Consider the following 57,098-nt stretch of genomic DNA (forward strand, 5'->3'; position numbering starts at 1 on the left):
CCCGCCGTGCGCTCCAGCACCGGCAGCAGCCTCGTCGCCTCGGCGTCGTCGGCCCCCGGCTCGGCGTGCACGGTCGCGGTCAGCTGGCCCTCCAGCGAGCGCAGCACCCGCAGCACCTCGTCGAAGTCGCGGCAGCGGATGATCAGCGACGCCGCGCCGAACATCTCCGTCTGCAGTGCCGGGTCCGCGGTGAACGTGGCGCCGTCGACCGCGAGCAGCAACGCGTGCCCCGCGGCGGCGGCCTCCGCTGCCGCTCCCCTGGCAAGCTCGGTCACACCGCTGTGCCCGCCGACCTCCTCGGTGGCCGACTGGTACGACCGGGCGATGCCCGGCGTCAGCATGGTCGCGCCGGCGTCGGCACCGACGGCGTCGGCCGCCGCGGCGGTGAACGCGTCCAGTCCCTCGCCCTCGACGGCGACGACCAGGCCCGGGTTGGTGCAGAACTGGCCCGCGCCGAGCGTGAGCGAGCCGACGAACGCCGCACCCAGCTCACGGCCACGGGCGGCCAGCGCACCGGGCAGCAGGACGACCGGGTTGATGCTGCTCATCTCGGCGTAGACCGGGATCGGCCGCGGGCGCCGGGCGGCGACCTCCACCAGCGCCAGGCCACCACCGCGGGAACCGGTGAAGCCGACGGCCTGGATGCGCGGGTCGGCCACCAGCGTCTGGCCGAGCCCGGGGCCGTCGCCGACGAGCAGCGAGAACACTCCCTGCGGCAGCCCCTCTGCCGCGACCGCGTCGGCGATCGCACCGGCGACCAGCTCCGACGTTCCCAGGTGCGCGTTGTGTGCCTTCACCACCACCGGGCAGCCCGCGGCCAGCGCGGACGCGGTGTCCCCACCGGCGACGGAGAACGCCAGCGGGAAGTTGCTGGCACCGAACACGGCGACCGGGCCGAGCGGCACCATCCGCTGCCGGATGTCCGGGCGCGGCAACGGGGTGCGGTCCGGCAGCGCGGTGTCCACGCGCACGCCCTGCCAGCTGCCCTCGCGCAGCACCCCGGCGAACAGCCGCAGCTGACCGGTGGTGCGCCCGACCTCCCCGGTCAGCCTCGCCTCTGGCAGGCCCGACTCGAGACCGGCCCGCTCGACGAGTTCGGCGGTGATCGCGTCGATGTTGCCCGCGATGCGCTCCAGGAACCGCGCCCGCCGCTCCGGGTCGGTCGCGCGGTAGGGCTCGAACGCCTCCTCCGCCAGCGCGCACGCGCGGTCGACGTCCCCGGCACCGCCGTGGTGGTAGGCGGGGTCGAGGGCCTGACCGGTGCGCGGGTCGACCGACCGCACCTCGGGTCCGTCTCCGGCGACGCGCTCCGCGCCGACGAACATCCGACCGGACAGCCGGGCGTCGGTGGTGGTGGACAACGTGTTCTCCTTCCCCGACCGGGATTTCCCGGTCGTCCACAACCCTAACGACGGATCGATACCGGTCCAACATTGTCTTTGCATCGTGTGATGCCAATACTGAATCGGTGTTTTCCCTGACCCAGCTGCACAGCTTCGTGGCCGTCGCCGAGGAGCTGCACTACGGCAGGGCGGCGGCCCGGCTCTCGATGACCCAGCCTCCGCTGAGCAGGCGCATCCAGCTACTGGAGCGGGAACTGGGCGTCGCGTTGTTCGACCGCGGCGGGCGCGCCGTGCGTCTCACGCCCGCCGGGCGGGAGTTCCTGGTCGACGCCCGCCGCATCCTGCACCTGGCCGAGCAGGCCACGCTGGCGGTCCGCCGCGTGCCTGCCGGCGAGCGCGGCCGGGTGGTGCTGGGCTTCACCGCCACGACGGCGTACTCGTTCCTGGGCACGGCACTGGCGGCGGTCCGCGACCGGCTGCCGCATGTCGACCTGGTGCTGCGGGAGATGGTCAGCGGCGCGCAGGCCGAGGCCCTGCTCGCCGGGGAGCTGGATCTGGGCCTGGTCCGACCGCCGGTCACCGGCAGCGACGTGGTCACCGCTCCCCTGTTGCGGGAACCGCTGCTGGCGGCGATGCCGGCCGACGACCCGCTCGCCGCATCGGCCACCGTTCCGGTCGCCGACTTCGACGGCAGGCCGTTCATCATGTACTCGCCGGTGGAGTCCCGGTACTTCCACGAGGTGCTGATCGGGGTGTTCCGCGGTGCCGGTGTGGCGCCGGACTACGTGCAGCACGCCAGCCAGATCCACACGGTGCTCGCGCTGGTCCGGGCCGGGCTGGGCGTCGCGCTGGTGCCGGCGGCGGCGTCGGTGCTGCATCTCGACGACGTCGTGCTGCGCCCGGTGTCGGGCATCGAGCCGCACCCGATCGAGCTGCACGCGATGTGGCGGTCCGGCAACGACAATCCGGCACTCGCCGCACTGCTGCCGGTCATCCGCGCGGCGCCCGGCGTCACCAGGTGAGCGCCGGGCAGGCCGCGACCTCGACCTGGAGCGTCGCGTGCCCGAGACCGTGCCGTTCGGTCAGCAGCCCGCGGGCCCGCTCCAGGACCCCGTCCCGGTCGGCGTCCCCGGCGACCCGCAGGTGCGCCGACGCCACCTCCATGCCCGAGGTCAGCGTCCAGACGTGCAGGTCGTGCACGTCCAGCACGCCGGGCAGGTCCGCCAGCTCGGCGCGGACGGCGGCGACGTCGAGCCGCGCGGGCGCGTGCTGGAACAGGATCCGCAGGGCGTCGCGGCCCAGGCGCACCGCGCGCGGCAGCACGAACAGGCCGATCGCCACGCCGATGACGGCGTCGGCGTACCGCCAGCCGAACCCCAGCGTCAGCAGGCCGCTGATCAGCACCCCGACCGAGCCGACCAGGTCGGCCATGACCTCCAGGTAGGCGCCCCGCACGTTGAGGCTCTCCGCCGCGCCCCGGCGCAGCACCAGCAGCGCCGCGAGGTTGAGCAGCAGGCCTGCCACCGCGACGATCGTCACCGGCAGGCCGGGCACCTCCGGCGGGTCGGCGAAGCGGCCGACGGCCTCGGTGAGCACCCACGCCGCGACTGCCACCAGCAGCACGGCGTTGAGCAGGGCCGCCAGCACCTCGCCGCGGTACATGCCGAACGTGCGGCCGCCGTTCGCCGCGGCCCGGCGGGCCACCAGCACCGCGCCCAGCGCCATCGCCACACCCAGCACGTCGGTGAGCACGTGCGCCGAGTCCGACAGCAGTGCCAGCGACGACGTCCGCAGCCCCACCACGAGCTGGACGGCCAGCGTCACCACACCGAGTGCGAGCGCGATCCCGAGCCGCCGGGCGTGCCTGCCCGACGCGCTGCCCACGTTTCCGTGCCCATGTCCGTGTCCCATACCGTCAACATATAGTCACATGCGCATGTGTGCAAGTGTCAGCTCGTTCACGGGTGGGTATCCCGACTCGGTCGTCGGGTCGAGAGGGTGTGAGGGCGATGGTGCCGGTGAACGTGGAGGGTGTGGCGCTGGTGGCGCCCTGGTCGACCAGCCCGGTGATGCTGCTGCGGGAACTGAGCGGACGGCAACGCTGGCTGCCGATCGTCATCGGCGCGCCCGAGGCCGAGGCACTGGTCACCGCGCAGGCCAAGGTCAACCATCCCCGGCCGACCACGGTCGAGCTGATCGGCGAGGTGCTGGCGGTGTTCGGGCACCGGCTGGCCCGCGTGCAGGTCACCAAGCTCGACAACGGCGTGTTCCACGCCGATCTGGTGCTGGACAAGGGAGTCCGGATCTCGGCGCGGCCCAGCGACGCCGTGGTGCTCGGCGTGCGGGCCGACGTCCCCGTCGAGGTCGACGAGGGCGTGTTCGACGAGGTCGGCGTCGAGTTCGAGGTACTGGGCGACGATCCGCTCGGGACCGCCACTCCACCGGACGCCGAGGAGCAGGTCGCCGAGTTCCGCGAGCTGCTGGATCACCTCGACCCGGAGGATTTCCGGGATCGTCCGTCCTGATCGTTTGACCGGCCGCGTGCCGCGGTACCCCCGCGGCATGGTCGGTACGACGAGCACCCAGCCCACCGCGTCGGCTCTGGACACCGCCCGCCTCGCGGGCACGGTGCTGCTGCCGACGCTCGCAGGCGGCGTCATCAAGCGCAGGCGAACACCGCTGCGCGTCGCCGAGAAGGTGCAGGCCGACCGCCCGGCCGTCGCGCTGCTGCGCGAGCTCACCGACCGCTACGGCACCCGGCCGCTGCGGATCCCGGTACCCGGCAGGCGGGTGGCCATGGTGCTCTCCCCCGACGACGTGCGTGAGGTCCTGCGCACCCGGGCCGAGGCGTTCACCCCGGCCAACGCGGAGAAACGGGCCGCGCTCACCAAGTTCCAGCCCCACGGCGTGCTGATCTCCCGCGGCGAATCCCGCCGCGAACGCAGGCGGTTCGTCGAGGCCGTGCTGGAGACGCCCAGCCCGATGCACCACCTCGCCGACGTCGTCACCGCCACCGTCCGGCAGGAGACCCAGCTGCTGCTCGACGACGTGCGGGAGGCCGGTGTCCTCGACTGGGACCGGTTCAACCGCGGCTGGTGGCGGATCGTGCGCCGGGTGACGTTCGGCAAGGCCGCCAGGGACGACAGCGCCACCACCGACGTGCTGGACCGGCTGCGCCGGTCGGCCAACTGGTCGTTCCTGTCCCCCGCGCGGGACCGCAGCCGCAGGCGGTTCGAGGGACTGGTCCGCGCCCACCTCGCCAGGGCCGAGCCCGGAACGCTGGCCGAGGCCATCGCCGACACCCCGGCCGAACCCGGCATCGACCCGGTCAGCCAGGTCGCGCACTGGCTGTTCGCCTTCGACGCAGCGGGCATGACCAGCCTGCGCGCGCTGGCGCTGCTCGCCGCGCACCCCGAACAGCGGATCGCCGCGCGCGCCGAACTGGCCGGCACCGACCTCGCGCGCCCGCAGGTGCTGCCCTACCTGCGGGCGTGTGAGCTGGAGTCGGTCCGGCTGTGGCCGACCACCCCGATCCTGCTGCGCGACACCGTCGCCGATACCGAACTGTCCGGTGTGACACTGCCCGAGGGCACCGCGGTGGTCGTCTACGCACCGTTCTTCCACCGCGACGAGCGGACCCACGACTACGCCAACCGGTTCACGCCGGAGATCTGGCTGGACGGCCGGGCCGAGGCCGATCCGTCGCTGGTGCCGTTCAGCTCCGGTCCGGGCGAGTGCCCCGGGCAGAACCTGGTGCTGCTGGTCACCAGCACGCTGCTGGCCGCGTTGCTGACCGGCCACGACTACCGGCTGAACTCCCACCCGGACCTGGGACCGGACCGGCCGATCCCGATGACCATCGACCACTTCCGGCTGGCGCTGCGTACCCAGCCCGCCTGAGGCCCACTGTCCACTGCGTACGACTAGGAGCATCATGCGTTTCGGCTACACCCTGATGACCGAGCAGGCCGGCCCACGCGAACTGGTCGGCTTCGCCGGCGCCGCCGAGCGGGCCGGCTTCGACTTCGAGGTGATGAGCGACCACTACTTCCCGTGGCTGGAGGAACAGGGCCACTCGCCGTACGCGTGGAGCGTGCTGGGTGCCGTGACGCAGTCGACCGAACGGGTCGAGCTGATGACGTACGTGACCTGCCCGATCATCCGTTACCACCCCGCCGTGGTGGCGCAGAAGGCCGCGACCGTCCAGCTGCTGTCCCAGGGCCGGTTCACGCTGGGCCTTGGCGCCGGGGAGAACCTCAACGAGCACGTGACCGGCGGCGGCTGGCCGCCGGCGAACGTACGGCACGAGATGCTCGCCGAGGCCGTGCACATCATCTCCGACCTGTTCGACGGCGGCCACGTCAACTTCACCGGTGACCACTACCGCGTCGACTCGGCCAAGCTGTGGGACCTGCCGCCGGTGCGGCCCGCGATCGGCGTCGCGGTGTCCGGCGAGCAGTCGGTGGCGCGGTTCGCCCCGGCCGCCGACGTCCTCATCGCGGTGCAGCCGGAAGCCGGACTGTGCCGTTCCTGGGACCGGCACCGCCGCGACGCCGGCATGTCCGAACCGGGCCGCAAGGTTGGTCAGCTCCCGATCTGCTGGGATCCCGACCGCGACGCCGCCATCAAGCGGGCACACGCCCAGTTCCGCTGGTTCGGCGGCGGCTGGAAGGTCAACGCCGAACTGCCCGGCCCCGCGGCGTTCGCGGCGGCCACGCAGTACGTCACGCCCGAGGATGTCGCCGAGGCGATCCCGTGCGGCCCGGACACCGACGCGATCGTCGAGGCGTTCCGGCCGTTCGCCGACGCCGGTTTCACCGACGTGGCACTGGTGCAGATCGGCGGTGACACCCAGGACAGCTTCCTCGACCACGCCCGCGACACCGTTCTTCCCGCCCTGCGCGAGGCGTATCCCGGCTGAGGCCGGGGTACCCCGGTCGAGTGAGACTCGGCGTACTGGACATCGGATCCAACTCCGCGCAGCTGCAGGTGGTCGACGGCTACCCCGGGGCGCCCCCGCTTCCCGCGGTGGCGGTCAAGGAACCGACCCGGCTGGCCGAATCGATCGAGGAGGACGGCACGCTGGCCGCGGACGGCGTCGCACGGGCCGTGCACGCCGTCGAGTCGGCGCTGGAGGCCGCCCGCCGCAACCGGGTGGAGCAGCTGTTCGTCTACGCCACGTCGGCCATCCGGGACGCCGCCAACCGCGGCGACATCCTGGACCGCATCGAGCGCGAGACCGGCGTGCGGCCGCAGTACCTGACCGGTGAGGACGAGGCACGGCTGACCTACTCCGCCGCCCACCGCTGGTACGGCTGGTCGGCGGGGCGAATCCTGTTGCTGGACATCGGCGGCGGCTCGCTGGAGATCGCGCTCGGCCGCGACGCCGAACCCGAGCTGACGCTGTCACTCCCGCTCGGCGCCGGACGGCTGACCAGGAAGTTCCTGCCGGACGATCCGCCGAGCCGCAAGCACGTCAAACGGTTGCGGCGGCATGTGCACGACACCCTGCGCGAGGTCGCCGACCGGTTGCGCTGGGAAGGGCATCCGGCCAAGACGGTGGTCAGCTCGAAGACGTTCAAGCAGCTGGCACGCCTGTGCGGGGCGGCACCGCAGCGCAGCGGGCCGTTCGTGCGGCGGACGCTCGACGCGGCCGACGTCCGCGGGCTGCTGCCCAAGCTGGCCGCGTTACCGGCGAAGAAGCGGGCGAAGCTGCGCGGGGTGTCGGCGCCGAGGGCGGGCCAGATCCTGGCCGGGGCCGTGGTGGCCGACGAGGCGTTCCGCGCGTTCGACATCACCACGGCCGAGGTCAGCCCGTGGGCCCTGCGCGAGGGCATCATGCTGCGCTACCTGGCGGGGATTCCGAGCACCGTTCACGAACTTCAGCTGCAGCCGATCCGCGGCGCGACCGACGTGGCGGACTCGGCCGACGCGGCAGGCACGGCCGTGCTCAGCCTGCCGGATAGGGCGCGCTCCTGAGCAGCCTGGCCAGGTGGGCGGCGTTGGCCGCGAGGCCGCGGGTGGTGCTGTCGACGGCTTCCGGCGTCGAGTCCAGGTCCTTGTAGTCCCTGGGGTTCATCGCCTCGGCGTTCCAGTAGGTGGCGCCCTGCGCCGGCACGGTGAACCCGATGTCGTCGAGGGCCTGGAACGAGTCGGCGACGATCTTGTGTGCGCCGTCCTCATTGCCAACGACCGCGACCACCGCCACCTTGCCGTACATCGCAGGCCTGCCGGCGTCGTCGGTCTCCGACAGCTCCGCGTCCAGCCGCTCCAGCACCCGTTGCGCCACGCTGGACATGTGGCCCAGCCAGGTCGGTGTGGCGAACACCAGGATGTCGCTGGCCTGGATCTTCTCCCGCAGGCGTGGCCACTGGTCACCGTCGCCCATGTCGGGCCACACGCCCGGGCGGATGTCGTAGTCGACCACCCGGACCGACTCGCCCCGCACGCCGTGGTCGGCGAGCGCGGCCAGTACCTGGTCGGCCAGCAGCTGGCTGCTGGACGGCTCCGGTGACGGCTTGAGGCTGCAGGTCAGGGCGGTGGCGGTCAGATCACTCATGCCGACCGGCTACCCACTGCGCGGACGGCCAACCGGGTGTGACCGTTTGACTAAATTTCAAATCTGGTCATATAGTCAGATCATGCCGAGCCGACGCAGCGAGGGACGAGCCGACCGGATCCTGGACGCGGCGGGCGATCTGCTGATGCGCCTGGGGTACCGCAAGGTGACCGTCGACGATATCGCCAGGGCGTCCGGCGTCGGCAAGGGGACGGTGTACCTGCACTGGCGCACCAAGGAGGAGCTGTTCGAGGCGCTGCTGCGCCGGGAGTACGTCGAGCTGATCTCCGAGCTGCTGGAGCGGCTGGCGGCCGATCCCGGCCTCGCTCAGCCGCACCGGTTCAGCCGCATGTCGTTCGTGGCGACCTGCCGCCGCCCGCTGCTGCTCGCGGTGTCCACAGGGGACAGAGAGATCATCGGCGCGATGGCGAAGGGGCCGCTGCACGCGCAGGACACCGTCGCGGCCGACCAGTACTTCGACTGCCTGCTCCGCCACGGGCTGCTCCGCGACGACGTCCCCGGCCTGGCCGAGACGCTGCACCACACGTCGTACGGCTTCTTCCTGCCCGACCCATCCGGCGCTCCCACCGACGTGGAAGCGCGTGCCGACGGCCTGGCACACGTGGTGCGGCACGCGTTCGAACCCCCGCGCAAGCCGCGGCAGTCGGCGCTCGTCGCCGCCGCGGCCGAACTGCGCGCCCTGTTCGGCGCGCTCCTCGACGCCTACCAGAAGGCGATCTACCCGGACGGCGGCTGATCCCGCCGGGGACGGAAGGGGACGACCATGACCACGACGGCTGACCTGTGGGGTGCCCACGAGGCCCAGTTCTGGCTGCGCGGGCAGGTGCCGGAGCAGCCGGTGTCCTACGACGCCGAGCTGGGCACCTGGAACGTCCACGGGCACCAGGAGATCCTGCGGATGCTCGCCGACCCGGCGACGTTCTCGTCGGACACCGCGCGGCTGATGCCGGAGCTGACCGACCCGCAGGACGGCAACATCCTCCAGCTCGACCCGCCCGACCACACCAAGCTGCGCAGGCTGGTCAGCCACGCGTTCACGCCGAAGGTGGTGGCCGACCTCGAACCCCGCATCGCCGAGCTGACCGGCGAACTGCTGGACCAGGCCGAGCCGGGGCGCGTCGAGCTGGTCACGGCGCTGGCCTACCCGCTGCCGGTGATCATCATCGCCGAGCTGCTCGGTGTTCCGAGCTCGGACCGGGACCTGTTCAAGAAGTGGGTCGACGGGATGCTGAACAGCAGCATGCAGTTCTCCCTGACCAACAAGGACGACAAGCAGCAGAAGGAACTGGACAGGGTGCTGGCCGAGGCCAAGCACCTCACCGACTACCTCGCCGTGCACGTGGCCGAGCGCCGCAGGCAGCCGAGGGAGGACCTGTTGAGCAAGCTCGTCGAGGCCGAAGTGGACGGTGAGCGGCTGAGCGACGTCGAGGTGGTCAACTTCGCCAACGTGCTGCTGGTCGCCGGGCACATCACGACCACGCTGCTGCTGGGCAACACCGTGCTGTGCCTGGACGCGCACCCGGAGCAGGCCGCTCGGGTCCGTGCCGACCGGTCGCTGCTGCCGTCGGCGATCGAGGAGTCGCTGCGCTACCTCAGCCCGTTCGCCACCGTCGCCAGGGCCACCACCGCCGAGGTGGAGCTGGGCGGTCAGGTGATCGGGCCGGACCAGCTGGTGCTCGGCTGGATCGCCGCGGCCAACCGGGACCCACGCCAGTTCACCGACCCGGGGACGTTCGACGCCGGCCGGGACCCGAACCCGCACCTGGCCTTCGGCAGGGGCGCGCACTTCTGCATCGGCGCGCCGCTGGCGCGGCTGGAGGGCCGGGTCGCGCTGAACCTGTTGCTGGACCGGTTCCCGGCGTTGCGCACCGATCCCGCCGACCCGCCCCGGTTCACCCCGACGCCGACCATGACCGGCGTGCGCCGGCTCCCCCTGCTGACCGGCTAGCTAGGCGTGCGCGGCCGCCACGGCGGCCGCCATGTCCGCCCAGCGGCCGGGGCCGGCCAGGCCCAGGTGGTACAGGTGCAGCTCCGCCGAGCCCGCGGCACGCAACTCGCCGACGTAGCCACCGATGTCCGGCACCGCGGCCGGCCCGACGGCGGTGACGTAGCTGCCCACCGCGACCTCCGCCGGCAGGGTCGAGCGTGCGGCCGCCACCGCGTCGACGCTGGCCCTGCCGGGTTGCCAGTTCTGCAGCACCACGGCGTCGGCGTCGGCGGGCGCGGCCGGGGTCAGGCCGGGCAGGGCGCCGGTGACCCACGGGTCGACGGCACCGTGCAGGACGACCCTCGGGCCGGAGCCGATCTCGGCCAGCACCGCCTGACGCAGCGCGTCGGTCGAGCGCTGCCTGCCGGTCAGCACCGCCTCGGCGACCTCGGCGGGCAGTTCGTCGGCCACCGCGCCCAGGTCACCCGACGCCACCAGCGCGCGGACCTCGGCGGCCAGCGCCTTGCGTACCGACGCCGGATCCAGGTCCCAGCCCGCGGCGCAGTGGTCGCAGCAGCACACCGACAGCAGCCGCACCGCGGCCGGCGACCAGACGGCGTCGGTCTTCTCGTGCTGGTGCTGGTGCACCACGCCGATCTGCCCGCACGCCTCCAGGATCACCGTCGACAGCGGCAGGTCCGCAACGGTCTCCGCGGCCAGCGTGGCGGCGTAGTCCCGCACTTCCGCGCTGGACGGGCACAGCGCCCATGGGTAGACCTCACCGAAACAGTTGCGCACCGCCACGTCCGGGAAAGCGTTGCCCAGCAGCGAGTTGTGCGTGAACACCAGCCACGCCGCCACCGGCACCCCGGCACCGGCCAGCGCTCGCACGGCATCGCCCCCGCTGTCCGGCGCGGAAACCCAGCCCGGGGCGGACGGCCGCAGCCGCGCGCCGCCCCAGGCCTCGTCCCGCACCGGCCGGTACAGCGCCGCGTGCGCGGCCACCACCGACGAGCGGTCCGGCGACCAGGGCGTCGCGGCCCGCGCACTGTGGTACGACAGCGCGACGGCCACCTCGTCGATCCCCAGTTCACCGACCCGGTCGGCGAACCCGGGAGCGTCCAGCACGTCCCACGGGTAGGCGTACCCGGTCACCCGCATGCGTGTCACCACCGTGCCTTGTTCGGTTCGAAGTCGTTGCCAGCGAAGCGTTTCATGTAGCTCGTGTCGTCCCGTTTGGTCTGTCCACAGCGGATGTAGTCCTCGTGTGCCCTGGCCAGCGCGTCCTGGTCGAGCCGCACGCCGAGCCCCGGCCCCTCCGGGACCCGGACGGCCCCGCCGCGGAACTCCAGCACGCCGGGCTCGATGACGTCGGTGTCCTTCCACGGCCAGTGCGTGTCGCAGGCGTAGGTCAGGTGCGGTGTCGCTGCGGCGACGTGCACCATGGCGGCCAGGCTGATGCCCAGGTGGCTGTTGGAGTGCATGGACAGCCCCACGCCGAACGCCTGGCACGTCATCGACAGCGCCTGCGTGTCGCGCAGGCCGCCCCAGAAGTGGTGGTCGGACAGCAGCACGCCGATGGCCCGCGCCCGCAGGGCAGGTTCCAGGTGGTCGAGGCAGACCACGCACATGTTGGTGGCCAGCGGCATCTGGGCCTGCGCCGCGACCTCGGCCATGCCCTCGATGCCCGGCGTCGGGTCCTCCAGGTACTCCAGGACACCGGCGAGTTCCCGCGCCACCCTGATACCGGTCGCGGGGGTCCAGCCGCCGTTGGGGTCGATGCGCAGCGGGTAGCCGGGGAACGCGTCGGCCAGCGCCTGGACGGCCTCGATCTCCTGCTCCGGCGGGAAGACACCACCCTTGAGCTTGATCGAGCGGAAGCCGTACCGGTCGACCATCGTGCGCGCCTCGCCCACCAGGGCCTCGGCCGTGCGGACGTCACCCCACTCGTCGCCCCGGCCGTCGAGATGCTCGCCGAACTTGTAGAACAGGTACGCGGAGAAGTCGACCTCGTCGCGGGCCTTGCCGCCGAGCAGGTCGGACACCGGACGATTCAGGTAGTGCCCCTGCGCGTCCAGCATCGCGACCTCGAAGAAGCCGTACACGGTGGCCAGCGTCTTGCTGCTGGTGAACCCGCCGGTGAGGCCGTGCCGGTCGGTGAACACCTCCCCGCCCAACACCCGGTCGACGATGCGGCGAAGGGCGGGGAGGTTGAACACGTCCTCGCCGGGCAGCTCGGCGGCGATCCGCCGGGCCTGGTCGAGGAAGGTGGCGTCGCCGTAGGACTCTCCCAGTCCGACGACGCCGTCGTCACAGACGAGCTGGAGGATGCTGCGCAGGGCGTACGGCTCGTGCACACCCATGACGTTGAGCAACGGCGGATCGGCGAAGGCGACGGGCGTGATGACGACCTCGCGGATCTTCACTTGCCCGCCCCCTTCACCTGGGCGAGCACCTCGAACCCGGCGCCGATGATGCGTTCGAGCCGGTCCAGCTGCTCGGCGCTGGGTTCCCGCAGCGGCGGGCGAACACCGCCGACCTTCTCGCCACGCAGCCTCGCGGCGGCCTTCACCAGCGACACCGCGAACCCGGGCGTCTCGTCCCGCAACGCCACCAGCGGCAGGTAGAACCCGCTCAGCAGCGCGTCCATCGTCGCGTCGTCCGATGTGGACAGTGCGGTGTGGAACGCCGACGCGATCTCCGGCGCGAAGCAGTGCACGGCCGAGGAGTAGCGGGCCACCCCGATGGCGGAGTAGGCCCGCGCCGAGACCTCCGCCGTCGGCAGGCCGTTGAAGAACAGGAACTGCTCGCCGCGCCCGCCCGCGGAGCGGATGGTCGTGACGATGCGGGTCATCAGGTCGACGTCGCCGTAGCCGTCCTTGAGGCCGACGACCGTGGGGATGTCCAGCAACGCTGCGGCACCGCCGGCGGTGAACACACCCGGGCTGCGGTGGTAGACGATGACCGGGATGTCCGCGCCCGCCGCCGCGTAGCGGACGTGGTCGACCAGGCCCTCCGGCGGCCCGGTCACCAGGTACGGCGGCAGCAACAGCACGCCGTCGGCGCCGCCCTCGCGGGCCGCGGCCACGCCCGCGCGCGCCGTCGCCGGGCCGCCGCCCGCGCCCGCCCAGATCGGGACCCGCCCGCGGACGACCTCCCTGGCCCTGCGCAGCAGGGCGGCCAGTTCGTCGGGGGCCAGCGCGCTGAACTCGCCGGTGCCGCATGCGATGAACAGGGCCCCCGCGCCGGCCTCGACGTGGAACTCGACGTGATCGGCGAACGCGTCGAGGTTCAGGTCGAGGTCATCGGTGAACGGAGTGAGCGGGAAAGCCAGCAAGCCGTCCAGCTCAACGTTGCGCGACACTATGCGCCCCCTTCGATGTTCACATTCATGAACCATGTCTGCTAGTGTGATCGTAGTTCATCTACTAGAACACTGTCGGGGACGCTAATATGACTGCATTCGCAAGTCAACCAACACAGGCGGGAGGTGGCATGCCGCAGCAGCCCGGGCTTCCAGCGCTCGACAACACCACGGAACCGGCCGGGGTGAAGTCGGCACGCCGAGCCATCGACCTGATCGAGACGTTCGCGGCCAACGACGTCTGGCTGTCGCTGTCCGATCTGCATGCCAGGACCGGCTTTCCGCGGTCCAGCCTGCACGGTCTGCTGCGCACGCTGCACGAGGCGGGCTGGCTGGAGTCCGACAGCAGTGGCACCCGCTACCGCCTCGGCGTCCGCGCGCTGATCTGCGGAACGGCCTACCTCGACCGTGACCCGGTCGTGCCGTTCGCCACCGAGGCGCTGGAGCGCGTCCGGGAGAAAACCGGCTTCACCGCGCACTACGCCCGCCGCAACGGCACCGAGGTCGTCTACCTGGAGACCCGGGAGTCCGGCAAGTCCACCCACCTGGTGTCCAGGGTGGGCCGCACGCTGCCCGCGCACGCGACCGCGCTGGGCAAGGTGCTGCTGGCCGAGTTGACCCACGACGAGATCGCGGCGCTGCTGCCCGCTCCGCTGGAGCCGCTCACCCCGAACACGATCACCACCCTCGACGCGCTCAACGCCGAGTTCGCGGTCACCCGCGAGCGCGGCTACGCCGCCGAGTACGAGGAGGGCTCCCCCGGCATCCGCTGCGTAGCGGCCGTGGTGCCCTACCGCATCCCCGCGACCGACGCGATGAGCTGCTCGATGCCCATCGACCAGGTCACCGACGCGGACGCGCAGCGGGCGGGCGAGTTGCTCGCCGAGACGGCGGCGGAGCTGGGCCAGACCCTGCGCCGCGCCGGCATCCGCTGACACCTCTCCCCCTTCACACCCGAAAGCGAGCTTCCATGTCAGTTCAGCGCGTCCTCATCACCGGAGCCTGCGGGGTCGTCGGCACCCTGATGCGGCCCCGGCTGGCCAAGCCGGGGCGGGTCCTGCGCCTGCTCGACGTCCGTGAGCCGGAGCCCGCCGCCGACGGCGAGGCGGTCGAGACGATCACCGCGTCGGTGACCGATCCGGACGCCATGGCCGCGGCCTGCGAAGGCGTCGACGCCGTCATCCACCTCGGCGGGCACAGCAGGGAGAACACCTGGGACGAGACGCTGCGGGTCAACATCCACGGCACCCAGGTCGTGCTGAACGCCGCCCAGGAGGCCGGTGTGCCGAGGGCGATCCTGGCCTCCAGCAACCACTCCGTCGGCTTCCGCCGCAACGACGAGGGTGGCGAGGGCGGCGTCCCGGCCGACTCCAGCCCGCGGCCGGACACCTACTACGGCGTCAGCAAGGCGGCCATCGAGGCGCTGGGCAGCCTGTACCACTCGCGGTTCGGCATGGACGTGATCGCCATCCGCATCGGCTCCTGCTTCGAGTCGCCGCTGAAGCTGGGCCCACGTGGCCTGAGCACCTGGCTCTCGCCCGACGACGGCGCCCGGCTGTTCGAGGCCTGCCTGGCCGCGCCGTCGCCCGGCTACCGGCTCATCTGGGGCGTGTCGGACAACACGCGCCGGGTGTACTCGCTGGCCGAGGCGGAGGCGCTGGGCTACAAGTCGCTGGACAACGCCGAGACGTACGCCGACCAGCTGGCCGGCCAGCCCGCGCCCACCGGCCCGGCGGCCGAGTACCTCGGCGGCCCGTTCGTCACCGCCCCCCTCGGCGAGCCCAACCCCCTCTGACGCCCCCACGCTGTGCCGTGAAGGGGCGAAGTCCGGTCGCGGCAGGTGATGTGGCTGGTCTCGAGCGTGGAATTCGCGTACCGGAACGCAGAACTCGCGTGCGTGAGCGCAGAACTCACCATGTGGACGCCGGTTCTCACCTCGCGCCGGTCACCCGCGTGAACGGCCCGTTCGCGCGAGTCCTCCGTTCCCGACCCGCGAGTCGACCGTTGCGGACCCGCGAGTTGCACGTTCCCACCCACCCAGTCCCACTGCCCGGCACGCCAGTTCCAGATAGCGAGACCAGCCCGTCATCGCCTGGCCGAACGGGCCGCTCGCGCAGCCCTGCCGGGCCGGAACGCGAGTCACGCGCTCAGGAACGCGAGTCTCGCCTTCCGGAACGCGAATGACGCGCTCCGGACCAAGTGAATACCCCATCCCGGTGCCGACCCGCGAGTCCCACCGTCGTGCACGCGAGTCCTACGTTCCAGCACGCGAACTCCACACTCCCGCACCACCACGACTCCCGACCTTGCCGGGGCCCTCACGGCATCCGGGGCCCGGGCGGCGGCTTGACAGGGCCCGGCGACTGTCGCATCCTACTGGGGAGTAGGTGTTACCTGTGGTTACAGCTACCCGGACACAGTGGCGTGGAGGGCTCATGGGCGCACGGTTCAAGGTGGTCATCATCGGCACCGGCTTCGGCGGCCTCGGCCAGGCCATCCAGCTCGAACGCGCCGGCATCCGCGACTACGTGATCCTGGAGAAGGCCGACGAGGTCGGCGGCACCTGGCGGGACAACACCTATCCCGGCTGCGCCTGCGACATCCAGTCGCACATGTACTCCTTCTCCTACGAGCAGAACCCCAACTGGTCCCGCTCCTTCTCCGAGCAGCCGGAGATCCTGGAGTACCTCAAGGGTGTCGCCGACAAGTACGGCCTGCGGGAGCGGATCCGGTTCGGCGTCGAGGTCACCGGAGCGCACTGGGACGAGGACCGGCACCAGTGGACGGTGACCGCACGCGACGGCTCCGAGTTCGTCGGGCAGTACGTCGTGTCCGGCATCGGCGGCCTGCACATCCCGCAGATCCCCGCCCTGCCCGGCATCGAGCGGTTCACCGGCGAGACCTGGCACTCCGCCCGGTGGAACCACGACTACGACCTGCGCGGCAAGCGGGTGGCCGTCGTCGGCACCGGGGCCAGCGCGATCCAGTTCGTGCCGCAGATCGCGCCGGACGTGGCGAGCCTGCACCTGTTCCAGCGCACCCCGCCGTGGATCATGCCCAAGCCCGACCACCCGATGCCGGACTGGGCCAAGCGGCTGTTCGCCCGCCTGCCCGGCGCGCAACGCCTGTACCGCAACGCCCTCTACTGGCTGCTCGAGGTCCGCGCCGTCGGCTTCAACGGCCACCCGGCGATCATGCGGGCCGCCGAGCAGATCGCCAAGCGGCACATCGGAAAGCACATCAAGGACCGCGAGCTGCGGCGCAAGGTCACCCCGGACTACACCATGGGCTGCAAGCGGGTGCTGATCTCCAACGACTACTACCCCACGCTGAACCGGGACAACGTCGACGTGGTCACCGACGGCATCGCCGAGGTCCGCGAGAACTCCATTGTGGACACCGCGGGTGTCGAGCACGAGGTCGACGCCATCATCTACGGCACCGGCTTCCACGTCACCGACGCGATGGAGTTCCTCGACATCACCGGCGAGGGCGGCCGCGGCCTGGCCAAGGAATGGGCCGAGAACGGCATCAACACCCACCTCGGCATCACCGCCGCCGGCTTCCCGAACCTGTTCTTCCTGCTGGGCCCCAACACCGCGCTCGGCCACAACTCCGTGGTGTTCATGATCGAGTCCCAGTCCCGCTACGTCGTCGACGCCATCCGGCTCGCCGACTCCGCCGGCGCGGCCGGGCTGCGGGTCCGCCCGTCGGTGCAGGAGGAGTTCCAGCGCGAGATCCAGGACAAGCTCGTCAAGGGCGTGTGGACCCAGGGCGGCTGCAAGAGCTGGTACCTCGACTCGCAGGGCGTCAACCGCACCATCTGGCCCGGCTTCACCTGGCGGTACTGGCAGAAGACCCGCAAGGCGGACCCGGCCGACTTCGAGCTGACCGGCCGGGTCCGCGAAAGCACCGAGAGCACTGAGAGCGCCGCCGTATAGGGCGTTATACGCCTCGCAGCTTGCGGAAGAACGCCCGCAGGTCGCCGATAAGCAGGTCCGGCGCGTCCTGGGTCGCCCAGTGGCTGCCGCGGTCGAACTCGCTCCACGACACGATGTTCGTGTGGTCGCGGTCGGCGAACCGGCGCAGCGGCCGGAAGTCGAAGGCGAAGCTGGCCAGCCCGGTCGGCGCGGTCGTCGGCTCGGCCGGGTGGTCGGTGTGGTGGTCCTCGTAGTAGAACCGGGCGGCCGACGCCGCGGTGTTGGTCAGCCAGTACAGGGTCGCGTTGGTGAGCACGTGGTCGTCGTCGGTGGTGGCGAGCAGCTGCGCGGTCCACGCGAGCTGACCGGCGGGCGAGTCGGCCAGCGCGTGCGCCAGGTTCTGCGGCGCGGTCTCCTGCAGCTTGGCGTAGCCCGACATGTCGTCGTTGAACGAGCCGAGGAAGTCCAGGTACGCCTGCTCCTCCTCGGTGAGGTCGACCAGCTCGGCCGGGTCCCCGCTGGGGAACGAGAACAGCTGCGTGACGTGCACGCCGATGACGTGGTCCGGGTCGTTCCGCCCGACCTCGGGCGCGACCAGGGAACCCGCGTCGTTGCCGTGGGTGCCGTAGCGCTCGTAACCGAGTCTGCGCATCAGCTCGGCCCACGCCCTGGCCGTGCGGTGCCGGTTCCAGCCCTTCTGCCGGGTCGGGCCGGAGAAACCGAACCCGGGCAGCGACGGGATGACGACGTGGAAGGCGTCGGCCGCGTCGCCGCCGTGTGCGACCGGATCGGTGAGCGGGCCGATCAGGTCGAGGTACTCGAAGACCGAGTTGGGCCAGCCGTGGGTAAGGATCAGCGGCGTGGCGTCCGGCTCGGCCGAGCGGACGTGCAGGAAGTGGATGTTCTGGCCGTCGATCTCGGTGGTGAACTGCGGGTAGGCGTTGAGCTTGGCCTCCCAGGCCCGCCAGTCGTAGCCGTCGCGCCAGCGGGCCACCAGCCGCCGCACGTACTCCAGCGGAACGCCGTACTCCCAGCCCGGCTGGACCGGGCCCTTCTGGATGCCGTCGGTGACCTCGGACTCCGGAAGCTCGTTGGCCCAGCGGACCCTGGCCAGCCTGCCGGCGAGCTCGTCCAGCTCGGCCTGCGGCACGTCGACTCGGAAGGGCTTGATCTCGGTGTTGTTTCCCATGAGCAATACACTACGGCGGTATTAGGCATGTTTCGTTCCTAATGGCAGGACAATATTTCAGGCATGGCTGACACCTCGGCACGACTGCTGCGACTGCTCGCACTCCTGCAGATGCGCAGGGAATGGACCGGCACCGAACTGGCCGCACGACTGGAGGTCAGCGGCCGCACGGTGCGCAACGACGTCGAACGGCTGCGGGCGCTGGGTTACCCGGTGCACGGCACCCGCGGCTCGGTCGGCGGCTACCGGCTCGGCGCCGGCGCGCAGCTGCCACCGCTGCTGCTCGACGACGACGAGGCGGTCGCCGTCGCCGTCGGCCTGCGTACGGCGGCGGGCGGCACCATCACCGGCGTCGAGGAGACGTCGCTGCGGGCCCTGGCCAAGCTGGAACAGGTCCTGCCGTCCCGGCTGCGCCGCCGGGTGCAGGCCCTGCAGTCGGTCACCGTGCCGGTCCCCCGCGACGAGCCCGGCCCCAGGGTCGACGCCGACACGCTGACCGCGCTCGCCGCCGCCTGCCGCGACAGCGAGCGGCTGCGGTTCGACTACGCCGACCACTCCGGCAACGCCACCCGCCGCGTCACCGAGCCGTACCGGCTGGTCACCTGGGGCCGCCGCTGGTACCTGGTGGCCTGGGACGTCGACCGCGCCGACTGGCGCACCTTCCGCGTCGACCGGATCACGCCGAAGCTTCCGTCCGGACCCCGCTTCACCCCGCGCGAGCTGCCCGGTGACGTGACCGACCGGGTGCGCCGCGGGGTGTCGTCGGCGGCCTGGCGCCACCATGCGACGGTCACCGTGCACGCCCCGGCGACCGAGGTCGCGCAACGCATCAATCCCGCCGTCGGCACTGTGGAGGCGATCGACGAGCACAGCTGCCTGCTGCACACCGGGGCGGACAGCGTGCACACGCTCGCCGTCCACCTCGGCATGCTCGACCTGGACTTCACCGCCGACGGCCCGCCCGAGCTGGTGGACCTGCTGGCCACCCTGTCCCGGCGCTACGACCGCGCCACCGGCTCAGCCGGGTAGCCCCCAGCGCGCCGCCGGACCGTTCGGGGCGACCGGGGCGACGTCGAAGTCGGGCCGGTCGCCCCTGCGGTACACGACGGCTTCCTCACCGCGGCGCAGCTCGATCTCCAGCGTGCCGCCGCCGAGGTCGCGCCACCGCAACGGCCTGCCGCCGCGGCCGCGCACCACGGGTTCGCCGCCCAGTCCCGGTCGCAGCACGCACGGCGCACCGGCCTCGCTGCGGATCCGCACCCAGCGGGTCGTCCCGCCCTGCCGGGAGGCGCTGAGCAGGAACGCGCCCTCGGTGCGGAAGTCGTGCACGACGGCGTCGCGCCAGGCCGACGGCACGGCCGGGAACACCCGGATCACGCCGCCCCAGCTCTGCACCAGCATGTCGTGCAACGACTGCGCCGCCGACAGCGGCGTCTCGATCACCGGCCCGGACTCCTGGTACATGGTGTTGGGCTTGATGAACCGCCGTTGCAGCTCGCCGAGGTAGAACTCGGCCTTGTCGCCGCGCAGCATCTGCGCCGACATCGACGCCGCGCCGGTGAACGTGTAGCCCTGCAGCGCGCCCTCGAAGCTGACCCAGTGGTTGAGCGAGGTCTCGATCAGCGAGCGCTTTGCCGGGTCCTCCCAGGTGACCTCGTAGAGCGGGTAGATCTGCAGCAGGTGCGAGTAGTGCCGGTGCGACTTGGCGAACGGGACACCCGCGCCGATCATGTACCCGTTGGCGTCGACCGGGTAGTCCACCAGCTTGGCCAGCACCTCACGCCAGCGCGGCAGCAGCGGGTCGTCCACGCGCAGCTCGCGGGCGGCGTCGACCAGCGTGCGGCAGCCCCAGCGCAGCAGCGCGAGGTCGTAGGTGCAGTCCGGCGCGTTGACGCCGTACTCCGGGGAGAACGTGAACGGCAGGTGCAGCCTGCCGTCGGCACCCGGGATGAGGAAGTGCAGGTAGTAGTTGACCGCCCCGCGCAGCAGCGGGAACAGCACGTCGCGCAGCAGCGCGCGGTCCATGCTGTGCCGGTAGGACAGCCACACGTTGTGCAGTGCCCAGGTGAGGTTGCCGACCTCCGGCGTCGGCGACTCCTTGCCGGGGATACCGACCGGGTAGCCCGCGTTGCCCGCGATCGGTCCGTTCCGCAGGGTCATGTCGGTGGTGCGCGGGATGCCGTAGGAGTCGGCCCGGTACGGCTGCGCGATCTGGTCGCGCAGGTTGTTCCGGTGCCGGTCCAGTGCGTGCGTGACGGCGTCCAGTTCCAGGTGGTTGGACCCGTGGATGAGCCAGTACTCCAGCTGCACGTTGAGGTTCCACCAGGTGGCTGGCCACGGCGTCGACTCCAGCCAGGGCCCGCAGGTCGCCATCACCGGCGCCTCCTTACGGGCGGCCGAGGCGAACTTGTAGAGCTGGATCCAGTAGAAGCTCTGCAGCCGCTGGTCCGGGACGGACAGGAAGCTCTTGCGGTAGAAGTCCTGCCACCACCGCCGGTGGTCCAGGGCCAGCGCCGGCAGCGGCAGGCTGGCCGTGCGGATCATCCACAGCGCGGTGCGCACCGAGGTCCGGTCCGGGTGCGACCAGGCGACCGCGGCGTAGAGCGTCCGCGCCCGGCCCCAGCGGGACTCCCGCCACGCCGTGACGTGCTCGCCGCCCGCGTGCAGCGGCTGCACCGCGACGTGTGCGTCACCGGCACGCTCGACGGTGGCAGGCGGGTTGGCGGTGTACCCGGGCGGTGGCTGCTTGTTGAACTTCGGGTTCGTTCGCGGGCTGACGGCCTCGGCCGGGTGGAACACCCACCGGAAGTCCCGTTCCCCGTCGGTGGGCCGCACCTCCACGGCCAGCACCGACCGTCCACTGTGGATCAGCGCGCGCAGCTCCAGGCTGCCCGCGCTGGTGGTGATCGTGCCGCGCAGTTCGGCGTTCCACAGGTCCATCCGCCAGTCCACGCCGGTGATCGCGCCGACCGGTTCCAGGGTGAAGTACCCGATCGGCAGCCTGGCCAGCCCGAACAGCGAACCGAACTCGGGCCGGTGGTCCTGGACCTCACTGTGCTGCACGTTGAACCGGACGGCGTTGGCGCCCGGCTCGGCGTAGATCCCGGAGCCGAGGAAACCGTTGCCCAGGAACGGTCCCTCGTACCAGGTCTTCGGCATGCGCTGCCAGACCAGGTCGGCCAGCCCGAGGAAACCCGGCCAGTCCACGCCGCCACGCACGGCGTCTGCCGCGGGTTCGGCCAGCGCGGGCAGCCCGGGGGCCAGTGCCGCACCGGCGGCACCCGCCAGTGCGGTCCCGAGGACGGTTCTGCGGTTGAGTTCGGCCATGATGTCGCGGCACCTCCGGGGTCAGGCGGGCAGTCCCCACGACGGCGCCGAGCCGTTCGCGGGTACGTCACGGGGTTCGAAGCCGGGCCGGGCACCGCGGCGGGTGACCACCGCCGTGCGGCCCCTGGGCAGGTCGATCTCGATACCGCCACGGGCCGGCCGCCAGGGCAGCTCCCGGCCACGGTCGTCACGCACCTCCGGGTCGGCGATGCCGCTGCGCAGGACCAGCGGTTCACCGGCTTCGCTGTGCACGCGGACCCATTCGGTCGCGCCGCCGCGGCGGGAGGCGTCGACGAGGAACGCGCCCTCGGTACGCAGCCCCGCGATGCTGGCCTCCCGCCACGCCGACGGCACGGCGGGGAACACGCTGACCACCCCGGCGTGCGACTGGGTGACCATGTCCAGCAGCGACTGGGCCGCGGCCAGCGGGCTCTCGATGGCAAAGTTGTTGCCCTCGCGGTACATCGTGTTCGGGGTGAGCTGGCAGTTGTCGACGACGGTGCCGTCGAGGAACACCCGCAGCTGCGCCAGCGACTCGTCGGGCGAGCCCATCAGCGACAGCATCGACGAGGCGGCGGCGAAGCTGTAGCCGTGCCACCGCTCGCGGTTGCTCGCCCAGTGGTCGTAGCTGCGGCGCATGATGTCCCGGTCGGCCGGGTTGTCCCAGTGCTTCTCCCGCAACGGGTACAGCCACAGCAGGTGCGAGAAGTGCCGGTGCGAGTCCGCCAGCGGGACGCCGTCGCCGATGATCACGCCGGTGGCGTCGGTGTGGTAGGGCACCAGCCGGTTCAGGATGTCCGTCCACACCGGACGCAGCGGGTCGTCGACGCCGAGCTGCCTGCTCGTCTCGAGCAGGGTGGTGCAGCCCCAGCGCAGCAGGGACAGGTCGTAGGTGCAGTCGGCGGCGTCGGCGTACTCGGGCGAGCGGGTCAGCGGCAGGTGCAGCCTGCCGTCGGCACCCTGGGTGAGGAAGTGGCGGTAGAAGTTCACCGCCTTGGTCAGGATCGGGTACAGCACGTCGCGCAGGATCCGGATGTCCATGCTGTGCCGGTAGGCCAGCCAGACGTTGTGCAGTCCCCAGATCAGGTTGCCGGTCTGGTCGGTCTTCGACCCGGTTCCGGGGATGCCGACCGAGCGGGTGCCGCCGGGGCGCAGCGTCCAGTCGCCGGGATGGGAAAGGGCGTAGGTCTGCCCGTCGCGGTAGGCGGGCGGGACCGACAGCTCCAGCGCGCGGTGGTCGCGGCGGAACGTGGCGGTGACGGCGTCCAGTTCCGGGTGGTTGGACCCGTTGCCCAGCGGGTAGGCGACCTGCACGTTGAGGTTCCACCACACCGCGGTCCAGCTGTTGCCGATCTCCGGGAACCACGGCCCCCACTCGGCCAGCACCGGCCCGTCGGCGCGGGTGGAGGCGGCGAGCTTGTACAGCTGGATCCAGTAGAAGCGCTGCACCCACTTGTCGGGTACGGACACCAGGCTGCGCGTGTAGAAGGTGTTCCACCATTCTCGGTGGGTGGCGAGCAGGCGGTCCAGCGGTGCCGCCTGGGCGTGCCGTACGGCGCGGACGGCGTCGCGGGTGGAGGTGGCGCCGGGGTGGCTGTAGGACACCGTCGCGGCCAGCAGCCTGCGGCTGCCGATGCGGCGTTCCTGCCAGGCGGTGGTGTAGCCGCCGCCCGCCAGCAGCGGCTGCTCGGCGTAGCGGACCTCCCCCGCGCTGCCCAGGGTCGGCGCCGGGTTGCCGACGTAGTCCGGCGGCTTGCGGATGGTGCGGGTGGTGGCCGACGGCAGTGGCGTGAAGCCCCAGGCGGCCCCGTCCTCGCCAGCGCCGGGACGCAGCGACACCAGCAGGACGCCGGTGTCGTTGTGCACCAGCGCGGAGAACGCGAGCGCGCCGCGGGTGGTGGTGATCGTGCCGGACAGCTCGGCGTTCCACAGGTCCAGCCGCCAGTCGACGGCGGTGACCTCCCCGGCGAGCGTGAGCGTCAGGTAGCCGATCGGCAGGCGGGACAGGCCGATGGCGGCCTCCCAGTGGTCCCGCTGGTCCTGCACCTGGGAGTGGCTCAGCATGAACTTCACGGTCCTGGCGTCGGCGCCGCGGTAGACCAGCACGCCGAGGCGGCCGTTGGCGAGGAACGGGCCGGTGCGCCACGAGTCGGGGAAGCGCTTCCAGACCAGTGCCGCGTCGTCGGCGATGCGCCGGTGGGTGTCCTCCGCTCGCGCCGCCGCGCGTGCCGGGGGCGCGGCCCACAGGCCGCCCAGCGCCGCGGTTCCAGCCAGGGCGGACGCGCCGTACAGCACCGTCCGCCGGGACACCTCAGCCATGCGCGCCTCCGGATTCATACTACGTTTCTGAACTGGCGACAGGCATACTCGCAGACAATCCGGTCTCCTGACCATCCCCAGTCACCCAGACATCCGATCTCTCACGTCCGGCGCGAAGCACGTGAAGGCCACCTTCAGCACGTCTCACGTAATGAAGGTGGCCTTCACGAGCCGGGTCAGGCCGCCAGCTCCAGCGACGGCCAGCCGGCGAGGTCGGCACGCAGCCTGCGGTCGTGCGTGGCCACCACGACGGCGACCGTGGTGCGCAGGATCGCCTCGGTCAGCTCGTCGACCAGCGTCACCGACAGGTGGTTGGTCGGCTCGTCCAGCAGCAGCACGTGCGGAGCACGCAACAGCAGCAACGCCAGCGCGAGCCGCCGCCGCTGGCCGGTGGACAGCCGGTTGACCGGCCTGGCCGCGTCCGGGCCGGTGAACAGGCCCAGCGACTTCAGCGGCACGACGTCGCCGGACGCCAGCTCGCCCCGGGCCACCAGCCGCGCGGCCTGCCGTTCGTAGAGCCGTGCGGCGCCGAGGTCGGTGTCCGGGAAGTCGGACTCCTGCGCCAGCAACCCGACGCGGGCCGACCGCGCCCGCCACACCGAGCCGGCCGCGGGCTCGACCCGGCCGGCCAGGACACCGAGCAGCGTGGACTTGCCCGCGCCGTTGGCACCGGCGACCACCAGCCGGTCCCCCGCCGACAACGCGATCGCGGCACCGGCGTCCAGCGTCAGCCTGCCCGGCACGGCGATGCCGGACGCGGTGAGCACCGCACCCGACCCGGCACCGTCGAGGTCCGGGCAGGAGAACCGCAGTGGCTCCGGCGGGCGGCTCACCCGGCGGGCGACCAGGTCGTCGAGCCTGCGCTGCACGTTGTGCAGCTGCCCCGGCGCCCTGGTCGCCCTGCCGTGCTTGTTGGTGCCCTTCTCCGGGCGCCACGAGCTGATCAGCCGGTTGCGGGCCGCGCTGGCGTCCTGCTTGAGCTGGGTCTCCTCGGCCGCCTCGGCCGCGTACCGCTGCTCCCAGCGGGCACGCTCGGCGGCCTTGGCCCGCTTGTACTCGGTGTACCCGCCGCCGTAGACCTTCGGCCCGGACTCCGCGGTGGGGTCCAGGTCGAGCAGGGCGAAGCACACGTCGTCGAGCAGCATGCGGTCGTGGCTGACCAGCACCACGGCACCGGGGTGGCTCCTCAGCCGCTCGGTCAGGTACCCGAGCGCCCCGGCGTCGAGGTGGTTGGTCGGCTCGTCGAGCAGCAGGATGCCGACACCCTCGGCGAGCAGGCACGCCAGCCGGACGCGGTAGCGCTGGCCCACCGACAGCTCGGCGAGCCTGCGCTGCCGGTCGGTCGGCGCGCCGAGTCCCTGCAGTGCGAGGTCGGCCCGCCGCTCGGCGTCCCAGGCGTCCAGCTCCTCCACCCGGGCCAGGGCCGCGGCGTAGCGGTCGTCCGAGCCGGGATCGCCCTCGGCGAGTGCCTCCGCCGCGGCGTCCAGTTCGGACAGTGCGGCACGGGCGGGCGCCAGCGAGACGTCCAGCAGCGAGCCGACGGTGTCGTCGTCGCCGAACGGCAGTTCCTGCGCCGCCAGCGCGACGGTGCCGTGCCGGGTGACCGTGCCGGCGTCGGGAACGGTGGTTCCGGCGAGCAGGTGCAGCAGCGTGGTCTTGCCACTGCCGTTCTCGCCGACGACGCCGAGGCACTGGCCGGCGCTGACGGTGAGCGTCACGCCGTCCAGAACGGGACGGCCGTCGTAGGTTTTGACCAGCTGGTCAGCGGAAATGTGCGATTCGTGCCGAATGCGGGACACGGTGAAGCTCCAGTTCTTTCTCGCGATTGAGTGGACGACGGACCCGAAGGGGCGTCGACCTCTCAGAGAAAGAACAGCTGTTGCACGCCGACCACGATAGCGGACCGGTGATCGTGACGGAACGTGATTTCCGGCTCAGCCAGTGTTCCGTGATCCTGGTTCCTCGCGTCCGCTGTGGATCCACGTGGTCGCTGGCAAGGCGGCGGAAAGCCCTCGTACCGGGTCGTACTCGGGCTTTCCGCCAACGCCGCCAGCGGCCGCGTGGGCCCCAGCGGGCGTGAGGAGGCCAGGATCACGGGACACTGGGGACGCCGGGTGGCGGAGTCGAGCAGGACGGCGCGAGCAGCGTCGCGACCTCGGGCCTGCGCAGGTTCTGGTCGGTGACCAGGATGGTCCCGGTGTCCACGCTGGGCCGCTGGTCTCCCCGGCGCAGCCGGGCGATCACGGCGGACACGGCCTCGAACGTCATCCGGAACGGGTTGGCCACCACCACCCCGTCGAGTACCCCGGTGCGGACCTCCGCGGCCTGCCTGCCGGTGTCGTCCCAGCCGACCACCGTCACCGCGCCACCGCGGCCGGTGCGGCGGATCGCCTCGGCCGCGCCCGCGGTGCCGACCTCGTCGACGGCGAACAACGCGTTGAGCCCGGGATTGTCGGCCAGCACTCGCTCGGCCGCGGCGACGGCGGCGGCGTGATCGGGCAGCCCGCCGCGGTCGCCGACCAGGCGGATGCCGGGATTGCGCAGCATCTCGGCGGTGAACCCGGCCATCCGCTGGGCCGTCACCGGCCGTACCGGGTCGGCCTGCAGCACGGCCACCTGGCCGGTCCCGAGCAGCCTGCCGGTGATGAACTCCCCCGCCCTGCGCGCGGCCACGAAGTCGTCGGTGCCGAACACCGGCACGTCCGACGGCCTCGGCTCGGTGCCCGCCTCGAAGTTCGCCAGCGCGACACCCGCCTTGGTGATCTCGACGCTGGTGCGTGCCATGCCGTCCGGATCGAGCGGCGCGTACACCAGCGCGTCGGTCCCCCGCGCGAGCTCGTCGCGGACGACCGCGGCCTGGTGGGGCACGTCGGCCGGCGGAGGCAGCGGCACCCAGCGCAGGCTCACCTCGGGATCGCGTTGCACGGCACACCGCGCGCCCTGTTCCATGAGGCCGAGCAGCGCGCCGGTGGCACTCCCGGACACCACGGTGACGGCGATCGGCCCTTTCGAACGTCCGGGAAGGGGCTTCATCGACTCACCCGAGCCGCACGCCACGGTCGTCGCCGAAACCAGCACTGCCACCGCCGACGCGAGAACGGTCTTGCGCACTGCTACCTCTCTGTGGACCCGGTGAACCCGCAGCTTACGCGGCTGCGAACGCCACGAAGCGTTCGCCCGGTAGGTGTACACTGACGAACATGGCTGTGCATATCAGAAGGCCAACGTTCGCTCGTGAACAGCCCTCCACCTTGTCGGTGGCGGCCGATGTACTGGCGATGGACCCCACAGCGTCCCTGTCCACCATCGCCGAGGCCGCCGGTATCGGCCGCACCACGCTGCACAAACGGTATCCGACCCGGCACGATCTCCTGTTCGCCGTGGCGAAGGACTCCCTGGAGCAGCTGTCCGCCGCCACCGAGCAGTCGGGCATCTCCGATCCGGACGTCCCGATCCCCGATGCGTTGCGCCGCATGGTCGAACTGTCCGTTCCGCTCGGCTCCCGGGTGTCGTTCCTGCTGCGCCAGCCGTCGCTGGACTCGGAGGAGGAGCTGATGCTCACGCTGCAGGAGATGGACCGCCCCGTGGAGGCGTTCGTGCGCCGCGCGCAGGACGCCGGCGTGCTGCGGCCCGACGTGCCGGCGTGGTGGGTGATCTCCACGCTGTACTCGATCCTCTACACCACCTGGGAAGGCGTCGCGATGGGCAGGCTGGCGCCGCTGGACGCCCCCCGGCTGGCCCTCGACACCATCCTCAACGGCCTGGGCGGCAAGAACTCCTAACGCGCGGCACAGCTAGGGCAGGGCCGGGAGGGCGGGCTGGTACAGCCACGGGTGGAAGAACGCGCCCAGCGCCCGGCCCGCGTGGCGTTCCGCCGTGGCCACGAACGCCTCCGTGGTCACGGTGGCGTGCCGGTTGGCCTCCGCCCAGTCCCGCACCAGCGCGAAGAACACCGTGTCGCCCAGCTCGTGCCGCAGCGCGTGCAGGGTCAGCGCGCCACGCTTGTACACCTGCTCGTCGAACATCCGCGCCACACCGGGATCGGCGACGACCAGGTCCGTGCCCTTGCCCGCGATCGTGGCGTACCACTGCCGGGCCAGCTCGTCCGCCGACGGCCCGCCGGTCTCGGCCGACCACAGCCACTCGGCGTAGGTGGCGAACCCCTCGTTGAGCCAGATGTGCCGCCAGTCGGCGACCGTCACGCTGTTGCCGAACCACTGGTGGGCCAGCTCGTGCACGAGCAGCCGCTCGTGGGTGCGGCGGCCGTCGACGAAGTTGCCGCCGAACACCGACATGCCCTGCGCCTCGATCGGGTCGTCCAGGTCGTCGTCGGTCACCACGACCACGTACTCGCCGAACGGGTACGGCCCGAAGAAACCCTCCAGCATGTCCATCATGTCGCCCTGACGGCCCAGGTCGTGCAGTGCGGCCGCGCGCAGCCGCGCGGGTACGGCCACCGCCTGCGGCACCGGCTCGGCCGCCAGCGGCACCTGCTCGTAACGTCCAATCTGGACACCCATCAGGTACGTCGGCGTCGGCTCCGGCCGCTCGTAGACCCAGGTCGTGGTGCTGGCGCCCTGCCTGCGCGACACCAGGTTCCCGGTCACCAGCACGGTGTACGGCGACGCCGTGGTCACCGAGACCCGGTAGGCCGCCTTGTCGGCGGGATGGTCGTTGCACGGGAACCAGGACGGCGCGCCGACCGGCTGGCTGGCCACCAGCGCGCCGTCGGTCAGCTCGTCCCAGCCGATGTCACCCCACCGGCCGCCGACCGGTCGCGGGTTGCCGACGTAGCGGATCTCCACCAGGAACGCCGACCCCGCCGGAATGGCCTTCGCGGGACGCAGCTGCAGCTTGTGGCCGCGGCGGCTGAACTTCGCCGCGCCGCCGTTGACCTGCACCCTGCCGACCCGGAACCCGGCCAGGTCGAGGCTGAACCGCGACAGCTGCTGGGTGGCGACGCCCTCCAGCACGGCGTGCCCAGACAGGCGATTCGGGCCGACGCGGTAGTCGAGATCCAGCGTGTACCGGGTGATCCGGTAACCACCGTTGCCGTGCTCGGGAAGATAGCTGTCGCCCGACGTCTCCGCCCCGGGAGCGGGCGGCGCCGCCTTCGGTGTCACCCCCGACGTCCTCCAGTCCTCGACCACACCGCGATGGGGTTGCCCAGCCAGCGGGAGTCCGCCGGCACGGCGTCGCCCCGCGTGACCAGCGAGCCGGGGCCCACCGTCGTCCGCGCGCCGATACTAGCGCCGGGCAGCACGATGCCGTGCGGCCCCAGGGTCGCGCCCTCGTCGAGGCTCACCCCGTCCAGGCTCATGATCCGGTCGTGGAACAGGTGGGTCTGCACGACGCAGCCCCGGTTGACCGTCGCGCCGTCGCCGAGCGAGACCAGGTCGGACTCGGGCAGCCAGTACGTCTCCAGCCACACTCCCCTGCCGATCCGCGCCCCCATGGTGCGCAGCCACAGCGGCAGCAGCGGGGTCCCGTCGACGGCACCGACCAGCCACGGCACGGCCAGCACCTCGACGAACGTGTCGGCCAGCTCGGCCCGCCACACGAACGAACTCCACAGCGGGTGCTCGACCCGGCGGAACCTGCCGACCAGCAACCACTTCACGGCCGTCGTGACCGCGGCGGCGACGACACCGGCGGCCAGCAGCACCGGACCGGCCAGCACAGCCGTCCAGCCCAGCCCGACCGCGCCGTGCAGTGCCACCAGCGCGGCGGCGACCAGCACGGTCAGCGCCACCCCGCACATCACCGGCACGATCCGGCACAGCTCGACCAGCGCCCGCGCCACCTTCAGCCGCAGCGGCGGGGCGTAGGTACGGCGCTGGTCACCGGTCTCCACCGCGCGCCGCAGCGGCATCGGCGGCATGCCCAGGTAGGACGACCCCTTCTTCGCCTTGCGCGGCGTCGACGACAGCACGCCGACCAGACCGCGCTTGGGCACCGAGTGGCCGGGCGCGGTGATCCCGGAGTTGCCGAGGAACGCCTGCTTGCCGATGCGCGCGGGCGCGACGTGCAGCCAGCCACGGCCCAGCTCGTAGGTGGCGACCATGGTGTCGTCGGCGAGGAACGCGCCGTCGTCGACCTTGGTCATCTTCGGCAGCGCGAGCACGGTGGACACCTCGGCTCCCCTGCCGACCCGAGCGCCGAGCAGCCGCAGCCAGACCGGCGTGAACAGGCTGGCGTACAGCGGGAACAGGCCCTCCCTGGCCAGGCCCATCAGCCGCTCGGTCGCCCACACCTGCCAGGCGTGCCTGCCGTGGACCGGGTGGTAGCCCTCGGCCATGCCGACGCCCAGTGCCCGCACGCCGATCAGGACCAGCAGCGCGTAGGTGAGGAAGTAGGCCACGGTGGCGGCAGGGACGACGGCGAGCGCCGCCCCCAGCGCGGCGCCGAGCGTCGCGGTGCCCTGGATGGCCCACGCCGCGATCAGCACCGCGGGCACGGCCGCCAGCGCCGGCAACGCGCCCAGCAGCAGCGACGTGACACCGTAGATGCCCGCCCAGGCACGGGACCGCGGCGGGCGGCTGGACGGCCAGCGCAGCGCGTCCTTCCCGGCGGCTCGCACGGCGGGCGAACCCGCCCAGCGCTGACCGGCCGGGATCGCCCCCGCCACGGTCGAACCGGCGGCGACCTCCGCGCCCTTGCCGACCCTGGCACCGGGCAGCAGCGTGCTGCGGGCGCCGATCCGGGCGTCGGCGCCGATCCGCAGCTTGCCGACGTGCACGAGGTCACCGTCCACCCAGTGCCCGGACAGGTCGACCTCCGGTTCCACGGCGGCGCCGCGGCCGAGCTTGAGCAGGCCGGTCACCGGCGGCGGTGAGTGCAGGTCGACGTCCGCGCCGACCTTCGCGCCGAGTGCCCTGGCGTAGGTCGTCATCCAGGACGCCCCGGCGACGCTGCTGGCACCGGACAGGTCGGCCAGCTTCTCCGCCGCCCACAGTCGCAAGTGGACACTGCCGCCGCGAGGGTAGCTGCCGGGGCGGACACCACGCAGCAGCAGCCGCGCGCCGCCCGCGGCGATGGCGATACGGCCGGCCGGAGTGAACAGCACCAGTGCGGCGAGGACGATCACCCACCACGGCGCGGCAGGCGCCCAGGCGACACCGAGGCTCGCCAGCGCGGTGGACACGGCGGCCAGCACGGTCGTCCAGCGCAGCCCGACCAGGCCGAACAGCGGCACGAGTGCCGCGGCCTGCACCAGTCCGGCCCGCCGGGGCGTCGGGGTGACGTCGCGGCGCCGGGCCTGCGTGCCGCCCAGCTCGTCCAGCATCGCGGCGAGCGTGCCCAGGCGCGGATGCTGGTAGATGTCGGCGACCGACACCGAGGGGTGCCGGGTGCGGATGCGGGCCACCAGCTGCGCGGCGGTCAGGCTGCCGCCGCCGTGGCTGAAGAAGTCGGCTTTGGGCGTGCTGACGGTGACGCCGAGGATCTCGGCCCAGCCCTCGGCCAGCCACTGCTCGGTCTCGGACAGGCCGCTGTCGCCGACGTTCACGCCGGGCAGCGGCCAGGGCAGCGCGGCCCGGTCGACCTTGCCGGAGGTGCGGGTGGGCAGGTCGCCGACGACGGCGAGCAGCGGCACCAGCGCCGCCGGGAGCCGTTCCCGCAGCAGTGCCGAGGCCGCGTCGGTGTCGAACTCGCCGCTGGGCACGAGGTAGCCGACCAGCACCTGGTTGCCCGCGCTCGTGCGGCGCACGGCGGCGGCCGCGCCGGCGACGCCGGGCAGGGCCTGCAGCGCGGCGTCGACCTCGCCCAGCTCGATCCGCCGCCCGCCGAGCTTGACCTGCTCGTCGGCGCGGCCCAGGAAGACCAGCCCCTCCGGTTCGGCCCGCACCAGGTCGCCGCTGCGATAGGCGCGGCGCCAGCCCAGTGTCTCCAGCGGGGCGAACTTCTCGGCGTCCTTGGCCTCGTCGAGGTAGCGGGCCAGGCCCGCGCCGCCGATCACCAGCTCGCCGGTCTCACCCATGCCGACCAGTTCGCCCGCGGAATCGACGACGGCGAGCTGCCAGCCGGTCAGCGGCAGGCCGATGCGCACCGGGCCGGTGCCGGTCAGCGGCGCGGCGCAGGCGACGACGGTGGCCTCGGTGGGGCCGTAGGTGTTCCACACCTCGCGGCCCTCGACCGCGACCCGCTCGGCCAGCTCGGGCGGGCACGCCTCGCCGCCGAAGATGAGCAACCGGACGTCCTCCAGCGCCTCGGCCGGCCACAACGCGGCCAGCGTCGGCACGGTGGACACGACGGTGATGCGCTGCGCGACCAGCCACGGGCCCAGGTCGACGCCCGTACGCACCAGCGACCGCGGCGCCGGCACCAGGCACGCGCCGTGCCGCCAGGCCAGCCACATCTCCTCGCAGGAGGCGTCGAACGCCACCGACAGCCCGGCCAGCACCCGGTCACCGGGACCGAGCGGCTCCTCGGTGAGGAACAGCTCCGCCTCGGCGTCGACGAACGCCGCCGCCGAGGCGTGGCTGACCGCGACGCCCTTGGGCTTGCCGGTGGACCCGGAGGTGAAGATGATCCACGCGTCGTCGGCGGGCGTGGGGCGGCCGGGCCGCCCGCCCGGGGTGGCGCGCTCGGACAGCGTGCCGCCGTCGGTGAGCACCGCGCACACGCAGGCCTCGTCGAACACCAGCTCGGCCCGCTCGTCGGGGTCGTCGGCGTCGACCGGCACGTAGGCGGCGCCGACCGAGAGGATCGCCAGGATGCTGACGTACAGCTCGGCGGTGCCCGACGAGATCCGGACACCCACCCGGTCACCGACGCCGATGCCGGCCTGGGCGAGCCTGCGGCCGAGCTGGTCGACCTCCTCCAGCAGCCTGCGGTAGCCCAGCACCGCGGTGCCGTCGTCCAGCGCGGGAGCGGCGGGGTGGGCGGCGGCGGTCGCCGCGATGACGTCGACCAGGGTGCGCTCGGGCGCGGCCAGGCCGGACCAGTACAGGGCGCGGTCGACCACCGGTGCCGCGGCGGGCGCGACGGTGACCTCGGCGACGCAGGCGGGCCGGTCAAGCTGCCGGACCGGGCTCTCCGGGGCGAGGGTCATCGCACCTCACCGTCTACAATGGACAGTCTCGAACGGGCGTGCACGCTACTCCTGAGGTGTCACTTCGGGCTGGCACTCCGGTCGAGGCGCCCGTGCAGACGGCCCAGACTACGCCAGAGGTGAACATCAGGTAACGACCGACCCACCGTCGAGTGGCCGGTGTCACGCCTGGTCAGCGCTTCTTGCGCGGGCCCGCCTTGGTGCCGGGCTTGCCGGTGCCACCGGGACGGGGCTTCTTCTCCCGCACCCGCACGTTCACCCGGACCGGGCTGCCGTGGAAGCCGAACCGCTCGCGGAACTTGCGCTCGATGAACCGCCGGTACCCCGCCTCCAGGAAGCCCGTGGTGAACAGCACCAGTGTCGGCGGCCGGATCCCGGCCTGCGTCGCGAACAGCACCTTCGGCTGCTTACCGCCACGGACCGGCGGCGGGGTGGCCGCGATCAGGTCCGACAGCCACCCGTTGAGCTGCCCGGTCGGCACCCGCTGGTCCCACGACTCCAGCGCGACCCGCAGGTGCGGGGCCAGCTTGCGCACCGAACGGCCGGTCAGCGCGGAGATATTGACCCGCTCCGCCCACGGCACCCGGACCATTCCGCGGTCGAGTTCGCGTTCCAGCTGGTGGCGGCGTTCCTCGTCGACCAGGTCCCACTTGTTCATCGCCAGCACCAGCGCCCGGCCCGCCTCGACCACCATCGTGATCACCCGCAGGTCCTGCTCGCTGATCGGCTCGCTGGCGTCCAGCAGGACGATCACGACCTCGGCGGCGTCGATCGCGGTCTTGGTGCGCAGCGACGCGTAGTACTCGGCACCGCTGGCGGTCTGCACCCGCTTGCGCAGGCCCGCGGTGTCGACGAACCGCCACGTCTGGCCGTCCAGCTCGACCAGCGAGTCCACCGGGTCGACGGTGGTGCCCGCCACCGAGTCGACGACCGAGCGTTCCTCGCCGGTCAGCTTGTTGAGCAGGCTGGACTTGCCGACGTTGGGCTTGCCGACCAGCGCGACCCGGCGCGGCCCGCCCTGCACGCCGCCCTCCCGCGGTGCCTCCGGCAGCGCGGCGATCACGGCGTCGAGCAGGTCACCCGAGCTGCGCCCGTGCAGGGCGCTGACCGGGTGCGGCTCGCCGAGCCCGAGCGACCACAGCGACGCCGTCTCGGCCAGCAGCCGCTCGTCGTCGACCTTGTTGGCGGCCAGCAGCACCGGCCGCTTCGACCGGCGCAGCACCTTGGCGACGGCCTCGTCGGTCGCGGTCGCGCCGACCGAGGCGTCGACGACGACCAGCACGGCGTCGGCGGTGTTCATCGCGATCTCGGCCTGCGCCGCCACCGCGGCCTGCATGCCCGACGCGCTGGGTTCCCAGCCGCCGGTGTCGACCACGGTGAACCGGCGGCCGGCCCACTGGGCGTCGTAGGCCACCCGGTCCCTGGTCACCCCCGGCACGTCCTGCACCACTGCCTCACGCCGGCCGAGGATGCGGTTGACCAGCGTCGACTTGCCCACGTTGGGACGGCCGACCACGGCCAGCACCGGCTGCGCCAGCTGGGCTTGCTCGTCCTGGTCGGCCGCGTCGATCGCCGCGTCGAGAGCGGCGAACTCCGACTCGTCGGACCAGGTGCCGTCTACTTCAGTCATCAGTCTTCTTTCTCAACACCGTGGCGGGAACGCCACTCGTCCAGGGCGCCGACCAGGCCGGCCAGCTCACCCCGCAGTCGTTCGGTCGCCGTTTCCAGCCCGGCGCGGCCCTTGCCGACGTCGACGGTGAACGGCTCGCCGACCAGGATGTCCACCCTCGGCCGGAACCGCCGCCCGCGGCCCTCCGGCCTGCGGGTGCCGCGGGTCGCGACCGGCAGGACGGTGGCGCCGGAAGCACGCACCAGCCAGGCTGCGCCCCGCTCGGCGTTGGCGACGTCACCCGCGCCGCGGGTGCCCTCGGGAAAGACCCCCACGGCGCCGCCGTCCCGCAGCACCGACACCGCGGTCAGCAGCGGCGCCCGGTCCGGCTCGCCCCGCCGTACCGGCACCTGGCCGATCCGGCGGAGGAACCGGCCGGCCATTCCCCGGAACAGCTCCTCCTTGACCAGGAACACCGACCGCCGCGGCAGCATTCCGAACAGCAGCTGCGGCTCCACCATCGAACTGTGGTTGGCGATCACCACGAGCGGGCCGGTGCGGGGTACCCGCTCGACCCCGTGGGTGCGGATGGCGAACGCGGGCCGCAAATAGTACCTCGCGTAGACACGGCCGGCGTCGTGCAGCCACGGCGTCGCACCGGGCGGCAGGCCGGTTCCGCTCACCGGGTGGCCTCGGCGGGCTCGTCGAGCAGACCGCGCTCCCTGGCCATCTCGGCCAGCGCCGTGAGCACCTGCTCACGGTCGAGGTCGCTGGTGTCCAGCAGCACCGCGTCGTCGGCGGCCTTCAGCGGCGACGCCGCGCGGGTCGTGTCGATCCGGTCGCGGCCCTCCACCGACTCCCGCGCCGCCGCCGGGTCGGACGCCAGGCCTGCCGCGGTGTTCTGCGCGTCCCGCCGTGCCGCCCTGGTGTCGGCCGACGCGGTCAGGAAGACCTTCAGCGGCGCGTCCGGCACGACGACCGTGCCGATGTCCCTGCCGTCGACGACGATCCCGCCGACCCCGTTCAGGACGGCGGCGATGATCTGCCGCTGCCCGGCGACGAGCAGCTCCCGCACCGCGGCGACGGCCGCGACCGGCGACACCACCCGGTCGACCTCGGGGGCGCGGATGTCGGCGGTGACGTCGGCGCCGTCCAGCAGGACCCGCGGCGTGGCCGGGTCGGTCCCGATCGACAGCTGCACGCGGCGGGCCAGCTCGGTCACCGCGTCCGGCGAGCCGACGTCGGTACCGGACCGCAGCGCCGCCAGCGCGATCACCCGGTACATCGCGCCGGTGTCGAGGTAGCCGGCGCCCAGACGGCTCGCCAGCCCGCGGGCGGCGGTCGTCTTGCCGGTTCCCGAGGGGCCGTCCAGCGCGATCACGCCGCGCAGGGCCGCGGTCGCCGTGTTGCCCTCGCTCACCGGTGTCTCCTAGCTACCTCGCACGAAAGTCGGTCCGGATCATTCTGCCTGGCCGCACAGCACGTCCCGCAGTGGGTTAGCGTGGACGGTGTGAACGTGGAAGTAACACCGCTGCCCGGGATCGGCGTACGCAAGGACTTCGCGCTGAGCAACGGGCGCCGCGTCGGCGTCGTCAACCACCGCGACGGGCAGATCGAGCTGATCGTGTCCAAGACCGACGACCCGGACGCCTGCGTCGCTGCGCTGCCGCTGACGATCGAGGAGGCCGGCGCGCTGGCCAACCTGCTCGGCGCCCCGCAGCTGGTCGCGCAGCTGACCGAGGAGCAGAAGGACCTGCCCGGCATCAACACCAGCAAGCTGGGCATCAAGGCGAACTCCCCGTTCGACGGCCGCACGCTCGGCGACACGGCGATGCGCTCCCGCACCGGCGTCTCGATCGTCGCGGTGATGCGCGCGGGTCAGGTCCACCCCTCCCCCACGCCCGACTTCACCTTCACCTCCGGCGACCTGCTGGTCGCGGTCGGCACGTCCGAAGGGCTGGACGACGCCCGCAAGATCCTGAGCTCCGGCTGAGCCCGTGGATCACACAGCGATCTCCCTGATCCAGTTGGGGGCGGTCTTCTTCGGCCTGGGCGTCCTCGGCAGGCTGGCCGGCAAGATCGGCATGTCGCCCATCCCGCTCTACCTGGTCGGCGGCCTCGCCTTCGGGCAGGGCGGGCTGATCCCGCTCGGCGACATCGGCGACTTCACCCACCTCGCCAGCGAGATCGGTGTGGTGCTGCTGCTGTTGCTGCTGGGGCTGGAGTACTCGGCGGCGGAACTGGTCACCGGGCTGAAGCGATCGTGGATGGCCGGTCTGCTGGACATCGTGCTCAACGCCGCGCCCGGCGTCGCGGTCGCGCTGCTGCTCGGCTGGGGCCCGGTGGGCGCGCTGGTGCTGGGCGGCGTCACCTACATCTCGTCGTCCGGGATCATCGCCAAGGTTCTCGGCGACCTGGGCAGGCTCGGTAACCGGGAAACGCCGGTGGTGCTGTCGATCCTGGTGTTCGAGGACCTGGTGATGGCGGTCTACCTGCCGATCCTCACCGCCGTCGTCGGCGGCGTGAGCCTGCTCGGCGGCGCCCAGGCGGTGGGCATCTCGCTGCTGGTGATCACCGTCGTCCTGCTGGTGGCGCTGCGGTTCGGCCGGTACGTCTCCGCGCTGGTCGACAGCAAGGACCGTGAGGTCTTCCTGCTCAAGGTGCTCGGCGCGGCGCTGCTGGTGGCCGGGGTGGCCTCGGCCATGCAGGTGTCCGCCGCCGTCGGCGCGTTCCTGCTCGGCATCGCCATCTCCGGGTCGACCGCGGAGAACGCCACCAAGCTGCTGGAGCCGCTGCGGGACCTGTTCGCCGCGGTGTTCTTCGTGGTGTTCGGGCTCAACACCAACCCGGCGTCGATCCCGCCGGTGCTGGGCTGGGCGATCCTGCTGGCCGTCGCCACGACGCTGACGAAGGTCGCCACCGGCTGGTGGGCCGCGCGGCGGCAGGGCATCGGGAAGCTCGGCCGGGCCCGTGCCGGTGCGGCGCTGGTCGCGCGGGGTGAGTTCTCCATCGTCATCGCCGGGCTGGCCGTCGCCACCGGCAAGGTCACCCCGGACCTGGCCGCGCTGGCGACCGCGTACGTGCTGCTGATGGCGATCCTCGGCCCGGTCACCGCCCGGGTGGTGGAACCGGTGGCCAGGGCGCTGCAACGCCGCCGCCCGTCGACGGCGACGGCCACCGCGAGCTGACCCGGGCCTGGCCCCGGCAAAGTCGTTTGTCAGGCGCGAGCGAGGGAGCCTTGCTGGCGAAGAAGGGGTAGCAAGCTCCCTCGCTGCGTTACGGGTGTGACTGGTGGGGCTGATGTGGTGAGCACGATGCCGTGAAGGCCGCACTCACGGCGTCTCGTGCCAGGGGCCCGGCAAAGTCGGGTGGTGTGCGGGACGTGGAGTTCGCGTGCGGCAGCGTGGAACTCGCGTGCACGAAGGTGGGATGAAGGGGGCCTTCACCACCATGGACCAGCCCTGCAGACAGGACACACCTGTCACACCGGCACCGGCAGGCACACCCTCCCCAGCCGCCACCACGAACGAGACAACACCAGGCCGAGCCCGCCGCAACCAACGGCACCTTACTTGCACCTTGCGCAACCAAGGCGCCCTCAGCAACCGCCTCGGGGCCCGGCCAACCCGACTTTGCCGGCGCCCTCACGGCGTCTCATGCCGTGAGGACCCCTTTTACGGCCTGCTTGCCATGGACACGTGGGCGGATAACCCGCCGCCCGGTGTGAAGGCCGAGTTTCTGTCGTGTCATGTGATGAAGCTGGCCTTCACGAACATCCCGCCCCGGCGTCGCGGCCTCACCAGTCACACCCGACCCAGCAGACCCAGCCGCCACCACGAAAGAGACCCAGCAACCTCCCCCAATGTGGCATTGGGGAACTTGAACTCCCCCAATGCCACATTGGGGGCACACAGCACCCGGACTTTGCCGCGGCCCTGACGTCTCACGTGGTGAAGGTGGCCTTCACGTGCTTGGGAGCCTGCTACAACCCCACGGTCTTGAACAGCGAGCCGACCTCGGCCCGCGTGAGCGGGCGCAGCTTGCCCGACTTCAGGCTGCCCAGCTGGACGTCACCGACCGACGTGCGCAGCAGCTTCGTCACCGGGTGCCCCACCTCGGCCAGCAGCCTGCGCACGATGTGCTTGCGGCCCTCGTGCAGCACGATCTCCACCAGGCTGCGGCCGGGCCGCTGGTCCTTGACCCGGAACCGGTCGGCCTTCACCGGGCCGTCCTCCAGCTCGACGCCCTCCCGCAGCCGCTTGCCCAGCCCGCGCGGCACGCTGCCCTCGACCTCGGCCAGGTAGGTCTTGAGCACCTCATAGGACGGGTGCATCAGCCGGTGGGCCAGGTCGCCGTCGTTGGTGAGCAGCAGCAGTCCCTCGGTGTCGGCATCCAGCCTGCCGACGTGGAACAGCCGCTCCGCGCGGTCACGCACCAGGTCGCCGACACACGGGCGGCCCTGCTCGTCGGACATCGTGCTGTGCATGCCGCGGGGCTTGTTCAGCGCCAGGTACACCAGGTCCTCGCGGACGATGACCCGCGAGCCGTCGACGTGGATGACGGCGGTGTCCGGGTCCACGCGACGGCCCAGCTCCCGCACCGGCTTGCCGTCGACGCTCACCCGGCCCTGCGCGATCAGTTCCTCGGCGGCGCGGCGCGAGGCCACCCCCGCCTTGGCGAGCACCTTCTGCAGGCGCACGCCTTCCGGTTCAGACGTCATCGATCGCATCCACCTCGGGCAGCAGCGGAGCGATCGGGGGCAGGTCGTTCAGCGACGACAGCCCCAGCCGCTCCAGGAACAGCTCCGTCGTCACGTACAGGGTGCCACCCGTCTCCGGGTCGGTCCCCGCCTCCTCCACCAGACCACGGGCGAGCAGGGTGCGGATGACGCCGTCGACGTTCACCCCGCGCACCGCGGCCACCCTGGCGCGGGTGACCGGCTGCCGGTAGGCGATGACGGCGAGCGTCTCCAGCGCGGCGCGGGTCAGCTTGGAGCGCTGGCCGTCCAGCAGCAGCTTCTCCACGTAGGGCGCGTAGATGTCGCGGGTGTAGAGCCGCCAGCCCTCGCCGACGCGGCGCAGGTCGATGCCGCTGGCCCGCTCGGTCAGCCGGGTGGCCATCGCGCCGAGGGTCTCGGTGACCCGCTCGACGGGCTGCTCCAGCGTCTGCGCCAGCGACTCCTCGCTGATCGGCGAGTCGACGACCAGCAGCAGCGCCTCCAGTGCCGCCTCCAGCGCCTGGTCAGCGGTCACGTCGGGCAGGCCACTGCCGACGGCGACCAGGTCGTCCTGTTCCTCGGGCTCCCCAGGTTCGCCCTGCACCTCGTCGAGGTCCACGACCGGCTCGTTCTCGTCGCTCACCCGTACTCCTCGTCCTCGTCGTTCGCGCGGTCCTGCTCGGCCGCGGCGGCGGCCTGCTCGACCGACCCGCCGGTCCACCGCACGTGCAGCTCGTCCAGCGCCTCGGCCTGCTCGAACTGGACGGTCGACTCGCGGTAGAGCTCCAGCAGCGCGAGGAACCTCGCCACCACCTCGATGGTGTGCTCGCAGTCGGAAACCAGGTCGGTGAACGTGGCCTGCCCCGCCTCGGCCAGCCGCACCCGCAGCACGGCCGCGTGCTCGCGCACCGACACCTTGCCCGCGTGCAGGTGATCCAGCGACACCGTGGGCGGCGGCTTCGGCCGGAACACCGCGAGCGCGATCTCGGCGAACTTCGCCGGGTCGACGCCCAGCATCACCTCGGGCAGCAGGCCGAGGTAGCGCTCCTCCAGCGCGACCGACCGCGGGTAGCGCCGCAGCGCCCCGGCCTCCAGCTCGGCGAACAGGGCAGCGACCTGCTTGTACGCCCGGTACTGCAGCAGCCGCGCGAACAGCAGGTCCCTGGCCTCCAGCAGCGCCAGGTCGTCCTCGTCCTCGACGTCGGCCGCGGGCAGCAACCGTGCCGCCTTGAGGTCCAGCAGCGTCGCGGCGACCACGAGGAACTCGGTGACCTCGTCGAGGTCCCACTCCGCGCCGAGCGCGCGGGTGTAGGCGATGAAGTCGTCCGTGACCTGATGCAGGGCCACCTCGGTGACGTCGAGCTGGTGCTGCGAGATGAGCTGCAGCAACAGGTCGAACGGGCCCTCGAAGTTGGCCAGCCGCACCCGGAACCGGGAGCTGCCGCCGTCCTGTTCCGCTGCTTCGGCGGGCACCGAGTCCGGCTGGGTGCCCCCGGCCGGTTCGGTCTCGTGCATCAGCCGCCGGCCTCGGCTCCGCTGTCCCGCAGCCGCTGTACCAGCACGGAGTCCTCACCGTGCTCCTCGAAGTCCGCGAGCACCACGGCCACGGCCTCTCTGACCAGCCGGCCACGGTCGACGACCACGTCGTGGGTGCCCCGCAGCTCCAACCGGGCGTGCTCCATGGCGAGCAGCTCGTCGCCGGACACGTACACGGTGATCTTCGCGTCGTGCTTCTGCCGCGGCGAGCTCTTGCGGGCCTTGGCACTGCGGGAGAGCTGCGAGCCGTCCGCGGGCTTGGGCTCCGGTTCCACCGGCGCCGGGGGTGGTGGCGGGGTGTCGAGGGCGGGGCTGCTGGTCAGGCGGAACAGTTCGGACGCTCCGGGCAGGGAAGCTCTCCTGCTCACCGAGCGATCACCTCGCGAGCCAGCGTGCGATACGCCGTCGCGCCGGCCGACTTGGGTGCCCACTTGGTGATCGGTTCCCCGGCCACGGTGGTCTCCGGGAACCGCACGGTGCGGTTGATGACCGTGTCGAACACGGTCTCGCCGAATGCCTCCACCACGCGCGCCATGACCTCCTTCGAGTGCAGGGTTCTCGGGTCGAACATGGTTGCGAGAATCCCAACGATGTCGAGCTTCGGGTTGAGGCGTTCGCGTACCTTCTCGATGGTGTCGATGAGCAGCGCGACGCCCCGCAGACTGAAGAACTCGCACTCCAGCGGGATGATCACGCCGTCCGCCGCGGTCAGGGCGTTCACCGTGAGCAGCCCGAGCGAGGGCTGGCAGTCGACCAGAACATAGTCGTAGGCGTCGAGGACCGGACGAAGGACCCTCATCAACGTGTGCTCGCGGCCCACCTCGGCCACCAGCTGGACCTCCGCGGCGGACAGGTCGATGTTGCTCGGCAGCAGGTCGACGTTCTCCACGTTGGTCGAGCGGATCACGTCGCTGATGTTGACCGAGCGCTCCATGATCACGTTGTAGACCGTGTGGTCCAGCTCGTGCGGCTGGATGCCCAGGCCGACCGACAGCGCGCCCTGCGGGTCGAAGTCGACGAGCAGCACCCTGCGGCCGTACTCGGCCAGCGCCGCGCCCAGGTTGATGGTCGACGTGGTCTTGCCGACGCCGCCCTTCTGGTTGCACATCGCGAGGACCTGAGCGGGCCCATGGCGTTCGAGCAGGGGTGGTTCGGCGATCTCCCGGAACGGCCGGCCGGTGGGGCCGAGGCGGTCCTTGGTCTTCTTGCCGTTGTGCGCGGGAACGACTGCCTCCGGGTCTAACTCGTCGGAGACGGCGTCTCCTTCGGTCGCGATGGTCATGTTGCTGAGGCTGGCAGCGGCCGAACCTGCGGACTCCGACGATCTCGCCGGCGGCTTCGATGTCGACATGGCGCGAAAGCTCCTTGCTCAGCGGGCACCCGGGAGCCTATGCGCGCCCCTGGTGCCCACCAAAGCGGCTCGCCGATCCACGCCGATTTGCTTCGCCAACGCCACGCCCTCAGGTGATCACGCTGTGCCCGCCCCGGCTCGCGGTCAGGCGCCCGCGCGGGGGTGCGCGGTGGCGTAGACCTCGCGCAGGGTGTTCACCGTGACCAGGGTGTAGACCTGCGTCGTCGTCACCGACGCGTGGCCCAGCAGCTCCTGAACCACCCGCACGTCCGCACCGCCCTCCAGCAGGTGCGTGGCGAACGAGTGCCGCAGCGTGTGCGGCGACACCGGCGCCTTGATCCCCGCGCGCTCCGCGGCGTCCTTGAGCACCTGCCAGGCACTCTGCCGGGACAGCCTGCCGCCGCGGGCGTTGAGGAACACCGCCGCCGTACCCCGTCCCCGCGCGGCCAGGCCCGGCCGCGCCCGCACCAGATAGGCCTCCAGCGCCTCGACCGCCGGACGGCCGACCGGCACGATCCGCTGCTTGCCGCCCTTGCCGTCGAGCAGCACGGTGCGGTCGGCGCGGTCGATGTCGTCCAGATCCAGCCCGACGGCCTCGGAGATCCGCGCGCCGGTCGAGTACAGCAACTCCAGCAACGCCCGGTCGCGCAACCCGCGTTCGCCCTCGGCGGCAGGCAGGTCGAGCAGCCGCAGCACGTCGTCCAGCGGCAACGCCTTCGGCAGCCGCCGCGCCGCCGCGGGCGGGCGGACGTCACGCGCCGGGTCCTGCTCGCAGATCCCCTCGGCCTGGGCGAACTTGTGCAGCCCGCGGACGGCCACGAGCGCCCGCGCGGCCGACGACGTCGCCAGCGGCCGGTGCTCGTCGTCGCCGGACCGCAACGCCACACCGAACGCCGTCACCTGTTCCTCGGTGACCTCCGGCAGTGCGACGACGCCACACGACTCCAGGTGGGCGGCGTAGCGGCGCAGGTCACGCGCGTAGCTGTCGAGCGTGTTGCGCGACGTGCCCCGTTCCACCGTCAGGTGATCGAGGTACGCGGCGATCACGCGGGACACCGACGCACGCGGGCTGGCCACCGCGCCACTGTAGAGGCTCCCGCCCGGATCTGGGCTACCGTGGACACATGTCCGGCAGTGACAGCACGAGGCTCAGCACCGCCGACCGCGAGGACGCCGTGTCCGTGCTCGGCGGCCACTTCGCCGAGGGCAGGCTGACCGCCGACGAGTACGAGGAACGGGTCACCGCGACGCTGGCGGCCAAGACGCGCGGCGAACTGCGGGCACTGTTCGTCGACCTCCCTCCGCCCCACCCCGTGGCACTGGGCACCCACGTGCCGGCACCGCCGCCTCCCGCCGCCGTCGTTCCGGTGACGACCTCGGAGAAGTCCAAGATCGTCGCGGGCGTGCTGCAGATCGCGCTGCCGTTCGGCGTCGGCCGCTTCTACACCGGCCACACCGGCCTCGCGGTCGCCCAGCTGCTGGTCTGCCTGTTCACCTTCGGCGCGGCCGCGATCTGGCCGGTGATCGACGGCATCCTGCTGCTGATCAGGGGCGGTGTCGACGCCCAGGGCCGCAGGCTGGCAACCTGACGGTGTGCAGCTCGTAGCCCAACTGCGGGACCTGGGGGTCCGAACCGGTGACGTTCTCGTCGTACACACCTCGTTCCGCGAGGTGGCGCCCGTCGACGGCGGGCCGGCGGGCCTGATCGAGGCGTTGCTGGAAGCGCTCGGCGACTCCGGCACGCTGGTCATGCCGTCGATGACCGGCGGGTCGGACAGCGAGCCGTACGACCCCGCCCGCACGCCGACCCGGGACATGGGCGTGGTCGCCGAGACGTTCTGGCGCATGCCCGGGGTCCTGCGTGGTGACCACCCGACGTCGACGTTCGCCGCGACGGGCAGGCACGCCGCCGCCATCGTCGCGCCGCAGCCGCTGTCCCCGCCGCACGGCCTGGACAGCCCGATCGGCCGCGTCTTCGAACTCGGCGGCTCGACGCTGCTGCTCGGCGTCGGCCACGACGCCAACACCGCGATGCACCTCGCCGAGGACCTCGCCGGCGTGCCGTACCGGTCCCGTGACTGGGCCCTGGTCACCACGGACGACGGCGTCCGCACGGTCGCCGTCGACGAGCCGAACCACTGCTGCCAGGGCTTCGCGGTGGCCGACCAGTGGCTGCGCGGGCAGCGCACCGGCACGGTCGGCAACGCCCGCGCCCGCCTGTTCACCCTGGCCGACCTCATCGACGTCGCCGTGCCGCGCCTGGCCGCCGACCCGCTCACCCTGCTGTGCCCCAGGGACGGCGACTGCGACGACTGCGCCGAGGCCTACGCCAGCCTCTAGTGTCCTGCACCGGACTTCCGGTGCGGGACACTAGGACCGGGACGCGAACCGGCTTGGCCGGTCCCGCCACGGCGCGTCCGCGGGCCGCGGCTCCCGGCCGCCGGACAGCACGGCGTGCGTGGCGAGCACCCCGGCCACCGTGGCCCCGTTGACCAGTTCACCGCCCAGCGCCATCGACACGGCCTCGTCGAGCGGGACCTTCCGGATGACCAGGTCGGCCTCCTCCTCGCCGAGCACCTCCCTGTCCACTTCGGACAGATCGCGGGCGAGGAAGACGCGGACCACCTCGTCGGTGAACCCCGGCGACGCCGCGACGTCGACCAGCGTGTCCCAGCGCCGGGCCCGCAGGCCGGCCTCCTCGACCAGCTCCCGCTCGGCGGTACGCACCGGGTCCTCGCCCGCCTTGTCGAGCAGGCCGGCCGGCAGTTCCCAGATGCGCCGCCCGAGGGCGTGCCGGTACTGGTGGATCATGGTCAGCGTGCCGTCGTCGCCGAGTGCGGCGATGGCCACCGCGCCGAGGTGCTCGACCACCTCCCGGCGCGCCGTCGTGCCACCGGGCATGACCACCTCGTCGACCCGGAGACCGACCACGCGTCCGATGTGGACGTCCCTGGTGGACTCGACCCGGAACTCGTGTGCCCCGGGAGCGGTCACGAGCGCGCCCCGACCGTCTTGCCAGGCAGCTCGACCGGGAGCCGGTCGGCGACGCGGTAGGCCACCACGGCACGGACGAACGCGTCGAACAGCGGGTGCGGCCGCGTCGGCCTGCTCTTCAGCTCGGGGTGGGCCTGCGTGCCGACGAAGAACGGGTGCTTGTCCTCGGGCAGCTCGACGAACTCCACCAGCCGGTCGTCCGGCGACGTGCCGGAGAACACCAGCCCGGCCTCACCCAGCCGCTCGCGGTACTCGTTGTTGACCTCGTAGCGGTGCCGGTGCCGCTCGGAGACCTCGGTGGTGCCGTACGCCTTGGCCACCTGCGAGCCCGGGATCAGCTTGGCCGGGTAGGCACCCAGCCGCATGGTGCCGCCCATGTCCCGCTCGCCGGCGACGACGTCGCGCTGGTCGGCCATGGTGGAGATCACCGCGTGCTCGGCGTTCTCGTCGAACTCGGCCGAGTTCGCCCCGGACAGCCCGGCGAGGTTGCGCGCCGCGTCGATCACCATGCACTGCAGGCCGAGGCACAGCCCGAGCACCGGGATGCCGCGGGTCCTGGCGAACGTGACGGCGCCGATCTTGCCCTCGATGCCACGCACCCCGAAGCCGCCCGGCACCAGCACGCCGTCCACATCGGACAGAACGGAGGCGGCGCCTGCCGGGGTGGTCGCCTCGTCGGCCGCGACCCACTTGATCTCCACCTTGGCCCGGTTGGCGAACCCGCCCGCGCGCAGCGCCTCGGTCACCGAGAGGTAGGCGTCCGGCAGGTCGATGTACTTGCCCACCACGGCAACCCGCACCGTCTCGGCGGGATTGTGCACGCGGTCGAGCAGGTCGCCCCACACGGTCCAGTCGACGTCGCGGAACGGCAGGCCGAGCCGCCGCACGACGTAGGCGTCCAGCGCCTCGCCGTGCAGGACCTTCGGGATGTCGTAGATGGACCGCGCGTCCGGGCAGGCGATGACGGCCTCGGCGTCGACGTCGCACATCAGGCCGATCTTGCGCTTGAGGTCCTCCGGCAGGTCCCGGTCGGCCCGGCAGACCAGCGCGTCGGGCTGGATACCGATGTTGCGCAGCGCGGCCACCGAGTGCTGGGTGGGCTTGGTCTTCAGCTCGCCGGACGGCGCGAGGTAGGGCACCAGCGACACGTGCAGGAAGAAGCAGTTGTCCCTGCCGACGTCGTGGCGGACCTGCCGGCACGCCTCCAGGAACGGCAGCGACTCGATGTCGCCGACCGTGCCGCCCACCTCGGTGATCACCACGTCCGGCTGCCTGCCGGTGCCGTCGGACTCGGCCACGGACACGATCCGCGACTTGATCTCGTCGGTGATGTGCGGAATCACCTGGACGGTGTCGCCGAGGTACTCGCCCCTGCGCTCCTTCGCGATGACGCTGGAGTACACCTGCCCGGTGGTCACGTTGGCCGACCCGGTGAGGTCACGGTCCAGGAACCGTTCGTAGTGCCCGATGTCCAGATCGGTCTCCGCGCCGTCGTCGGTGACGAAGACCTCGCCGTGCTGGAACGGGTTCATCGTTCCCGGGTCGACGTTGAGGTACGGGTCGAGCTTCTGCATCGTGACGCGCAGGCCACGTGCGGTAAGGAGCTGTCCCAGGCTGGAGGCCGTGAGTCCCTTACCCAGGGAGGAGGCGACGCCTCCGGTGACAAAGACGTACTTGGTGTGCCGCGGCTGAAGTCCCACGGGCTTCCACCTTATCGCACGGCGCGCGAGGCGCTCGTCGGACACGCCTCTACGATTTCCTCGTGGCAGACAACAGCTGGACAGCGCCGGTCGCGACGGGTCGTCTCAACGCGACCGTCCGTGTTCCCGGGTCGAAGTCGATCACCAACCGCGCCTACCTGCTGGCGGCGCTCGGCGACCGCCCGACGCTGGTGCGGGAACCGCTGGTGTCCCGCGACTCGACGCTCATGCTGGACGCCCTCACCGCGCTCGGCGGCGGCTACACCACCACCGCCGACGGCACCGAGGTGCGCCCGCTGGACCTGTCCGGCACGGGCGAGGCGGAGGTGGCACTGGGCAACGCCGGCACGGTCGCCCGGTTCACCCCGGCGCTGGCCACCCTGGGCGGGCGCACGGTCACCTTCGACGGCGACGAGGCGATCCGCAGGCGCCCCCAGGGGCCGCTGCTGGACGCGCTGCGCGAGCTCGGCGCGGACATCACCTCCGCACCGGGCGGCACGCCCCCGTTCACCGTCCGCGGCCGGGGTGGCCTGCCCGGCGGGAAGGTGGACCTGGACTCGTCGGCGTCCAGCCAGTTCCTCTCGGCCCTGCTGCTGGCCGCGCCGCGGTTCGCCGACGGCGTCACCGTGCGGCTGGTCGGCGCGCCGCCGAGCGAGCCGCACATCGCCATGACCCTCGACCTGCTGCGCCGCTTCGGTGCCGCCCCGGAGCGTTCCGGCACCGAGTTCCACGTGCCCCCCGGCCGGCTGGGTCTGGCCGAGTACACGGTGGAGCCGGACCTGTCGACGGCCGCGCCGTTCGTGGTGGCGCCGCTGCTCACCGGCGGCACCGTGCGGGTGGCGGGCTGGCCCGCCGAGACCACCCAGCCGGGCGACTGGCTGCGCAGCCTGGTCGGCGAGCTGGGCGGATCCGCGGTGCTGGACGACGACGGCCTCACCGTCACCGGCACCGGCGGCCTGCGGGGAGCGCGGCTGGACCTGCACGAGGTCGGCGAGCTGACCCCGGTGATCGCGGCGGCACTGTGCTTCGCCGACGGCCCGTCGGTCATCAGCGGGGTCGCACACCTGCGTGGCCACGAGACCGACCGGCTGGCGGCGCTGGCCACCGAGCTGTCCGGGCTGGGCGCCGGTGTCACCGAGACCGAGGACGGCCTGCGGATCGAGCCGGCGCCGATGCGTGCCGGGGTGTTCCACACCTACCACGACCACCGGCTGGTGATGGCCGCGGCGGTGATCGGCCTGCGGGTGCCCGGCGTCGAGGTGGAGAACCCGGCGACCGTCGGCAAGACGTTCCCCGGCTTCACCGGGGCCTGGGAAGCGGCGCTCGCTTAGGAGCCCTCGCGGGAGGTGCCCGGCGCCGGGCCCTGGGCGTTGCCCGCGATGCCGTACCTCCCGGAGCCGCCCTCCAGCTGCTCACGCAGCGCCAGCAGCGTGGTGACCCGCCCCGCCGCGGTGTCCACGTTGTCCACTGTGGACAGGATCGAGGTGGCCGAGGTGTCGGCCCGCACCACGCCCAGCGCGCCGGTTCCCTCCGCCGACACCGGGGTGCCGGCGAGCACGGTGCCCGCGCCGGAACGGTCCAGCTGCGTGGCGAACCGGGCCAGTGTGGACGCCCGGTCCCCCGCGCCGTCCCCGGCCGCCTTGCCGCCGGTGAGCATGATCGCCAGCTGCGCGGGCTTGACGTCCGGGCCGGGCTTGACGAACCCGCCGTCGGACAGGCCGCCGAGCGCCGCGGCCAGCTCGGCCGGTGCCGACTGCGGCTGCGCGGTGTCCTTGTTCAGCTGCAGGACCGTGCCCAGCAGCGCACCGGCGAGCGTGCCGGGGTCGCTGGCGGTCGGGAAGGTCACCCCCGCGGGCTGCAGGCGCGCGACCAGCTCCCGCAGCTGGTCGGCCTTGGCCGGATCGGCGAACGCCTCGGTCAGCTGGACCTCGCCGGTCACGGTGCCGCCCGCCTTGCCGACGAGGTCCTTCAGCGCGTCGCGGTCGCCCGGCCGCGCGTCCTCGGTGGTGATCAGCACGACCGTGCGCTTGTCCAGCGAGCCGGCGACGATCTTCTGCGCGGCCGAGCCGGTGAACGCGTCGGCGTCGGCGAGCCGGGCGTTGAGCGCGTTGCGCTCGGCCTGCAGCTCGGACACCTGGCGGGCCAGCTCGCCCCGCTCGTCGGACAACCCGGACAGCAGAGTGCCGTTCAGCGCCGTCGACCCGACGACGACCCCGACGGCGAGCGCCAGGAACACGGCGGCGATCGAGACGATGTGGTAGCGCAGCGAGATCACGTGAACAGCCCCTTGACCCAGGTGGTGAACGAGTTCCAGGTGTCGACGACCCAGTCGGTGTAGACGTCGCCCACATCGGACACCAGCAGGGCGGCGACCACGACCGCCAGTGCCGCGACGACCAGCAGCACCACGGCGCCGATCGACACCCGGCTGCGGTGCAGGGTGGCCACGGCCTTGCCGTCGACGAGCTTGGTGCCCAGCTTCAGCCGGGTCAGGAACGTCGACGGGTTCGAACCGGACCGGCCGTGGTCGAGGAACTCCCGCAGCGTGGCCTGGAAGCCGACGGTGACCACGAGAGAAGACTCGTGGGCGTCGGCCAGCAGCAGTGCCAGGTCCTCCGCGTTGCCGGACGCGGGGAACGTCACCGCGCCGATACCCAGGTCCTGGATGCGCTCGACGCCGGGCGCGTGACCGTCCGGCTGCGCGGGCACGACGACCTCGCCGCCGCTCTTGAGCGTGGCGGACTCGATGCCGTGCGGGTCGCCGACGATCACGTCGGGCCGGTAACCCTGCGCGTACAGCGTGTCGGCGCCACCGTCCACTCCGATCAGGACGGGACGGTGCTCGGCGATGTACTTCTTGAGCCGCTTGAGGTCGTCGGCGTGACCGTTGCCGGGCGCGACGACCAGGACGTGCCGGTCGCGCAGCGACACCCGCAGCTCGGGAACGCCGACCCCGTCCAGGATCAGCGTCCGTTCCCGGCGCAGGAACTCGATGGTGTTGGCCGAGAACGCCTCCAGCTGGGTGGACATCCCCGCCTTGGCCTCGATCATCTGGTCGGCGATGCTGTTGCGGGTCTGCCGGGTGCCGCTGGCGACCTTCTTCTCGCCCGTGTAGAGCGTGTCCTCGTGCAGCCGCACCCTGCTGCCGTCGCGGACGGTGCGCAGCACGGCGGTGCCGACGGCGTCGAGCAGCGGGATACCGGCGGCGATCAGGATCTCCGGCCCGAGGTTGGGGAACCTGCCCGAGATCGACGGCGACGCGTTGACCACGCCCGCGACCTCGGCCTTGACCAGGGCGTCGGCGGTGGTCCTGTCCAGGTCGAGCTGGTCGAGGACGACGATGTCGCCGGGGCCCACCCGGCGGAGCAGTTCCCGGGTCTTGCGGTCCACCCGGGCCACACCGGTCACCCCGGGAAGAGTGTCGTCGTTCCGCGCGAGCAAACCAGTGAGCTTCATGCCACCGATGGTGACAAAAGGATCCCCCAGATTGGCGCCAACACGCCGTAGCGGCGGTTCATGATCCGCCGCGCCGTGTGGGCACAGTGGACGGTCAGCGCTTCTTTCGAGTGAACTTCTTCTTGTCGGCGTCGGCCGCGGCGAGCAGTTCCTCGGCGTGCGCGCGGCCGGTCTCGGTGCCGTCCATGCCGGCCAGCATCCTGGCCAGCTCGACGACCCGCTCGGACTGTTCGAGCACCCGGACGCCACTGCGGGTGACGCCGCCGTCGGTGCCCTTGTCGACGACGAGGTGCCGGTCGGCGAACGCCGCCACCTGCGGCAGGTGGGTGACGACCAGCACCTGGTGGCTGACCGCGAGCCGGGCGAGCCTGCGGCCGATCTCGACCGCGGCGCGGCCGCCGACCCCGGCGTCGACCTCGTCGAACACCAGCGTGCCGACGGTGTCGGCGTGCGCGAGGACGACCTCGATGGCGAGCATCACCCTGGACAGCTCACCGCCGGAGGCGGCCTTGTGCACCGGCAGCGCGGGGGCGCCCTTGTGTGAGCGCAGCCGCAGCTCGACCTCGTCGACGCCGTCCGGGCCAGCGTGCACGGTGCGGCCGTCGACGGTGAGTGCCTGCGGGTCGTCGGCGGGCACCTCCCGCTGGCTGACGGTCACGTCGATCTGGGCCTGCCCCATGGCCAGGCCGGACAGCTCGGCGGTGATCGCGCCGGCCAGTTCCCCCGCGGCCTTGCCGCGGGCGGCCGACACGGCGGAGGCGTGGCCTGCCAGCTCGGCGGCCAGCTCGTCGCGGCGGGCGGCCAGCTCGGCCAGCGCCTCCTCCGAGGTGTCCATTGTGGCCAGTCGGCGGCGGGCGTCCTCCGCCCAGGCGAGCACGCCATCGACGTCGGCCGCGTACTTGCGGGTGAGCTTCTTCAGGTCGGCCTGCCGGGCCAGCGCCTGCTCCAGCCGCTGCGGGTCGGCGTCCAGCGAGTCCAGGTAGGTGCCCAGCTCGGTGCCGACGTCGGCGAGCAGCACCGACGCCTCGGCGAGCCGGGGTTCCATGCCCCGCAGTACCTCGTCCTCGGCGGAGGCGAGCCTGCGCTGCGCCTCGCCGATGAGGCCGAGTGCGCCGGGCTGGTCCGGGTCGCCGTCGCCCGCTCCAGCCACGGCGGCCTGCGCGGCGCTCGCGGCGGTGCGCAGCTCGTCGACCGCGGCCATCCGCTTGATCAGCTCGGTGAGTTCGGTGTCCTCCCCCGCCATGGGCTCGACGGCCTCGATCTCGGCCAGCCCGTGCCGCAGCAGGTCGGCCTGCTGGGCCATCTCCCTGGACCGGGTGGACCGTTCGGCCAGCTCGGTGACGACGTCCTGCCACTGCGCCCGCACCCGCCGGTAGTGCTCCAGCGGCCCGGCCACCGCGGGCCCGGCGAACCGGTCGATGACCGCGCGCTGCTCGGCCGGGCGCAGCAGCCGCAGCTGGTCGTTCTGCCCGTGCACGGCCAGCAGCTGCTCGGACAGCTCGGCGAGCACCCCCACCGGCACCGAACGGCCGCCCAGGTGCGCACGGGAGCGTCCGTCCGCGGAGACCGACCGCAGCGCGATGACGCTGCCGTCGTCGTCGACGTCGGCTCCGGCGTCGGTGACGGTCCGCTCCGCCGGACCCCCGCCCACCCCCTCGAACCGGCCCTCGACCACGGCCTTCGCCGAGCCGACCCGCACCTTGGACGCCTCGGACCTGCCCCCGGACAGCAGGTGCAGCCCGCTGACGACCATGGTCTTGCCCGCACCGGTCTCACCGGTCACGACGGTGAACCCGGAGTGCAGTTCCAGCAGGGCGTCCTCGATGACTCCGAGGCCCTGGATGCGCATCTCGGCCAGCACGTCTACCACCGTAGTGGCACGAGCCGACAGCGCACCGGCGGCACGCGACGAATGGGCCGTTCGCCGCGCCGAGGTGCGTCAGGAGCGTGGTTCGCGGCCGCGCCAGCTCTTCACCGGCAGGTCGAACTTGCGCACCAGCCGGTCGGTGAACGGGCCGTGCTGCAGGCGGACCAGCCGCACCGGGATCCGCCCGGCGACCACCCGGACCCGCGCGCCGCGGGGCAGGTCGATGTGCCGCAGCCCGTCGCAGGTCAGGACCGCCGACGAGCCCTCCGGGTCGACGCCGACGGTGATCACCGAGCTGCGGGACACCACCAGCGGCCGGGCGAACATGGCGTGCGCGTTGCTCGGCACGACCAGCAGGGCCTCCACCTCGGGCCAGATGATCGGCCCGCCAGCGGAGAAGGCGTAGGCGGTCGACCCGGTCGGGGTCGCGCACAGCACGCCGTCGCAGCCGAACGAGGACACCGGCCTGCCGTCGACCTCGATCAGCGCGTCCAGGATGCGCTCGCGGGTGCTCTTCTCGACGCTGGCCTCGTTGAGTGCCCAGGTGCGGGCCACGATCTCGCCGTCGACGGCCACGGTGACGTCCATCGTCATCCGCTCCTCGACGCGGTAGTGCCGCTCCACGACGCGGCGCACGGTCTCCTCGACCGCGTCGGACTCGGCCTCGGTGAGGAACCCGACCCTGCCGAGGTTGACGCCGAGTACCGGCACCCCGGCGGGGCGGGCCAGCTCCGCGGCCCGCAGCAGGGTGCCGTCGCCGCCCAGCACGAACGCCAGCTCGGTGCCGGCGGCCGGGTCGTCCTCGGGGGCCACCGCGGTGCACTGGTCGGAGCCGATGAGGTCGGCCACGTCCTTGTCGACCACCCGTAGCCGGACCCCGGCCGCGTGGAACCGGGCCGCCACCTCCCTGGCGGAGTCGCGGGCAGCCTCCCGGTCGGGGTGCACGACCAGCAGTACCTCACGCGGTGATGTCACGAGGGTCCCTTTCGCACGGCGGCGCGGACCAGGTCGGCCACGTCGTCGATGTCGCTGTGGTCCACAGTGGACGTGTCAGCGTCGCGGCGCAACCATGCGAAGTACTCGACGTTGCCCGCCGGCCCGGGCAGCGGGCTCGCCACGACGCCGAGGGTGCGCAGCCCAAGGCCGGCGGCCTCGCCAAGGACTCCGAGGACGGCCTCGGCCCGCAGCTCGGGGTCGCGGACCACACCGCCCGGGGGCAGCCGGTCCTTGCCCACCTCGAACTGGGGTTTCACCATGGGCAGCAGGTCGCCGCCGGGGCGGGTGCAGTCCGTGAGGGCGGGCAGGACCAGGCGCAGTGAGATGAACGAGAGGTCGGCGACGACGAGGTCGACGTGGCCGTCGGTCTGCTCGGAGTCGAGGCGCCGGACGTTCGTGCGGTCCATTACGAAGACGCGTTCGTCGGTGCGCAGGCGCCAGTCGAGCAGGCCCCGGCCGACGTCGACGGCCAGTACCTCGGTGGCTCCCTCACGCAGCAGCACGTCGGTGAACCCGCCGGTGGACGCCCCGGCGTCCAGGCAGCGCTTGCCGGTGACGGTGAGGCCGCGCGGGGTGAACTCGGCGAGCGCACCGAGCAGCTTGTGGGCGCCGCGGGAGGCCCAGCCGGGGTCATCGGTGTCGCGGACGACGATCGGGGTGTCGGCGTCCACGCTCGTGGCGGGCTTGCCTGCGACCATTCCGCGCACGGTGACCTTGCCGTCGGCGATGAGCGTGCTGGCGTGGTCGCGCGACCGGGCCAGGCCGCGGCGGACAAGCTCGGCGTCCAGCCGAGCCCTGCGAGCCACGCTAGCGTCCTGAGTCGGGGGTTGGCGCGCGAGTCGACGGATCCAGGTTTTCGCTGGCAAGGCGCCGGGGCGCCCTCGTACCGGGTCGTACTCGGGCGTCCCGGCAACGCCGCCAGCGGGAAGCTGGGCCGTCGAATCGCACGTCGTATCCCTGGCTCATGACGCTAGACCTTGTCGATGCTGGAGAGCGCTACGGTTAGCTCGGTGTGCACCGCGTCGAAGCGCTCCACGTGCTCGGCCAGCGGCACGCTGTCCAGGTCGTCCAGTCCGGCCACGGCTTCGGCGATGCCGGCCCGTGGATCGGTCTGCGGTGGCTGGGCGGGAGGTGGCCCCGGCTTCGGCCGGAACTGCCCGCCCTGGTCGGTCTGTTCGTGCACGTATCCACGCTAACCGATCGGAGGGACCGCGTTCAGAGCAGGCCGAGTTCGTCCAGGGCCGCACGTGCCTGTGTGTCACCGGGCGTACACGTGGTGTGCCCGGTTTCCCAGGCGGTCGCGCACAGGGCCCGGAGCAGGTCGACCGGGTCGGTCCCGGAGCCGGTGACGACCAGCCGGCCGCCGTCGGCCTTGACCTGCCAGTCCGGCCGGGGGCCGATCGCCAGCTCATCGGCCTCGCGGCGGAGTCCGCCCAGGTCGGCGGCCAGATACCGGGGCCGCTCGGCGGGGATGGCGGCCAGCAGCGACGCCGGGGTGGCCACACCGGTGAGCACGACCAGGGCGTCCAGCCCAGCGGCCGTGGCACCGGCGATGTCGGTGTCGAGCCGGTCGCCGACGACGACGGCCCCGGAGGTGCCGCCCGCCTCGGCCGCGGCCAGCAGGAGCGGTGCCGCGGGCTTACCGGCGACGAGCGGTTCGAGACCGGTCGCGGTCCGCAGGACGGCGACCATGGAGCCGTTGCCGGGCAGCTGGCCGCGTTCGGTGGGGAGGGTGGCGTCGACGTTGCTGGCCACCCACAGGGCTCCCGCCCGCAGGGCCACGCAGGCTTCGGCGAGGTCGGGCCAGGCGGTGTGCGGGGAGTGCCCCTGCACCACGGCCGCGACGCCGGGACCGGCCTCGCGTACGGGCCGCAGCCCGGCGGCGCGGACCTCGTCGGCCAGCGACTCGGTGCCCACCACGAGGACGTCGGCGCCGGGTTCGAGCCGCTCCCCGAGCAGCCGCGCGGCGGCGCCCGCGCTGGTGGCGACCTCCACCGGTTCGGTGGGGATGCCCAGGCCGCTCAGGTGAGCGGCGACTTCCGCGGGCGACTTCGACGCGTTGTTGGTGACGAACCGCACGGCGGTGCCGTGCTCGCGGATCTCGCCGATCACCTCGGCGGCACCGGGGATGCCCCTGCTGCCGTGGTAGACCGTGCCGTCGAGGTCGAGCAGGACCGCGCCGTAGGCGGTCAGCAGCGCGTCACTCATCGACGAGAGCGAGTTCGGCGGCCCGTTCCGCGGCGTCGGTCTCACCGGCGTCGTCGGCGTTGTCCGCGTGCAGGAACCAGGTGATGGCCTCGTCGGTCCGGCCGGCCGCCGCGAGGTTGTCCGCGTAGGCGTAGAACAGCCGGGCGCTCCACGGGTCGCGGCGCTTGGGGTCGAGATCGTCGCCCTGCAACGAGACGACGGCGGCGTCGAACTGGCCGAGGTCACGCCGTGCCCCCGCGGCCACGATGCGCAGCTCGACGCGCACGTCCTTGGGCAGGGCGTCGCTGTCGACCTCCTTGGCGAGGTCCAGTGCCCGCTCCGGCCTGCCCAGCGCGCGCTCGACGTCGGCGATGACTGCGACGTGCTGGTCGGTGCCGGACATCCGGCGCACCGCCCGCAGCTCGGACAGCGCCTCCGACCAGTTGCCCGCGTGGTAGGCGACCAGGCCGAGGCCCTCGCGGACGATGGGCACCCTGGACGCCTTGGTCTTGGCATAGCGGGCGTGGACGAGCGCGCTCTCCGGGTCGGTGTCGATCAGGCCGCCCGCGGCGACCAGGTGCTTGCCGACGGTCTCGGCCAGGCCCTTGGGCAGGGTCCGCAGCTCGCGGCGGACGTCTTCGTCGAGGTCCTCGTACTCGATGCCCTCGGGCAGCTCGGGTGCCTCGAGAAGTTCCTTCGCCAGCTCGGCGTCGCCGAGTTCGGCGGACGGCCTGGGCGTGCGTGCCGGCCGGTCCTGGCGAGGCTTGCGGTCCTCCCACCGACGAGGGCGGTCATCCCGCTCCTGCCGGGGCTTGCGATCGTCGAAGTTCCGCCGCGGGCGATCGTCTCGATCCTGGCGAGGTTTGCGGTCGTCCCACGACTTGCGTGGGGGCCTGTCCTCCCAGTTCTTGCGCGGCCGGTCGTCCCGGTCCTGGCGAGGCCTGCGGTCCTCCCACTTACGGGGGCGGTCGTCGCGATCCTGGCGGGGTTTGCGGTCATCGAAGTTCCGCCGCGGACGATCGTCCCGGTCCTGGCGCGGCTTACGGTCCTCCCACCGACGAGGGCGGTCATCGCGATCCTGGCGGGGTTTGCGGTCATCGAAGTTCCGCCGCGGCCGGTCATCCCGGTCCTGGCGCGGCTTACGGTCCTCCCACCGACGAGGGCGGTCATCGCGATCCTGCCGCGGCTTGCGGTCGTCCCACTGGCGCCGGGGGCGGTCGTCGCGGTCCTGCCGCGGTTTGCGGTCGTCCCACTTCCGCTGCGGACGGTCGTCCCTGCCGCGGTTGTCGTCTCTGCGGGCGTAGCCGCCGCGACGGTCGTCGTCACGTCGCGGGCCGCCCGACCGGCGCTGCTGCCCGCCGGCCGCACTCTTCCCCCGAGGAGCCGAATCACGGCGCCGTGGGCGACCGGGCTCGCGGCCGTCCTCCGAATCACGCCGGTCGAACTCGGACACCTGGGAACCTCCTGGAAAGCGACACTGGGGCTGGCACGAACGTGCCGACTGACAACTGTAACCGCCGTCGCGGCGAGCCCCGACGGCGGCATAGAAGAAGGCCCCCAACCGGCTGGTTGGGGGCCTTCTCTGAAGTTGATTTCGGCGGTGTCCTACTCTCCCACACCCCTTCGAGTGCAGTACCATCGGCGCTGGTGGGCTTAGCTTCCGG

The 57,098-nt window shown here is 72.3% G+C and carries 49 protein-coding genes (1 of these 49 only partly in view); 17 read left to right on the forward strand and 32 right to left on the reverse strand.

Annotated features, from left to right (window positions below):
* A protein-coding gene (locus EWH70_RS30250; protein ID WP_240687310.1) for an aldehyde dehydrogenase (NADP(+)) crosses the window boundary here: on the reverse strand, positions 1-1,361 show its 5' portion. 241 nt of this gene lie to the left of the window's left edge; the window shows 1,361 of its 1,602 coding nt (coding positions 1-1,361); it begins with the start codon at positions 1,359-1,361; its stop codon lies off the left edge, out of view.
* Positions 1,362-1,468: 107 nt separating this feature from the next.
* Here EWH70_RS30250 and EWH70_RS30255 point away from each other — a divergent pair, with 107 nt between their 5' ends.
* Positions 1,469-2,365, forward strand: a complete 897-nt coding sequence (locus EWH70_RS30255) for a LysR substrate-binding domain-containing protein (RefSeq protein ID WP_130478968.1) — start codon at positions 1,469-1,471, stop codon at positions 2,363-2,365.
* Here EWH70_RS30255 and EWH70_RS30260 read toward each other — a convergent pair.
* A complete protein-coding gene (locus EWH70_RS30260) occupies positions 2,355-3,254 on the reverse strand; it encodes a cation diffusion facilitator family transporter (RefSeq protein ID WP_130478969.1) in 900 nt (299 codons plus the stop codon). The two genes, EWH70_RS30255 and EWH70_RS30260, sit on opposite strands and share 11 nt — an antisense overlap.
* Before the next feature lie 98 nt (positions 3,255-3,352).
* On the opposite strand from EWH70_RS30260, the gene EWH70_RS30265 reads away from it, so the two are divergent.
* Genes EWH70_RS30265 through EWH70_RS30280 form a run of 4 tightly spaced genes read left to right on the forward strand, consistent with a single transcriptional unit; the run spans position 3,353 to position 7,322 of the window.
* The gene (locus EWH70_RS30265; RefSeq protein ID WP_130478970.1) at positions 3,353-3,868 is read left to right on the forward strand and encodes a bifunctional nuclease family protein; all 516 of its coding nucleotides are present in this window, start codon (positions 3,353-3,355) and stop codon (positions 3,866-3,868) included.
* 37 nt (positions 3,869-3,905) lie between these two features.
* Positions 3,906-5,243: a cytochrome P450 gene (locus EWH70_RS30270; RefSeq protein WP_130478971.1), complete on the forward strand. Its 1,338-nt coding sequence runs from the start codon at positions 3,906-3,908 to the stop codon at positions 5,241-5,243.
* A gap of 34 nt (positions 5,244-5,277) precedes the next feature.
* Entirely contained in the window at positions 5,278-6,264 is a 987-nt protein-coding gene (locus tag EWH70_RS30275; protein ID WP_130478972.1) for a TIGR03557 family F420-dependent LLM class oxidoreductase, read from the forward strand.
* A 20-nt stretch (positions 6,265-6,284) separates the two neighbouring features.
* Positions 6,285-7,322, forward strand: coding sequence for a Ppx/GppA phosphatase family protein (locus tag EWH70_RS30280; protein ID WP_130478973.1), 1,038 nt, complete (start codon positions 6,285-6,287; stop codon positions 7,320-7,322).
* On the opposite strand, the gene EWH70_RS30285 is transcribed toward EWH70_RS30280, so the two are convergent.
* The gene (locus EWH70_RS30285) at positions 7,294-7,902 is read right to left on the reverse strand and encodes a flavodoxin family protein (RefSeq protein WP_130478974.1); all 609 of its coding nucleotides are present in this window, start codon (positions 7,900-7,902) and stop codon (positions 7,294-7,296) included. The genes EWH70_RS30280 and EWH70_RS30285 overlap by 29 nt on opposite strands.
* 82 nt (positions 7,903-7,984) lie before the next feature.
* Here EWH70_RS30285 and EWH70_RS30290 point away from each other — a divergent pair, with 82 nt between their 5' ends.
* Together EWH70_RS30290 and EWH70_RS30295 are read left to right on the forward strand one after the other, a co-directional pair.
* Positions 7,985-8,659 (forward strand): TetR/AcrR family transcriptional regulator, encoded by a 675-nt coding sequence (locus tag EWH70_RS30290; RefSeq protein WP_130478975.1) that lies wholly within the window; start codon positions 7,985-7,987, stop codon positions 8,657-8,659.
* Positions 8,660-8,686: 27 nt separating this feature from the next.
* Entirely contained in the window at positions 8,687-9,871 is a 1,185-nt protein-coding gene (locus EWH70_RS30295; protein WP_130478976.1) for a cytochrome P450, read from the forward strand.
* Here EWH70_RS30295 and EWH70_RS30300 read toward each other — a convergent pair whose 3' ends face one another.
* The 3 genes from EWH70_RS30300 to EWH70_RS30310 are packed head-to-tail and all read right to left on the reverse strand — an operon-like array spanning position 9,872 to position 13,250.
* Positions 9,872-11,011 carry a hypothetical protein gene (locus EWH70_RS30300; protein ID WP_130478977.1) on the reverse strand — a complete coding sequence of 380 codons (1,140 nt, stop codon included), beginning with the start codon at positions 11,009-11,011 and terminating at the stop codon, positions 9,872-9,874. It abuts the gene before it with no gap.
* Positions 11,012-11,016: 5 nt separating this feature from the next.
* The gene (locus EWH70_RS30305; RefSeq protein WP_130478978.1) at positions 11,017-12,276 is read right to left on the reverse strand and encodes a glucarate dehydratase family protein; all 1,260 of its coding nucleotides are present in this window, start codon (positions 12,274-12,276) and stop codon (positions 11,017-11,019) included.
* Positions 12,273-13,250, reverse strand: a complete 978-nt coding sequence (locus tag EWH70_RS30310) for a 5-dehydro-4-deoxyglucarate dehydratase (RefSeq protein ID WP_130478979.1) — start codon at positions 13,248-13,250, stop codon at positions 12,273-12,275. Before EWH70_RS30310 ends, EWH70_RS30305 begins: the two co-directional genes overlap by 4 nt.
* A 95-nt stretch (positions 13,251-13,345) precedes the next feature.
* Between EWH70_RS30310 and EWH70_RS30315 the strand changes: the two genes are divergently transcribed.
* The 3 genes from EWH70_RS30315 to EWH70_RS30325 all read left to right on the forward strand — a co-directional run bounded on the left by EWH70_RS30315 (position 13,346) and on the right by EWH70_RS30325 (position 17,155).
* The gene (locus EWH70_RS30315; protein WP_130478980.1) at positions 13,346-14,149 is read left to right on the forward strand and encodes an IclR family transcriptional regulator; all 804 of its coding nucleotides are present in this window, start codon (positions 13,346-13,348) and stop codon (positions 14,147-14,149) included.
* Positions 14,150-14,184: 35 nt separating this feature from the next.
* Positions 14,185-15,009 (forward strand): NAD-dependent epimerase/dehydratase family protein, encoded by an 825-nt coding sequence (locus tag EWH70_RS30320; RefSeq protein WP_130478981.1) that lies wholly within the window; start codon positions 14,185-14,187, stop codon positions 15,007-15,009.
* Between the two features lie 640 nt (positions 15,010-15,649).
* Entirely contained in the window at positions 15,650-17,155 is a 1,506-nt protein-coding gene (locus tag EWH70_RS30325) for a flavin-containing monooxygenase (RefSeq protein WP_130478982.1), read from the forward strand.
* Between the two features lie 4 nt (positions 17,156-17,159).
* Here EWH70_RS30325 and EWH70_RS30330 read toward each other — a convergent pair whose 3' ends face one another.
* A complete protein-coding gene (locus tag EWH70_RS30330; protein ID WP_130478983.1) occupies positions 17,160-18,323 on the reverse strand; it encodes an epoxide hydrolase family protein in 1,164 nt (387 codons plus the stop codon).
* Between the two features lie 63 nt (positions 18,324-18,386).
* Between EWH70_RS30330 and EWH70_RS30335 the strand changes: the two genes are divergently transcribed.
* Positions 18,387-19,352, forward strand: coding sequence for a helix-turn-helix transcriptional regulator (locus EWH70_RS30335; RefSeq protein ID WP_130478984.1), 966 nt, complete (start codon positions 18,387-18,389; stop codon positions 19,350-19,352).
* Here the strand turns inward: EWH70_RS30335 and EWH70_RS30340 are convergent.
* From EWH70_RS30340 to EWH70_RS30355, 4 genes are all read right to left on the reverse strand, one after another.
* Positions 19,341-21,650: a glycosyl hydrolase family 95 catalytic domain-containing protein gene (locus EWH70_RS30340; protein ID WP_130478985.1), complete on the reverse strand. Its 2,310-nt coding sequence runs from the start codon at positions 21,648-21,650 to the stop codon at positions 19,341-19,343. The two genes, EWH70_RS30335 and EWH70_RS30340, sit on opposite strands and share 12 nt — an antisense overlap.
* Positions 21,651-21,671: 21 nt before the next feature.
* Positions 21,672-23,969, reverse strand: a complete 2,298-nt coding sequence (locus EWH70_RS30345) for a glycosyl hydrolase family 95 catalytic domain-containing protein (RefSeq protein WP_130478986.1) — start codon at positions 23,967-23,969, stop codon at positions 21,672-21,674.
* Positions 23,970-24,145: 176 nt separating this feature from the next.
* On the reverse strand, positions 24,146-25,768 hold the full coding sequence (locus EWH70_RS30350) for an ABC-F family ATP-binding cassette domain-containing protein (protein ID WP_130478987.1): 1,623 nt from the start codon (positions 25,766-25,768) through the stop codon (positions 24,146-24,148).
* A gap of 292 nt (positions 25,769-26,060) precedes the next feature.
* Complete coding sequence (locus EWH70_RS30355; protein ID WP_130478988.1) at positions 26,061-27,080, reverse strand: sugar ABC transporter substrate-binding protein; 1,020 nt, start codon at positions 27,078-27,080, stop codon at positions 26,061-26,063.
* 167 nt (positions 27,081-27,247) lie between these two features.
* Here EWH70_RS30355 and EWH70_RS30360 point away from each other — a divergent pair, with 167 nt between their 5' ends.
* Positions 27,248-27,751, forward strand: a complete 504-nt coding sequence (locus EWH70_RS30360; protein ID WP_240687312.1) for a TetR/AcrR family transcriptional regulator — start codon at positions 27,248-27,250, stop codon at positions 27,749-27,751.
* 12 nt (positions 27,752-27,763) lie between these two features.
* Here the strand turns inward: EWH70_RS30360 and EWH70_RS30365 are convergent, their stop codons facing one another.
* The 5 genes from EWH70_RS30365 to cmk all read right to left on the reverse strand — a co-directional run bounded on the left by EWH70_RS30365 (position 27,764) and on the right by cmk (position 36,011).
* Positions 27,764-29,092, reverse strand: coding sequence for a M1 family metallopeptidase (locus EWH70_RS30365; protein WP_130478990.1), 1,329 nt, complete (start codon positions 29,090-29,092; stop codon positions 27,764-27,766).
* Positions 29,089-33,021 (reverse strand): Pls/PosA family non-ribosomal peptide synthetase, encoded by a 3,933-nt coding sequence (locus EWH70_RS30370; protein ID WP_130478991.1) that lies wholly within the window; start codon positions 33,019-33,021, stop codon positions 29,089-29,091. Before EWH70_RS30370 ends, EWH70_RS30365 begins: the two co-directional genes overlap by 4 nt.
* Before the next feature lie 172 nt (positions 33,022-33,193).
* Entirely contained in the window at positions 33,194-34,651 is a 1,458-nt protein-coding gene (gene der / locus EWH70_RS30375; RefSeq protein WP_130478992.1) for a ribosome biogenesis GTPase Der, read from the reverse strand.
* Positions 34,651-35,313: a lysophospholipid acyltransferase family protein gene (locus EWH70_RS30380; RefSeq protein WP_130478993.1), complete on the reverse strand. Its 663-nt coding sequence runs from the start codon at positions 35,311-35,313 to the stop codon at positions 34,651-34,653. The genes der and EWH70_RS30380 overlap by 1 nt, the downstream gene beginning before the upstream one ends.
* The gene (cmk, locus tag EWH70_RS30385; protein ID WP_130479023.1) at positions 35,310-36,011 is read right to left on the reverse strand and encodes a (d)CMP kinase; all 702 of its coding nucleotides are present in this window, start codon (positions 36,009-36,011) and stop codon (positions 35,310-35,312) included. The genes EWH70_RS30380 and cmk overlap by 4 nt, the downstream gene beginning before the upstream one ends.
* Before the next feature lie 129 nt (positions 36,012-36,140).
* Here cmk and EWH70_RS30390 point away from each other — a divergent pair, with 129 nt between their 5' ends.
* Complete coding sequence (locus EWH70_RS30390) at positions 36,141-36,623, forward strand: cation:proton antiporter regulatory subunit (protein WP_130478994.1); 483 nt, start codon at positions 36,141-36,143, stop codon at positions 36,621-36,623.
* Positions 36,624-36,627: 4 nt separating this feature from the next.
* Positions 36,628-37,818, forward strand: coding sequence for a cation:proton antiporter (locus tag EWH70_RS30395; RefSeq protein ID WP_130478995.1), 1,191 nt, complete (start codon positions 36,628-36,630; stop codon positions 37,816-37,818).
* Positions 37,819-38,612: 794 nt separating this feature from the next.
* Here the strand turns inward: EWH70_RS30395 and EWH70_RS30400 are convergent.
* From EWH70_RS30400 to xerD, 6 genes are all read right to left on the reverse strand, one after another.
* The gene (locus EWH70_RS30400; protein ID WP_130478996.1) at positions 38,613-39,350 is read right to left on the reverse strand and encodes a pseudouridine synthase; all 738 of its coding nucleotides are present in this window, start codon (positions 39,348-39,350) and stop codon (positions 38,613-38,615) included.
* Positions 39,340-40,068 (reverse strand): SMC-Scp complex subunit ScpB, encoded by a 729-nt coding sequence (gene scpB / locus EWH70_RS30405; protein WP_420809109.1) that lies wholly within the window; start codon positions 40,066-40,068, stop codon positions 39,340-39,342. Before scpB ends, EWH70_RS30400 begins: the two co-directional genes overlap by 11 nt.
* Entirely contained in the window at positions 39,987-40,862 is an 876-nt protein-coding gene (locus tag EWH70_RS30410) for a segregation and condensation protein A (RefSeq protein ID WP_240687313.1), read from the reverse strand. The genes scpB and EWH70_RS30410 overlap by 82 nt, the downstream gene beginning before the upstream one ends.
* Positions 40,862-41,251 (reverse strand): cobyrinic acid a,c-diamide synthase, encoded by a 390-nt coding sequence (locus EWH70_RS30415; protein WP_130478998.1) that lies wholly within the window; start codon positions 41,249-41,251, stop codon positions 40,862-40,864. Before EWH70_RS30415 ends, EWH70_RS30410 begins: the two co-directional genes overlap by 1 nt.
* Entirely contained in the window at positions 41,248-42,234 is a 987-nt protein-coding gene (locus EWH70_RS30420) for a ParA family protein (protein ID WP_130478999.1), read from the reverse strand. Before EWH70_RS30420 ends, EWH70_RS30415 begins: the two co-directional genes overlap by 4 nt.
* A gap of 144 nt (positions 42,235-42,378) precedes the next feature.
* Positions 42,379-43,281, reverse strand: a complete 903-nt coding sequence (xerD, locus tag EWH70_RS30425) for a site-specific tyrosine recombinase XerD (RefSeq protein WP_130479025.1) — start codon at positions 43,279-43,281, stop codon at positions 42,379-42,381.
* A 77-nt stretch (positions 43,282-43,358) separates the two neighbouring features.
* Here xerD and EWH70_RS30430 point away from each other — a divergent pair, with 77 nt between their 5' ends.
* Both EWH70_RS30430 and EWH70_RS30435 read left to right on the forward strand, forming a co-directional pair.
* The gene (locus EWH70_RS30430; protein ID WP_130479000.1) at positions 43,359-43,823 is read left to right on the forward strand and encodes a DUF1707 domain-containing protein; all 465 of its coding nucleotides are present in this window, start codon (positions 43,359-43,361) and stop codon (positions 43,821-43,823) included.
* A gap of 4 nt (positions 43,824-43,827) precedes the next feature.
* Positions 43,828-44,574 (forward strand): AAC(3) family N-acetyltransferase, encoded by a 747-nt coding sequence (locus EWH70_RS30435; RefSeq protein ID WP_130479001.1) that lies wholly within the window; start codon positions 43,828-43,830, stop codon positions 44,572-44,574.
* A gap of 30 nt (positions 44,575-44,604) precedes the next feature.
* Here EWH70_RS30435 and EWH70_RS30440 read toward each other — a convergent pair whose 3' ends face one another.
* Positions 44,605-45,228, reverse strand: a complete 624-nt coding sequence (locus EWH70_RS30440) for an NUDIX domain-containing protein (protein WP_130479002.1) — start codon at positions 45,226-45,228, stop codon at positions 44,605-44,607.
* Positions 45,225-46,928 (reverse strand): CTP synthase, encoded by a 1,704-nt coding sequence (locus EWH70_RS30445; protein ID WP_130479003.1) that lies wholly within the window; start codon positions 46,926-46,928, stop codon positions 45,225-45,227. Before EWH70_RS30445 ends, EWH70_RS30440 begins: the two co-directional genes overlap by 4 nt.
* 62 nt (positions 46,929-46,990) lie before the next feature.
* Here EWH70_RS30445 and aroA point away from each other — a divergent pair, with 62 nt between their 5' ends.
* Complete coding sequence (gene aroA, locus EWH70_RS30450; protein ID WP_130479004.1) at positions 46,991-48,259, forward strand: 3-phosphoshikimate 1-carboxyvinyltransferase; 1,269 nt, start codon at positions 46,991-46,993, stop codon at positions 48,257-48,259.
* Here aroA and EWH70_RS30455 read toward each other — a convergent pair.
* From EWH70_RS30455 to EWH70_RS36360, 8 genes are all read right to left on the reverse strand, one after another.
* Positions 48,256-49,203 (reverse strand): copper transporter, encoded by a 948-nt coding sequence (locus EWH70_RS30455; RefSeq protein ID WP_130479005.1) that lies wholly within the window; start codon positions 49,201-49,203, stop codon positions 48,256-48,258. The genes aroA and EWH70_RS30455 overlap by 4 nt on opposite strands.
* Complete coding sequence (gene steA, locus EWH70_RS30460; protein WP_130479006.1) at positions 49,200-50,384, reverse strand: putative cytokinetic ring protein SteA; 1,185 nt, start codon at positions 50,382-50,384, stop codon at positions 49,200-49,202. Before steA ends, EWH70_RS30455 begins: the two co-directional genes overlap by 4 nt.
* A 94-nt stretch (positions 50,385-50,478) precedes the next feature.
* Entirely contained in the window at positions 50,479-52,245 is a 1,767-nt protein-coding gene (gene recN / locus EWH70_RS30465; protein ID WP_165436481.1) for a DNA repair protein RecN, read from the reverse strand.
* A 78-nt stretch (positions 52,246-52,323) separates the two neighbouring features.
* Positions 52,324-53,226 (reverse strand): NAD kinase, encoded by a 903-nt coding sequence (locus EWH70_RS30470; protein ID WP_130479008.1) that lies wholly within the window; start codon positions 53,224-53,226, stop codon positions 52,324-52,326.
* Complete coding sequence (locus EWH70_RS30475) at positions 53,223-54,053, reverse strand: TlyA family RNA methyltransferase (RefSeq protein WP_130479009.1); 831 nt, start codon at positions 54,051-54,053, stop codon at positions 53,223-53,225. The genes EWH70_RS30470 and EWH70_RS30475 overlap by 4 nt, the downstream gene beginning before the upstream one ends.
* A gap of 164 nt (positions 54,054-54,217) precedes the next feature.
* The gene (locus EWH70_RS30480; protein WP_130479010.1) at positions 54,218-54,430 is read right to left on the reverse strand and encodes a hypothetical protein; all 213 of its coding nucleotides are present in this window, start codon (positions 54,428-54,430) and stop codon (positions 54,218-54,220) included.
* Positions 54,431-54,462: 32 nt separating this feature from the next.
* A complete protein-coding gene (locus EWH70_RS30485; protein ID WP_130479011.1) occupies positions 54,463-55,455 on the reverse strand; it encodes an HAD-IIA family hydrolase in 993 nt (330 codons plus the stop codon).
* The gene (locus EWH70_RS36360; RefSeq protein ID WP_240687314.1) at positions 55,448-56,887 is read right to left on the reverse strand and encodes a tetratricopeptide repeat protein; all 1,440 of its coding nucleotides are present in this window, start codon (positions 56,885-56,887) and stop codon (positions 55,448-55,450) included. Before EWH70_RS36360 ends, EWH70_RS30485 begins: the two co-directional genes overlap by 8 nt.
* Between the last annotated feature and the right edge of the window lie 211 nt (positions 56,888-57,098).

The organism is Amycolatopsis suaedae (assembly GCF_004214935.1).
GTDB classification, from domain to species: Bacteria; Actinomycetota; Actinomycetes; order Mycobacteriales; family Pseudonocardiaceae; genus Amycolatopsis; species Amycolatopsis suaedae.

Coding starts and splice junctions, on each gene's coding strand:
- EWH70_RS30260 (WP_130478969.1), bottom strand. CDS start 3,254: ATGGGACACGGACATGGGCACGGAAACGTGGGCAGCGCGTCGGGCAGG.
- EWH70_RS30265 (WP_130478970.1), top strand. CDS start 3,353: ATGGTGCCGGTGAACGTGGAGGGTGTGGCGCTGGTGGCGCCCTGGTCG.
- EWH70_RS30270 (WP_130478971.1), top strand. CDS start 3,906: ATGGTCGGTACGACGAGCACCCAGCCCACCGCGTCGGCTCTGGACACC.
- EWH70_RS30275 (WP_130478972.1), top strand. CDS start 5,278: ATGCGTTTCGGCTACACCCTGATGACCGAGCAGGCCGGCCCACGCGAA.
- EWH70_RS30285 (WP_130478974.1), bottom strand. CDS start 7,902: ATGAGTGATCTGACCGCCACCGCCCTGACCTGCAGCCTCAAGCCGTCA.
- EWH70_RS30290 (WP_130478975.1), top strand. CDS start 7,985: ATGCCGAGCCGACGCAGCGAGGGACGAGCCGACCGGATCCTGGACGCG.
- EWH70_RS30295 (WP_130478976.1), top strand. CDS start 8,687: ATGACCACGACGGCTGACCTGTGGGGTGCCCACGAGGCCCAGTTCTGG.
- EWH70_RS30300 (WP_130478977.1), bottom strand. CDS start 11,011: ATGCGGGTGACCGGGTACGCCTACCCGTGGGACGTGCTGGACGCTCCC.
- EWH70_RS30310 (WP_130478979.1), bottom strand. CDS start 13,250: ATGGTTCATGAATGTGAACATCGAAGGGGGCGCATAGTGTCGCGCAAC.
- EWH70_RS30315 (WP_130478980.1), top strand. CDS start 13,346: ATGCCGCAGCAGCCCGGGCTTCCAGCGCTCGACAACACCACGGAACCG.
- EWH70_RS30320 (WP_130478981.1), top strand. CDS start 14,185: ATGTCAGTTCAGCGCGTCCTCATCACCGGAGCCTGCGGGGTCGTCGGC.
- EWH70_RS30325 (WP_130478982.1), top strand. CDS start 15,650: ATGGGCGCACGGTTCAAGGTGGTCATCATCGGCACCGGCTTCGGCGGC.
- EWH70_RS30330 (WP_130478983.1), bottom strand. CDS start 18,323: ATGGGAAACAACACCGAGATCAAGCCCTTCCGAGTCGACGTGCCGCAG.
- EWH70_RS30335 (WP_130478984.1), top strand. CDS start 18,387: ATGGCTGACACCTCGGCACGACTGCTGCGACTGCTCGCACTCCTGCAG.
- EWH70_RS30340 (WP_130478985.1), bottom strand. CDS start 21,650: ATGGCCGAACTCAACCGCAGAACCGTCCTCGGGACCGCACTGGCGGGT.
- EWH70_RS30345 (WP_130478986.1), bottom strand. CDS start 23,969: ATGGCTGAGGTGTCCCGGCGGACGGTGCTGTACGGCGCGTCCGCCCTG.
- EWH70_RS30360 (WP_240687312.1), top strand. CDS start 27,248: ATGGACCCCACAGCGTCCCTGTCCACCATCGCCGAGGCCGCCGGTATC.
- EWH70_RS30370 (WP_130478991.1), bottom strand. CDS start 33,021: ATGACCCTCGCCCCGGAGAGCCCGGTCCGGCAGCTTGACCGGCCCGCC.
- der (WP_130478992.1), bottom strand. CDS start 34,651: ATGACTGAAGTAGACGGCACCTGGTCCGACGAGTCGGAGTTCGCCGCT.
- EWH70_RS30400 (WP_130478996.1), bottom strand. CDS start 39,350: ATGACGTCTGAACCGGAAGGCGTGCGCCTGCAGAAGGTGCTCGCCAAG.
- EWH70_RS30410 (WP_240687313.1), bottom strand. CDS start 40,862: ATGCACGAGACCGAACCGGCCGGGGGCACCCAGCCGGACTCGGTGCCC.
- EWH70_RS30420 (WP_130478999.1), bottom strand. CDS start 42,234: ATGTCGACATCGAAGCCGCCGGCGAGATCGTCGGAGTCCGCAGGTTCG.
- EWH70_RS30430 (WP_130479000.1), top strand. CDS start 43,359: ATGTCCGGCAGTGACAGCACGAGGCTCAGCACCGCCGACCGCGAGGAC.
- steA (WP_130479006.1), bottom strand. CDS start 50,384: ATGAAGCTCACTGGTTTGCTCGCGCGGAACGACGACACTCTTCCCGGG.
- EWH70_RS30485 (WP_130479011.1), bottom strand. CDS start 55,455: ATGAGTGACGCGCTGCTGACCGCCTACGGCGCGGTCCTGCTCGACCTC.